Source organism: Thermococcus alcaliphilus (assembly GCF_024054535.1).
Classification (GTDB): Archaea; Methanobacteriota_B; Thermococci; order Thermococcales; family Thermococcaceae; genus Thermococcus_A; species Thermococcus_A alcaliphilus.
Window position 1 is genome coordinate 54,484 of the sequence record NZ_JAMXLV010000024.1, and the last position, 54,374, is coordinate 108,857.

Consider the following 54,374-nt stretch of genomic DNA (forward strand, 5'->3'; position numbering starts at 1 on the left):
ACTCTACCGATCCGATAGAAGTTTCTGAGAAGGCCTGGGAACTCATGAGGAAGAATGGAGCCTTTAGAAAGCATATAAGAGGAATAATTGCCTCCATGGAGAACCCAATAGACGTCTTCCTAAGGGAAATCGAAATCTATGAAGAGTACGGCACCTTCCCTGCTTCGGAAATTTCCACAGAGGAGCTGGTGGACAAAGGATGAGAACCAAGGTTATCGGGATTATTATTTTTCTCCTGCTCTTCTACGCTTTTCCAACCAAAGCTTTTGAATACTACATCCATGGGGTTGGGAAGATAATTGACAATCCCCAAGCTGTTTCTCTGAATATCCAAGAGATTCCCGTAACCTACGTTGTAGGCCCTGACCCAGAGGGGTACCTTTACGGAGTCGAGTACAAAAAGCTGAGGCACGAGAGGAGAAAAATCCTAAAAAGCAGGGATGGAATAACGTGGGAGCCTATATTTGAGCATAGGACAGAGATCAAATCTCTCTATCTCTGGAAAGGAATTCTCTTCTTTTCAGACGCTAACGGGAGTGTATTCATGAAGAACGGAGAAGAATTCGAAGAGGTCTTAAGATTAGACAAAGGCAAGTATGCAATATGGTGGTCGTGGGCAGGAAACGAGGAATTTTTGCTTATAGGGGAATACGGGGCCAAATCCAACAGCGCAAAGGTTTACAGGAGTTTCGATGGTAAGCATTTTGAGGTTTTCTTCGACATAAAAGATCACTACAATGTGAAAGACAACGGATGCCACATTCATCTTGTAAGCATAGATCCTTACGATGGCACTGTCTACATAGGCGTTGGGGACAATCCACCTTATAGAGGCTTGTATATATACAAAAACGGAAGGTGGGTGTTTAGAAACACCAATAACCACATACTAAACACCATAGTGAACAGCGGGCCTTTGGCAGCAACTTATGATGAAAAAAGAGTCCTCTTTTACAGCGATAATTTTCCCCAGATAGTTGAGTACAATAAAGAAAAAGACGAGCTTAAGCCTCTCGCAACTTGGTTTGGAGAGTATTATAATGATGAGATGAAGTTCTACGATGCCCTAAAGGATCCAAAAACCGGAGTCCACTATGCTGTAAGTGTAGATTACAAGAAAAGAGGGCTCCACTATCTCTGGATTTCTCTCGACGGTGTAACGTGGAGGAGAATTGGCGGTGGAGCGATAAACGGCACTCACGTTTTGTATCCCCTCCATATAGCTGGAGAGTACCTCTACATGAACAACCTGCGGATGAGACTCTTTACGCGTGAGGAAGCCCTGAAGTTGATATATAATGAGACCAAACCGCCAATATCGCTAACACTCCTTGAGGATCGCCCCATAGTGATTTACCTGAAGAACGAGAAGCCGCTTGAAGTTACAGTAAAGGGGAAAAAGTTCAGAAATTATCTCTCCCCTAACTTAGCTTGGACTCCAGTAAACGGAACTTTGAAAAAACAAGAAGAATCTTTAATATTCACCACATTAAGTTCCTCTGCACTTCTTAAACTCAAACTTCCCCTAGAAAAAGGGTGGTATACCTTAGGTCTATGCATGAAAAGCTCCCGTTCGTGGAATGAGATCGCTCCCGCTTGTGTAGCAGTTGGAACAAAAGAAAGAATCTATGGAGGTCTAGCCCAAGTAAGCACTGAATTGAGACCTTTTTACTACGTATTCAACATGCCAGAAGAGGGTATAGCGGAGATTGCAATAGAGTTTAACGGTAGCGCAGTTTACCAGATTGGGTGCCTCTTCCTATCAAACGATTTGAGCATATCAAAGCCAAACGGTGAATTCCTGAAAGGAGAGAGCTACTCAAAGAACGTGACGTTAAGGATAGATGGGAAGATCTATCACATAGGTGACCTTAGACCAGGAGAAAAAAGAACCATCCGTGTAGAAAAGCTTCAAACTCTGGAACTCCTCTCCGGAGGAGCTGTTGATTTGCTCATAACAGAAACTCCAGAAGGAGAAAAAGAAAACCCCAAGAGTACTCCCTTGCCCGTCTTAGCAATAGTTGCATTTCTTGCTTTTGCATATCTACTTAAACGCCTGAAGCAATAGCCGGAGTAATGTAAGCCTCAACAAAAGCCGCCGCTAGAAGCATTATAAGCGCTAATGCAAGCATTCTCATAGCCCTCTTAAATCCCTTTAAAAACCTCTCTCCAACGGTTTCTTCTCCGTTGATTATCTCAAGATACCACTCCACTCCCCCCATCCCGGCAACTGCAAAAGCCGGAATCTCTATCACCCCATGGGGAATAATAGCGAGAAGAATCTTTGCCAAGCTTTCTCCCTGCGCATTGAAGTACTGAATAACTATCCCCACTATAAAGCCGTTAAAGAACAATATTCCTGCAGGAACTATACCAAAAAGGACTCCACCAAGGGCACATATTACCGCAACCCTTGAGTTGTTGAGGAATATAAAGCTGAAAAGGCTGAACTTGTCAGTATTTTCTCCTATAGTCCCGCCAAAAAACTGCCTGAGGTTTGAGAATAGGTTCTCCGCAGAATTTGGACTTAAGAAGGAAAACACCATGCCAAAGAGAACCCCAGCCAGGAAAATTCCAAGAAATGCATAAAAGATTTTAGTCCTCATTTTCACCACGCAGAGCGTTTTTGAGGGCAATTTTAAAGTCTTCAACGTTTATGTAAGGCATCTCAATGTCCAGTCTCACTGCGAAGAAGTCCTCTATCTCCTTCTCAAGTTCCTCAAGCTTTTTTCCTTTTAAAGCACTCTCAAGTTCGCCGATAATTTCTTCAGGATAGATAAAGAAGTCGCCAGTGATCTTTACATCCTTTGCAATGCCTCTCTCTTCTTCAATCTCAAACCTTATAAGGCCCTTTTTGGCTTTGTGCTCGCCTATCCTCCTCATGCCCATCACAGACAAATTTAAAGCGGGTAGTTTTTAAAGGTTTATGAAAAATGAGAAGCAGGTGATAAGTGTGGCTTACGATGATGTCAAGAGAGAGGTTAAGGAGATAGTGGAAGAAGTCATCTCCGAAATGCTTGAAAAAGAGGGAAAAAGCTGGGAAGGAGAGGTTTTATTTGATGAAACGCCCAATATGGAGCTTGGTGATTTTGCCACTACCGTTGCCTTTCAGCTTGCAAAAGTGTTTAGAAAAGCTCCTAGAGTTATAGCTCAAGAAATTGCCTCAAACTTAGAAGGAAAGCTCCCCGAGTACATTTCAAGGGTAGAGGTCGCTGGAGCCGGATATATAAACTTCTTCTTAGATTACGAGAAATTTGGGAAACTTGTGGTAGAAGAGATCCTCAAAAAAGGAGATCAATTCGGAGAAAGCAATCTGGGAAATGGAAAAAAGGTTATAGTGGAGCACACCTCCGTAAATCCAACCAAACCCCTCCACATGGGACACGCAAGAAACTCAATTCTTGGAGATACAATGGCAAGAATAATGAGGAAACTTGGCTACAAAGTGGAGGTTCAGAACTACATAGACGATCTGGGGGTTCAGTTTGCACAGGTTCTGTGGGGTTATTTAAACCTGAAGGAAGAATTTGAGAGGATCATTAAAGAACTCAAGGAGAAAGGACTTTCTAAGGACGATATAATCGACCACGCTTTGGGTCTGCTCTACGTTGAGGTTCACAAGAGAATGGAAGAAAACCCAGATGTGGAGAGACAGATAAGGGAGCTCATGAAGAAGCTGGAGGAAGGAGACAACGAGATAGCCGAAGAGGGCAGAAAGTTGGCGGAAAAGGTAGTTAAAGCGCAGATGGAAACCACATACAGGATGAACATCTTTTACGACCTGCTCAGCTGGGAAAGCGACATAGTGAGGAGTGGAATATTCGAAGAGGCTTACGCAATGATAGAAAAGAATGAACACTTTGAATGGGCAAAAGAAGGCAAATACAAGGGAGCGTTCATCATGAAGCTTGGAGACCTCTTTCCGGATATGGAAAACCCAGACATGGTGCTTATAAGGAGCGACGGAACAGCGACTTACACGGGAAAGGACATAGCTTATCACTTGTGGAAGTTTGGTAAAGTTAAATCAGATATGCGCTACAAGCTCTGGGATAAAAAGGAGAACCATGAAACGTGGACAACGGCAAAAGATGGGGAAGAAATGCCGGGAAGGTTTGCCAATGCTGACATAGTGATAAACGTCGTCGGTTCAGAGCAGAGGTATGAGCAGAAAGCAGTTGCCTACGCCCTCAAGCTCCTCGGCTATGAGGATGCCTACAATAACTTCTATCACCTAGCTTATGAGCATGTTGTGAGACCTGAAGGAAAGTTCAGCGGAAGAAAGGGGACTTGGATAGGCTTCACCGTAGATGAGGTGCTTGATGAGGCCGTAAAAAGAGCTAAAGAGCTTGTAGAAGAGAAGAACCCGGGATTGAGCGAGGAGGAAAAGGAGAAAATAGCGGAGATAGTAGGAATAGGGGCAGTAAGGTACAACATGATAAAATACTCACCGGAAAAGATAATAACGTTCAGATGGGACGATGTGCTGAACTTTGAGGGCGAAAGTGCCCCATACATCCAGTATGCCCATGCGAGATGCTGCTCCATAATTAAGAAGGCCAAAGAAGAAGGAATAAGCGTTGAAAGCGAGAAGCTCTTAAGCAAAGCAGACTTCTCAGACATCGACCTAAAAGAAAAAGAGCTAATAAAGATCCTTTCCAAATTCCCGGAAGTCATAAAGACGGCCGGAAGGGACGTGAAGCCCAACATAATAGCAAGCTACGCAAACGAACTAGCAATGGTCTTCAACAGATTCTACATGGCGTTGCCAGTTCTGAAGGCTGAAGAAGGGACGAGAGAGATGAGGTTGCTCTTGGTTATGGCTACAAAGCAGGTTCTAAAGAACGTCCTTGAACTTATGGGAATCGAGGCTCCGGAAGTCATGTGAGCCTTTTTCTTTTTTCCACAAACCTAAAATATTCCGATGTCTATTTATCTCGGTGGTTCTATGAGAGGAGTAATAGTCCCCCTTGTAACACCTTTCAACGAAGACTATTCAATAGACTTTCAGGCACTGGAGGAGCACATAACCTACCTCCAAAGAGTCGGAGTCAATGGAATTTTTATCAACGCAACAACCGGCGAATTCACGAGCCTCAATTTTGAGGAAAGAAAGCTTCTTGCAGAGAAGGGCAGGGAGATCGTTACCTCAACTTTCTATCTGGTGGGAACGGCCTCAACAAACACCTTTGAAGTGGTTGAGCTGACTAAGCATGCCCAAGATATTGGGGCGGATTATGTGGTTATAGCGCCCCCCTATTACTGTCCTCTCAGTGATGAGGCACTCTTTAACCACTACTCCATAATAGCGGAGAAAACGGATATCCCGATAATCCTCTACAACATCCCGAGCTGTGCAAATCCTCTAAGCGTTCCACTCATCAAAAAGCTCGCCACTGAGTACTCAAACATAGCCGGCATAAAGGAAACCATAGACAGCATAAACCACGTCAGAGATGTCGTATTTGAGGTCAAAGGCGAAAGAAAGGATTTTAAGGTTTTCACAGGCTTAGATCAGCACTTCCTCAACACGCTTCTCCTTGGAGGCGACGGAGGGATAATGGCATGCGCAAACTTTGCCCCGGAGCTCCATATTGCCCTATACAAAGCCTTTGAAGATAGGGACTTTGAAAAAGCTATGGAATATGCCAGAAAGCTTGCCAAACTTTCAAAGGTTTACGACCTTGCATCTTCCTTCGGCTCTGCGATAAAGATAGCAATGGGCATAAGGGGCTTCTCCATAAAACCCATCCTAAGACCACCCTATACAATGGATGGAGAAGAGGTTAAAGGGAAGATAAAAGACCTTCTATCTTCACTGAATCTTGTACCTTAAAATTGCTCCAAGTCCACCAAATGCCCTGTAGAACTGCTGTCCATCTTCGGTATCTAGGGAGATCACTTCGACTTCAGCCCCGCTCTCCTCTGCCATTTTTATTAACTCTTCTGCAACATCCCACTTTTCAAAGCTTATATTTTGGCTTCCACATTTGGGGCATGTTTTAAGGTTCTTCTTGTAAACCTCGTATTCACTCTCGGTCATGGTCTTGAGCTCTTCCCAGCCGCAGTGGTTGCACTTCGCCCTAACGCGAACTCTATCGTAACCCTCGCTTATCAAAAGAGTATCAACCGCCCCAAGCTCCAGAGCTTTTCTTACTTCCTTTTCTCCATACGTTATCAAGCCCGTGTCCTTGACCAGGTGTCTGAAGAACTCCTGCACGAGCTTTCTCTCTCTAATTGCCTCGTGCTCCTTCAGTATGTCGCTCGCCTTTTCAACTAGCTCCCTCAACCCATACTCACCGTGATAGCTTATGTCCACTACCCCTATAATCTTCTTCTTGAGCTCGTGGTGGAGGTAGTCGCCTTCAACGAATTCCTCCTTTGTAGGTCCGGGACCGCCAACAATAATACCCTTAAGCTCGCCCTTTTCAAGGAGGGGCAGAAAAACCTTCGTTGCATGCTCTCCAATCCTCTTCATGAACTCATGAGTCTCTTGCTCTCTAATTCTCTCATATCTCCTTGCAGACTGACCACCAGCCCTTGTCTTTCCGGGAACGTTGGAGGTAAGCTCCTCAATGACCTCTATCTTCTTCCCTCTCAGAAGGCCTATCGTTGCTTCGTTCTTTTCAACCGTTATTAAGCCATAGGCATCTTTAACTCGAAGCATCTCCTCAAGAGGCTCCGTAACAAAGGTTTGGTCACATCGATAGAGCCTCACGTTTAGCGGTTCCGGTGGGATTATGGCGAAAAGCTGGATATCCGTAACTCCTTCCTGTTCGCTGACGTTTCCCACAAATAAGGCCAAGCCCGTCTCTGGAGTTTGCTTGTAAAGCTTAAGGTGCTGCATTGCCCTTTCGAGTGCCCCTAAAACATTCTTTCGGGTTGTTTTTGATTTGATGTTTTGTGCCGTGCCGTACTCTTCCCTAAGCTGCTGCATAACCTTGTTTATGTCATAGCCCGCAGGGATGTAGAGTGAGACAAGCTCAGTCCCTCGACCTCGAATCTTCTTAAGCTCCTCTACCTTCTTTTTGAGCTCGTACATTTCAGCAGATTTGTGAGACATGAACATCACCTCTAACAACTTATTTTCTCTCTCCCAACCACCTTTAAAAATTCGACTTTATAAAGGTTTGGAAAAGGCTAAAGGAAGGACAGAAAAGCCAAAAGAAAAACCCCCAAAATTCCACCCACAGCTATTATAAGGAAGTTTATAAGGTTGAGCTCTATGTGGGTAATTCCAAGATAGTTTAAAATCCCCACCAGGATTAGCCCAATTATAGCGTTTACTGCCATCCATCTAAGCACAGCAAAGGTCAGCTTGATCACTATAAACGCGGCAATTATTAAGAGTATTATGAATATTAGGACATTAATCATTCACATCACCTCCAAGCTCTTTTATAACTTTCTCGGCTATCTCTCCAAGGGGCACCCATTTAATGCCTTCCAGGGGCAAAATTACGGTGTCGCTGATGTTTCTGAACTCCTCTATTACCGGAAGGGCTTCTTTCACCTTAAGCCTTCCGAGCATTAGAATCGCAAAGGCTTTTCTGTTTTTATCTCCCGTCTGGAGGATTTCAAGCAATAGAGAGGTCATTTCATTCTTGAACTTTTCCCCAACCCATGGGAAGTATCTCAGTATAATCTCAAAGCTCTGCATGGCGTTTTCCTTAACATAAGGATCAGGATCGTTTATGAGCGAAAGCACGGTTATGGGAAGACCTTCCTCGACATAAGGCATCATAAGCTCTTTATGCCTGACGGTCAGCTCTCCAATGAGGAGAAGCGCATCTCCCCTTATCCCCGGATTTTCCTCGTTGAGAAGCTCTACTACGGCATCTACATATTTAGGGTCTTTCGCTGCAGAGCGGAGAATCCCCTCAAGATCTCCCTCCGAGAGCATCTTTATGATCTTATTCTTTTTTGAGCCGAAGGAGAATAATCCCATAAGTCATCCCTAAACGATTTTATACTTTCAACCTTAAATGGGTTTTGGCTAACCTTTAAAAGGCTCCCGAGAATTTAAAGTCGGGCAATGAGGAGAGCGAATTGCGCTGAGTGGTGATGACAGCTCAACCCGAGCCGTTAATAGGGGTGAGACCATGCACATAAGGGAGTTCCAAGAGCTTATTAGGGAACTTTACTTTCACAGGGATGAGAAGAGGGGCTTGGAGAAGACGTTTCTCTGGTTTACTGAGGAAGTAGGCGAGCTAGCGGAGGCGTTGAGAAAAGGGGATAAGAAAGCTATGGAAGAGGAGTTTGCCGACGTTTTAGCGTGGCTTGTGAGCTTAGCCAACATAGCTGGAATTGACGTGGAGGAAGCGGCAAAGAAGAAGTATCCGGGAGTTTGCCCCTACTGTGGGAAGAATCCTTGTGAGTGTGAGAAGGAGTGAGAGCCTTTATTTTTCCAAGAGTTCTTCTATGGCTTTCTTGATATTCCACACTTCGAGTGAACTACCCCGTCCTTTTGGGCGGGGCTTCCTGCTTCATAAGGAAGACTTGCCCCGTGATAACAGCCTCATAAGGCACTACACGGGGTAGAGGTCTTCCCTCCACAGGCAATCCGGGTCGTCCCAACCCTTCATCCAAACCCTTTCTCAAAATGTTGAGCGAAGCGTTCAAATCCCTATCCATCACCAGCCCACACTTCGGACAACGGAAAACCCTCTCCAAAAGAGGTAATTCCTCCACTACAAACCCACAGCGGGAGCAAGTCCTCGAAGTGTAGGCTGGCTCAACGAAAACAACCCTCCGACCAGCTCTCTCAGCCTTGTCGGAGAGTATCCTGATGAAAGCACTGAGAGAGGAATCGAGCAGATGGCGGTTGAAGTTTTTATGACCGTTTCCAACCATATTCTTCGGTTTTAGGTTCTCCGCCGCGATGACATCATAATTCCTGACGTAGTAGAGAGCAAGCTTGTGGAGAAAATCATTTCGCTGGTTCGTTAGCTTTTCATGAGCTTTAGCTAATTTTATCCTCTCCTTCTCCCAGTTCTTCGAACCCTTCTGCTTCCTTGAAAGCCTTCTCTGTATCCTCTTAATTTTTTCAAGGGATTTCTCAAGGAACAGCGGGTTCTCAAAAGCGTTACCATCGCTGTCAACGACGAAATGAGCGACTCCCAAATCAACCCCAACTACTCTACCCGTTTTGGGCAACGGTTCTGGCTCCTCCTCAACCTGAAAAATAGCATACCACTTCCCGCTCTTTGTCCGCTTTATGATTACTCCCTTGATTTTACCTTTAATTCTCCTGTGGAGCTTTATGGGAATTTCCCCAATCTTGGAAAGGTGCAGTCTCTTCTTCTCCTCGTCAAGCTTGAAACCGCTTTGGTTGTAGTTCAGCGTCTTCCAGCTATTCGGTGAGGTTTTGTATCTTAGCTTTCCTACCTTGTGCCCGTTCTTTTTTAGAGCCTTCAAGACGGTCAGGTTGTTCCAGAGTTGGTGATTCACCATTTGTAGAACTTTGGAGTAAACTTCCTTGAGTTCTGGGTTTTCCTTCTTTAATTCGACGATTAGCCTTTGAGTATCCATTCTTCCGAGCGACGGGTTTTCTCTCTTTGCTTTCAATAGCTCGTTGTAAAGCCAGCGACAAAGTTCCATATGTTGTAGCATTTTTTCTTGCTGTGCTTTTGAAGGATAAATTCTAAATTTGTAGGAGCGCATCAACTCCTCTCACCTTGACTTTTGAAGCGCACGTTCCATTTAAGGATGGCGAATTTTTTCGCACTGTAGTATTTATAATTTTCTTACTTTAAGAAGTATTTAAAAGTTTCGGGCTTTCATCCATCCCTCTCGGAAGAGGAGTCCCCACCCGAATAGGTTAAACCCCCTTCCGCAATCTTTTCAAAGTGCTTGTCGTTGGTTATTATAATTGCACCAGTTTTAAGATAAGTGGCAGCGTGAACGGCATCGGCTACTTGATTTGGTGGAAAATAATCTAAGCATTTTAGCACTTCTTCCCTTGATGGGTTTACGATTTTAACCCTTTTCCTCAAGAATTCAAAGAAATTCACAGCATCGAAAGCCTCAGCATATTTTCTGTACTCTGCAAGCAACACATCGTTTCCCACAAGCTCGTAATCTGAAGTAAGCAAGTGAAGTAGCAACTCGGTTGTTTTGTCCAGCCCTTCTTTACTGCGGCAATAAAAACGTTTGTATCAATCAGAAATCTTGTATTTTTTTCTGGCAATTCTGTTCCCCTCACCCTCTATTTCCTTCTCCAATTTTTTGAGATTTACTTTCTCTGCTTTCTTTACGAGTTCTTGAAGCATGCTTTTTACATCAAAACGCTTTAGAATTATTGTCTCATTGTCCAGTTCTGTTATCAAAAACTCCTCCCCCTTTTTTATCCTAAGTTTTTTCCTGATTTCCTTTGGAAGCAGTATTCTACCTTTCTCATCAACTTTCGTTATTCCCACTTTTCCCACCAAAATAAGTTTGAACACCAATATTTAAAGGTTTCCGTTAAAAAGTTCATATATTTAAACCAAGCATTATCACGTTTTGCCCCAAGGAAAGCTATGAATGGCGAAAAACCATCAAAAAGAGTGGAAGGAAAGATGGGAGCTAAGATTGAAGTGTCCCAACACCTAAAAAAGCTCAAAAAACAGAGGGAAATCCTTGAAAAGACGTTTGGCATACTAAAAACCTCAAAAACGTGCGAGTCTTAGATACAAAAGAAGTTATGGAGCTTCTCCAAGACTAATCGCCCAAAACGTAAACTATCGCTTTGCAAGAGTCCAAGTCGTTCTCGTAGATGCACTTGTTGTAGGCGTTTTCAAGGGTGTCCGAGTATGTAAAGGTTGAGTCGTCTATGGCTTTTGTCTCCCCGTTGAACTCGCACTGACCGTTGGAGCAGGAGATGGTTTGGGTTTTGAGGGATTCCCATTGACCTCGGGCTTTTAGATGGTTGATAAGTGTCTGAGCGTTGCTCTGATAGGGTAGCTCTTTTGTCCCTTCGCTTACTTCACTCGCCTTCGAGGAAATCAGCAAGATGACAACTAGAACGACAATGACAGCAAGAGCAACCATTGTTGAATACTCAATGGAAGCTTGGGCTTTTTTCATTTGGATCACCAAAAATAATTTTAATTAATTTGGCTCACAAAAACATCAAAAAGAAAAGATAAATTCAAAAAAACTATCATGGCGCTCCCAACTTAATATCATCTCCAATATCAACAATTATTTCACATGCTGTAGCGTCGTTTTCTACCATACATTTATCGTATAAACTTCCTAAGGTGGGCGTACTGCTGATTAGTGTCGAATAGGGAGCAGCACTGTAATCTTTATCTGCTTCTGCATAAGCCACAGTACCATTCGTATCCTTCACTAAAAGATAATCATTGGTGGAGTCGTACTCTACCGTATACTGATCATCCCATACATTTTGTGAAACGAGCTTGCTCTTTATAAGTTCCACTTGACTCTGCAATGAAGCTATATCGCTCTGTGAGCTGGCCTGTTGTGTAGATCCACTGATGTACCTAACCACAACAAATATTATTATCAAGGCTGCTGCTATCATGAAGAGGTACTCCAGCGCACCCTGACCCTTCTTCCGTTTAAACAACTTCTTCAAGTTTATCATTTTCTCTACACCTCCGAAAGGATATCTTCAAAAACAAATTACGTCAAAGACATATAAATACCTTTCCCCGCAATTATGCCGATCACTTCCGCAAAATTGCAGGTGAATGCGACAAAAACTATTGAGGAATCCACAACGACTCGTCGAGGGTTATTATTACCTTACAAGCGTTTTCGTCACCTGCAAGGCAGAGGTCATACAGCTCTTTCAGGGTTTTCAGCTTATACCTATCGTCCCCATAGAGGGCTTTAACATCATCCCTGTATCTTGCATTTCTGTAGTCGAGGTAGTAGATAACCTTGTCACTCTTATCACACTTCCCATTTGAGCCTTTGCCCTTTATGCTTATGCCGTATTCGGAGCCAACTTTGTCCTTGGAATAACTCTCCGAGAGAATGTAAAAGCAGTATTCATCGTTCCAGAGGTCTTTCACTTCTAGCTGGGATTTTGCAATCTCCGCTTGGCTCTGCAAAGAGGTAATATCACTCTGCTGGGCAACTCGACCTCCGGAATTGCTGATATAGCCCACTGCAACAAAAATTATTATCAATGCCGCAGCAACCATAAAGAGGTACTCCAATGAACCTTGACCCTTTCGGCTCATGCTTTGGTCATCTTTAGAAAAGAATAAATATTTTTCTCCCCAATTTTGCCCATGAGATAAGCAAAAATGGGGATAGCGATGCTGGTCTTCATAGAGTGCGAGTCATCGAGCATTGAAGGCTGTTTAAAGGAGCTTAGAGAAAAAGCCGAGACCTTAAAGAAAATCCCCGGAAGAATAGATAAAGCCAAGATAGAGCTCTCCTTCGGTGCCTTTATGAGTGTTAGAATAAGCCTAAGCATAGAGCCAGACAAAAACTATGAGAAGATGATAGTAGCCGAGTACTCATCAGGCAAGGATGTCCTCGAAAGGCTGCAAGAGAAGATGAGAGAAAAGCTAAGGAACGCCCAAATAGTTGACTTCACCTTCGGAACCTACACGATGCCCATAACCCGAAGAAAATATGCCGTAGGGATAGCGGTTGTGAACATACCCAAGGAAAGGGAGAGCTTTGAGAACCTGAGCATTAAAGAAAGGAGGGCAATCCTGAGAAAAGCCCTCGAGCTTTTTGGCTGGAATCCAAAGGTTTTGAACATCTCCGAGATAGCGAGGCTCTTCAACGTTTCGAGGGATTCAATCTACAACGACATAGAGCAGATTTTGAAGGAGTTAGAGGGTTTCTAAAACCTTGGAAATAAGACTCTCGGAAATTCTGAATCCAACTTCCCTCAAGCTTTTTATTGCTTTTACTAATTCTTCTTTTGATAGGTCTCCTGTATCGTACAAAAAGCGCAAAACCTTTAACGTTCCAAAAAATTCAATCCCAAGTTCATAAGCCTTTCTCCTAGCGATCCTATCATCCAAAACTGCAGGAATCGAATTTTCTAGAGCCAATACTATGGTTTCAGCCTCTCCCGTACCTAGCGGGTCAACTAGTAGTTTGACTTTTTCCCTATCTTGAGCTGAAACTACTTGAACTTTCTCGTTCTCTACAAGTTTTTGAAGCTCATGGCTACCCACCCTGCAAAATCCCCTACGATAGACTTCTTCATATACACCCTCAGCCACAAAGACCTCAAATCTTTCTGTGACTTTTTCAATAACTCCTGCAGAACTTAGAGCAATAACAGCGGAAGAGTCTAAGAGAATCTTTTTCATAATCCCAATTCCTCCAAAGCTTCCTCATCGCTGTAGGGGAATGCAGGGATTTTCCATTTTTTCAACTCCGTTATGAAATCTTGATATGACACCCCAGCAATTTCTGCCGCTTTTTCTATAGAAACAACACCTTCTTTGAACAATTCAATTGCATAAAGCAACCTTAAGATCTTCTTAGTTTCCTCCTCTGACTTAAAAGGGGGTAGCTTCATCCTTATCTCCATCATGCTTCGATATTGGCCGTCCTAGTATTTAAGAGTTTGCCCTCAACCATTGAGGGCGAGCTTTAGAATAGAGAAGTCATTGCCGCTAAAGCTCAAATTCTCTACACCTGAAGAGTTTATGGTAATTGAAAAGAACTGACAAATCGTTTAAAAACATAAAAAAGCTCACTGAACAACGCTTATGGGCACTGGCGTTGCCGAGAGGATGAATATTGCGAGCACTATCAAAGCCAGAACTATTCTTTTAGGCGAAATTGGGCTGACCTCATCCAAAGCACCCGGGTTTCCAATTCTCCCCATAAGGAGAATTATGAAGCCCCAGATGAGCCACCCTGCCCAGAGAACGCTCAGTCCAATCATTGCCAAGCCTAGACCAAATGTCAAAATCGAGTGGAGCTTTTCTCCAAGGAAAGCCCTCGCTATGTGGCCACCATCAAGCTGAGCCGCCGGGATTAGGTTTAGGAAGGTCACGAGAATACCCACCCACCCAGCTATCGCCACCGGGTGGAGGTAAATCACGTAGTCCTCGGGAATCCTAAAGATGTATCTCTCAAGGAAGAGCATTATTAGACTTTGACCAAAGGCTATTCCGCCCTCCATTTGAGCCGCAGAGATAGGTAGAGTTGGAGAAAGCCTTAACCCTATAAGCAGCACTGGAATTGCCACAACAAACCCGGCTATAGGCCCGCTTGAGCCTAGGTCTATGGCAGCGTTTCTGGTGGGTATTGGGGATTTAACCCTTATAACAGCTCCCAGTGTGCCGAGAATGTTCGGAAATGGTATGAAGTAAGGAAAAGTTGACTTTACGCCGTGGAGGGTGGCAGCTATTTTGTGCCCCATCTCGTGGGTGCCCAAGATAGCGAGGACGCTTATTGAAAATGCAAGGGCGTTGAGGTAGATGTTTCTTATTCCTGGAAGGTTGTACTGGTCAAGAAAAGCTATATAAGAGCTTGAAAGCCAGTAGCCCGCAAAGAGGGTGCTCAAAACCGTTGCTATAAACAACCCTATCCCAATGAGGGGGTTTTCCTCTTTAATCGGCTGTGCTGGAAAGACGAAGAGGACTACCTTTCCTTCCCTCTTTTTCAATGCAGCCCAGTAGCCAAGCTTCTCAAGCTCCTTAAGAACCCTCTCGAAGTTGGTTTCCCTTATCTCCAGAACCTCAAAAGCCATGACGTCTCCTTTAGTCTGCATCTCGCCAAGGGAATAAAACTCGCCAAGCTTTTCCATGAGGGGCTCATTAATGGGCTCTTCAACGGGCTCAATCTCAAAGCCAACAAGAACCATATCAGAGCCGCACTCCGGGCATGAATTTTCCAGTAAAGCCGCATTAGACTCTTTAACTTCCCTATGGCCGCATTTAACGCACTCGTAAATACCCCTTGCCATTTTCTCCACCACTTAAAAAGAATATGGAAGAAAGCTTAAAAACTATTCCTCTATGGTTACCTCTCCCTTGTCTGCATCCACCTCAACGATCTGGCCGTTCTTGATCTTGCTTATGTCCACTTTATCCACCATGGGAATTTCTGCAATAATAGCCCCTGTTGCTACAATCGTCTCTGCTTCTTCAACAACTATTGCCTTAGGCGCAACACCGTTTTTCTTCAGCTGGTAAATGACGTAAGAGCCAACAGTCGAGCCTTTGCCCCTCGGGAATACAAGGATTTTGTCCTTTATGCTCTCCCCCTTAATATCGCTCTCAATGTCCTTCACTATGCCCGTTTTTGGGTCAACACCTCCTAAAAAGGATAGGGGCTTTTTTGAGACAAGAGCAACTCCCTTTGCTTTTCCCTTAGTGATTTTTCTTCCCTTAAGCTTCATAATCTCACCTCACGGGGCATCAAGAAGTAACTTCTCCGTATTCTCAAGCCTCACCTTTAGCCCGGCTGAGGAGAAGTAAAAGCTCGCCTTTCCGCTGTTTGTGGCTATTCCCCTATACCACTTCTCAACAGGGGACACTATCAAACAGCTGTCGGCTATTATCTTTCCATTGTATCGCTCTATAATCTCGCTGTAGCCCAGAGCATCTGCGAGAGCCTTCACAGCCTTGCTTGCGGTTATTAAAAGCGGAACTTTTAGAGGCTTCTCCCTCATCTTCAAAATTTCAGCGACCTCTTTTACTTCCTGAATCGAAGCATGGGGACAGCCTATTACTATTGCATCTATCTCTCCCCACTCTGCGTTGAACTTCTCCTTAACCTCTTCGAGTTCCTTCTCATCAACCTCAATTCTCTCGAGCTTATCCGCTATGGCATGTTTGTATTCCGGGGTCTCGCCTTCAACATGATAGAGGGCTATTGAACCTGTCGCAGCCATCGAAGCCCCTAATTCTTTGAGGTAGTCCGTCTTTTCGGGCTTGAGGTTTTTGAAGTAGGGTATGTCGTTCTTTAGAGCTTTGCCGAGGTAGTAGCCCAAAAAGCTGTAGTCTGCAAAGTCCTTGAGCTTTGTGTTTACCTCAACAATAACTGTTGCCTTTCTGTTTTCCTCAAGGTGAAGGCCATAATTTGGAGTCTTGCCAACGATTGCAGCTGCAAGGCTTGAGGGCCCGCCTTCCCTGTTTGTTCTCGCTCCTATTATGGAGTTTGCAAAGATAACCGCGGAGCTCTCGCTCCATGCTATATGGTCACCAAACTTCGGAAGGTTTGCACCGTAGTATGGGGTACAGGTGGAGGTAACCTCTATTCCCATAGCTTTATAGAGCTCAATGATCTCTCTCTGCTTCTCCATAAAGAGCTCGTCCCCAATACCAGCTGGATTGAGAGTAGTATAAACGCTAACCTTCGCCCCAGAATTAACGAAGTCTTTTAAAAACTCTATTCCGGCATCTCCGATGTTTTTATATGAAACCCCCGCCACTTGGGCACTTTTTATTGGAATTAACCTATCCGCATTATATATTTCTCCCAAAGCCACAAGAATCTCCATAGCCTTTTGTAATGCATAGCCGTATTCTCCGGCAAGTATTAATTCCTCCTCCTTTGTGAGGTACATTTCATCACCAAGATAAAATTGGAGGGTAAGTTTAAGGGCTTTTTCATCACATGAGAAAACCTCGGCAGTTCAATCCAGAATGGTGGGATTGGAGTTAAATTCAAATAAAGGGCTAAAAAGTTAGAAATGTTTTTAGACACTTCCAATAGAGTATCCGGCATTTGAAACTCCCGAAAGAGGCACCGCAAACTTTATAAACCGACTTCTTATTAATATGTAACGGGTCAAGCAGCGGGGTGGGGCAGCTAGGAGTGCCCGCCGGGCTCATAACCCGGAGGTCCGAGGTTCAAATCCTCGCCCCGCTACCATGCTCATTTTTGTGTATTGATGTTCATAAGTGTTCGTTGAATTTGTTTAATAACCATTCTCTAAGTTTATTTTGTTTCCTTGGTATTGTAAATCCAACTTCCTTGGCAAAACGTCTCACACTTTCTATGCGATATACCCTAAGCTCATAAAGGTCACTTTTGTAGGAGTATTGTTTGCCTCTGATCACAACAGGACTTCCGGCTTTCTTTGAAACCCTTATTTTTGAGTGTATTTCCAATGAAGCTAAGAGACTTTTAGAGAACTCTAATAGCTCTAAATCGTAGTTGTGCAACGAAACATAAGAAACTTTCTTAGTAGTTGGGTCTAAATAGACATAACCCTCACTGTCAAACAAACCCCGAAGGAACTCTCTGGGATATTCCTTTGCAACTTCAAACAAAGCATCTTTTGGCTGTTTCAAAAACATGTAGAGGGATTTAGTAGTACTTTCAACATACCATCTACCGACTCTTGTAGAGTCGTTCTCATAACCAACTCGGGGATTAGCCCCTATTTCTTCAAGAGCTTTGGCAAATGCCTCGGCAAATTCCCTATCCACAACTTTCAACCGAATTCTGTACTTGTATTTTTGGCCAATGCCTATTGTGGCATCTCCAAAATAAGCTCCCAAGATATAAGACAAAGCTGGAGAAGGGCTTAAATCAAGAAGCTTGATTTTATTGAAAGGTTCATGTTTTCGCTTGCACCATCTTAAAACCGTTGCTTTGGAAATTTTCACGCCTTTTTCGATAAGTACTCTTTCCACTATTTCCGAATAACTAAGTCCGTAATTCCTCAGCCCCCTGACATAATTCACAAGCTCCTCAAGTTCCTTTTGTCCAAGGTCTTTTACCCTAAGCATAACACCAATTAGACTTCTCTGTTTTTAAGTTTTTACGTAATTTTCATACAACTTATTTTTGTTAAAAACTCGGGCAACCTTAATAAACCCTCTCAATTAGGTCAAAAGGGGCTTGCCATGGATCTGGTAGTTCTCGGGCATGTTGCGATTGACCACATAATCTTTCCAGACAAGAGAGAGATAGTTCTCCCGGGAGGGGCAGCTGCCGCTGTTGCAACTTCTGCCGCTCTAAGTGGAGCCAAAGTGGGGTTGGTTACAAAGGTCGGGAAGAACTTTCCCACGGAGTGGCTGAAAAACCTTGAAAGAATCCTAGACATTAAGGGAGTGCACGTTCTCGAAGGAAAGACAATGCACATATACATGATCTACCACGAAGACGGGAGCGTCGATGCGCCGGTGGAGATAGGAGTGGCAGAGAAGATGGGTGAAACAGAGATTCCGAAAGATTACCTAAACGCGAAAATATTTCACATCTCTCCAATACCACCGGAAGAGCAGCTAAAGGCGATAGAAAGACTAAAAGGCAAGAGGGTTACCCTAGATTTCAACCCGACTTACATAGAGGAATACAAGACAAAAAGAGAGCTCATGAAGGATATAGTGTCAAAAGTGGAGATAGTTTTTCCAAACGAAAGAGAGGCAAAAACGATAACCGGAGAAAAGGACATCAAAAAAGCTGCCGAAAAGCTTCACAAATGGGGAGCTAAAATTGTCGTGGTGACTATGGGAGAAAAGGGGGTTCTGCTTTATGATGGGAAAGATTTCAAAAAGTTCAATGCACTTCCAGTAGAGGAAATCGTGGATCCAACCGGAGCTGGGGATGCTTTTGCTGGCGGCTTTCTAGCTTATTATGCAAGAGAAAAAAACCTCGAAGAGTGCATAAAGCAAGGATTGATGAGGGCAAGAGAGGTGCTTAAGAAAAAAGGAAGCTGGAGCATCTAATCACTTGTGACTATCCTTGAGAATACATAGAGGGCAATTAGAATAAGAACGGCAACTGCAGTGACCTCGAACTTGGGCATGACCAAAGAGAGCCCCATTATGAGGGCGTAGGTAGGAATGGCCAATAGAGAAGCTACGGTCAAGATTAAATAATGCTCTCTGGGAGCTTTTTCCCTATCTAAGTAAGCGGACTCAATAAAGATTAAGGCTAAAGCCACTATTAGAACTCCCAGAGCACCTCCTATCTTGTAATATACCAGAAAGCCTATAACGGCCATCAAAAACAATGTGCCAAAGAAATACGAGAGAAACGCCAGGGGAGCAAGTGCTAAGACCGGGAGGAGCTGTTTGTAGCTAAGCAAGATGAAAAACAAGATTACAAGCGGTATCGGTGAGAACTTTATCCTCATAACTTAATCACCTCTGCAATGGCGCTTCTAAGAGGCTTTCTGGTGTCCCAATCTATTATCAGGGCATAGGCGGAAAGCTTCCTCAAGTATGCTTTCCTCTTGAGGTCTAGCATCTTAACCGCCAGTTCTTCCTCTTTGCTTCTTGGCTCGATAGCCGAATACGGGTCCGGGGAGATCACTATTATCTTGTATCCATAGTGATAAATCATCTCAAGGGCTTTTCTGCTCTCCTCGCTAACAAGGGGTGAGATGTAGATTATTTGGGCATTTGCAGGAAAGCGCGTCCTTATAAGATGTTCAACCTGATAGGCAATTAGATTGTTTTTATCCGGCCTGGCAGTGCTTAGAATGTCGACACATCTGAAGAAATGCCTTTTTCCATAATCTACCCTAGCCCATAGGGGGACGCTCTCCGAAAGCAAAAGACCAAAGCTCGTGCCGTTTTTAAGACAGTCAAGCATAAGGGAAGCAGCAGCCCTCACAGAGTAGTCTATAACTCTGCCCCCCAAATAGCCAGCGTCCACTATTATCACAACATCAACTTTTCTCTCGCTCTCATACTCGTTGCTCATTATTTTGCCCATTTTTGCCGTTGCCTTCCAGTTTATTATCTTGAAAGGATCTCCAGGCTGATATTCCCTTATAGCATGAAACTCTACTCCTTCACCTATTCTCGGAGATGGCAAGGGGCCAACGGTTATTTTTGTACCCTTTGTGGAGTAAGGAGTGATGACATCTTCTATGAGCGGAACACCAATAAGCTCATCATACAGCTCAACCACTTTGTCCCTTTTGAAAAATCCAAATGGATCTTGGTAGCTCAAGTATATCCAGTTAAACTCATGAACCCCTCTGCGTACCCTAATCTTGTAGGAAAGCTCTCTCACTTCATCTTTTTTTAGGGAAAGCAAAAACTCGTTCTTACCTTCAACAACCTCAAGCTCCTCTGGTGTGCCATCCACAAGCTTTAAGCTTGGAATTCTTTCGTTGGACTTTATGGTAAGTTTTATTTCCACGGTTTCTCCTTCAAGAATTCTGTCGTGAGGCAGGATTCTCTTAATCTCCACGTCAAGCCTTGGTTTAAAAAATGCAACCGCTATGAAAAACAGCCAAAGTATCGGAAGGACAAGATATACCATATCCCAGCGAAGAGTAAAGAAAGTTATGAGTACCCCTATCCATAGGGCAAGAAGAAGCTGAAGGGCTTTTCCAGTCGGGTAGAACTCCCTCATAGCTATCACTCAAACTTTGGAACGGGTATTTTTTCAAGCATTCTCTCCATCACCATCTCCTGGCTTACCCGAGTATACCAAAGCTCCCTCTTCAGTATGAGCCTATGACTTAGTGCAGGTATGGTAACTTTCTTCACGTCATCTGGGATAACGTAGTCCCTGCCTTCCAAAGCAGCGTATGCCCTCGAAAGCTTGAGCAATGCCAAGCTCCCTCTTGGAGACGCTCCAACTTCAATTTCCTTTTTGTTTTCTCTAGTTGCCCTCACTATCTCGGTTATGTATTCAAGAACGGCATCGCTCACATAAACATCCTCAACTGCCCTCTGCATCTCTACAACTTCTTCAGCGGAGGTTATTTGGTTTATATCCACTTCTTCTTTCTTTCTCTCGATCCTCCTCTTGAGAATCTCAAGCTCCTCCTCCTTGGTCGGGTAACCCACTCTGAGCCTGACGAGGAATCTATCGAGCTGTGCCTCTGGCAGGGGATATGTTCCCTCTTGCTCAATCGGGTTTTGGGTGGCTATTACGACAAAGGGCTTCTCAAGCTGATAGGTTTTCCCCTCTATAGTTACCTGCCTCTCTTGCATAGCCTCAAGCAAAGCCGATTGAGTCTTTGGAGGCGCTCTGTTGACCTCATCGGCGAGAAGTATGTTTGTAAACACCGGCCCTTTTTTGAACTCGAATTCAAGGGTTTTCTGGTTGAAAACGCTAACTCCCAGTATGTCGGAGGGAAGTAGATCGGGTGTAAATTGAACCCTTTTGAACTTAACTCCTAGTGCTGAGGCAAAGCTCTTTGCCATTAACGTCTTTGCCAATCCTGGTAGGTCTTCAATGAGAATGTGCCCATCGGCTAGTATTGTTGCAAGCATAAGCTTTAGGACTTCTCTTTTTCCAACTATTGCCTTTCCAACTTCATTTAAAATCTCATTTCCTTTTTCATAAACTTCCTCTACTCTCATTAACATCCGCCTCCACAATTTCAAGAACTTTTTCGAGATCTTCAAGGAACTTGTTCCCAGAGCCAATTATTCTAAGCTCTCTAACCTTTGTTTTTGCCTTTTCTCTGTCCTCTTCAATTATTTCATATATCTCCAAGAGGGAATCAAGAACTATTTGCTTGGCAACACTGCCCTTTTTTGCCATTTTTATAACGTCTGCAAGCCTTTCAAAGTCCTCTTTCCTCCTCCTTTTCTGTTCTCCCCTTCTTGGAATATAAGGAAGCTCAGCCTCTTCGAGTATAAAAGCCAAAAGTATTGTTCCAGCTACTAAAACAGCTATCCACCTAACCAAATACGAACCTGCAAAGATTGCAACTAAGACGAAGGGGGTAGTTAAGATCAGGGCAAGATTAAGCCTCAACTTCATTTACATCCCCCTTGATTTTCATGTAAAGCTCATAAGCCTCCTTTGCATCTTCCATAGTGACTTTCTCCGGTGCGTATTTTGCTTTTTCAAAAAGCCTCGCAAGCTTTACATATGCATCGTGCTTGTATTTTACTTTCTCTGCATGCTCCCAATGAGTCCAGCTTTCTCTGTAAGGAATGCCCAAAAGCCTAAGCCAAATTACTGCATTCTTGTAAAGCTTCACCACTATTTCGTTTGGGTCTCCTAGGAAGTCTATACCTTCTTCCTCTAATTTTTTATCAAATTGTTCAACGATCTCTTTAAGTTTTCTCCTTTCTCTAGCCGCTCTCAAATCAAGATAAAACCTCACCACAACATAGCTGAGGGTTATTACAAGAACTCCAAAGAGAGCATATAGGTAAACGCTACCTTCTGAAGACCCTCCAAAGGGATTTTGGAAATACCTCTCGTAGAAACTAACGTGATAACTTTGATTAACGTAGTAAATCCCCTCACTTCGGTTTGCTGTCATGTTTGGGAGGGGAGTTTTGTAAACCTTGTAGAGAATGGGGAGGGCAAGTATAATGGAGCCTATTATTATAGCGAGGAAGATGCCCCAGTTTACACCGTATTCCGGACCTTTTTTCGCAAAAGGATCCCCAACAGTTAGGAAAATCTGGATTAGTATTATGCCCCCAAGAACTATCAAAATAGCAAAGAAAAGGCCTATTAAGTAATAGTCTTGGTTGCCCTTCTTAATCTCACCTATTTTAGCTTCAGAGCTTACTATTGCGCCCATTAGCAGGATTATCAGCAAGTATAAGGCCATTAGTCTACGCCTCATAACGTACCATCACATAGAATTATGTAAAGATAGGTTTAAAAAGTTTTACAGCTTGGAAAAAGTTGGGTGAGAGTATGGAAAAACTCCCGCAATTGTTCGTTGAGGCAGAGTTTGAAGAATGCTTTGAAGGAGACGAGGCAAAAGTTGATTGCATAATAATCCAAGACAACATAGAGGTTAGACTACAAAAGGGACAAAAGCTTCCGGAGTTTATAGACGTTAAAAAAGCGAAATTTTTGCGAAAAGAAATCTACGATAGGTTTCACTTCTATGTGGACAAATACGAGCATAAAATGCTCTGTGATGCGAGAATAGTTCTCCCCGATAGAAGAACCGAGATAAGACTGTATAAAGGAGACGAACTCATGTTGCTCCCGGTGGAAGGGTTTGTTTCCACGATAATAGCTGGGGTAGGAAACAGGGTAAGAAAAAGCGATGCTTTTGCAGCAGTAACAACTAAAAAAGGAGAAGTACACTACCTAAAGCCTCCAAAAAATGGGGTGGTGGTTTACATAGACGAGTTCACTAATAGGCCCCACTACATCTACTACATTCTCCCAGAGGAGTAATTAAAGACCTTCGATTATTGCCCTTACGTTTTCTTTGATTCTCATTTTTAGCGTATCCAGTTTATCCATCCCTTGGATAGTTCTGGTGTTGTTTGCACTGGTTATTATTAACGACCATCTGTGTAGATCATGTTTCATAGGCTCATCTTGGAACATCACAAGAAACCTCGACCCTTTTGCTTCAACCTCAAGTATTTCAACGCTCCTATTACCGAGTTTTGTTGAGTATATTTCTTTCGCTTCCAACCCACCAAATTCTCTTTTAAGCATCTCTGCAAACTCTCCCATACAAAATCACCCATTAACTTTTTGGTCAAAGTGGTATATATACTTTTCACAAACTTGTATAATGCTGACCAAAAATGTTATAAAGCTCGTGGAGGAGTTAAGCTTGAAGAAATTTAGTTGGTGAAAAGAATGAAAGTTGAAAAAGGAGATTTTGTGGTTTTTAACTACATTGGAAGGTTTGAAAACGGAGAAATATTTGATACAACTTATGAGGATATCGCCAAGGAAGCAGGCATTTATGTGGAAGACAGAACATACGGGCCCCTTGGAGCTAACGTCGGTGTTGGTGAACTTATCCCCGGAATGGATGAGGCTCTTATAGGGATGGAAATCGGAGAAAAAAAGACTATAGTAGTTCCCCCCGAGAAAGGCTACGGGATGCCAAGGGATGACTTGATAATTGAGGTCCCAATAGTGGAGTTTGAAAAAGCCGGCATAGAACCAGTAGAGGGAGCGTACATAATGACCGATAGTGGAATAGCAAAGATAACTGCAATTACTGAAGAAAACGTCACTTTGGACTTTAACCACCCACTGGCAGGCAAGACACTAACATTTGAAGTGGAAATAGTTGATATAGAAAAGGCAAAGCCAGAATCAGATGAATCCTGATATCTGAACCCTGGTAGCCACAAGGAATATCACAACTCCCAGTATGGCCAACATTGCGCTGTACTTGAAGCCTGCAGAGAACTTTCCTTCTCTTATTATTCCAATTCCTAACCCCGAAACTATGGCTTGAAGTGCCACAAACGCAAGAGAAACGTTTTTTATCGCTTCTAATGGCAAGTTAAGTCCCACTTCAGGAGTGTTCATACCCCCCATAATTTGGGATACAACCCCTAGGATGAATGGCCCTATGAAGCCGCTTGCAATTATAAAGAACATTGCTTGCATTCCGGTTGAGGCTTTTCTCTCCTTTTTTATTCTCAGTATTTCACGGACGTCGTTGGCAACCGCCACAAGTACATCAGCCATTGGGGCTCCTCTCTCATAAGCCTCTAGGATAATCATTGTGGAGCGATAAATTACCGAAGATCTCTTGTTTCTTATTGCAAAAGCTCTCAGGGCTTCTATTGTTGCTCTACCCTTCTTTATCTCCTGTACTGTTCTTTTGAATTCCTCTGTTAATGCTCCAAACCTTGCAGTTGATGCCTCCTCCAAAGCTTCAGAGAAAGAAACTCCAGCTCTCAAAGAGCTCGCAAGATAGAAGAAAGCATCGGGCAAGTTTTTCTCCATGTCTTCTATCTTCTTGGTCAGCAAATAATAGGGATAAACCCATGCAATCCCTAAAAACAAACCGAGGAACACCGGGAGAGCATAGATCTTAACAGGGGACAGTATGAAAACTATTATCCCGACCAACCCTGCCAGCAATAAAGATACCAACAAAAATTCAAGCGCTAAAAATGATATTCCCGCCGAGTATAGGAAGAGCTCGTACCTCCTAACCCACCTCTGGGGAAGTAGTTTTTCAAGAGCCTTTGCAAGAGGTCGGAGGAATTTAATTTCAGCCAAATTTAATCACCTCGGCTCACTACGTTTTATCATAAACACAACGAGGGTTGAAATAGCTGGGAACCCAAAGAGCAGAATAACAGCTAACCCTTGGACGGGCATTACTAACGCCCTAGTCATTAATGAAGCAGCCAGTATCGCCACAACGAATAGCGTTGGCATTATTATGGTTATGAACATATAGACAAAGGCGACACCGTTTACCTTTTGGATGTATTCCACAAGCTTCATTCTGTATTCAAAGGAAAAGTCTTCGGCAAGTTTGTAGAGAATATCCGCCAAGTTTCCACCGAATTTTGTGGCCCTAAGGATCTGTTTTACAACTCTACTAACGTTTTCGGACGCCATCCTCTCCTCAAACCTCATTAGTGCATCTTCAAAGGACGTTCCTCCGTGCATGTCTCTTATCATAAGGTCAAATTCCTCGGATATGGGACCATAATCCGCATTGGCAACCGATACCATTGCCTCAGCTATACCAACTCCAGCACTCAAAAGCGATGCCATGTGTCTCAAAACATATGGAAGGGCTTTTTCTACCTCTACAACCCTTCTTCGCCAGACTATTCTTGGATAGTTTCTCATATACAGGAACCCACCAATAAAGCCCAGTATCCCAAGCATCAGGGAGATGTCAACAGGCATGAGGAGAAGAACGCCCATTAAAAAAGCAAAAATTGCAGTGAAAATGGAAACACCCAGCATCAATGCAACGAACTGCTCTTTACTCATTTTAATGTTAGCCCTCACGAGATCATAGTCGAGTCCCTTTAGAGACTTTGTAAATGATTCAACCGGACCTCTAAAGTGCCTAAGCATAAATTCTGAGAATCTATGGGTGAAAGATTCCTCTAGCTCTCTTTTTCTCCATTCGACAATCTCTTCAAGTTCTTTTTCGTATTTTTCTTCTCTTTCCTGAGAGACTTCCTCTTGAAGTTTTTTCAGGAGTTGAAGTCTCTCTTGGAGCGTTAGGGTTTTAGGAATTCTTGAAATAGGGCGTTCGCTAACCTCTATAGTTTTTTCACCCAGCCTTTCAATGAATTTAAGTATTTTCTCTTTTATCCCCAAATCTTCTCACCCTAGATGACTGTTCTAACTTTTTCAGTTAGCTCAATTGAGGCATCCCTCTCTATTCTTCTCAGCAACTCTTCATGATCAATGTAGAATTCTCTAATGTAGTGTCCAACCTCTTCTATACTCCTTATTCCTTTCTCTACCATCCACTGGAGGACAACTTCTCTCTTCACTCTCTCCTCTAGGAGCTCATCCATTGTTAAACCTGTATGCTCAGCAAGCTGGTTCATGACCCTACTTGGCACTCCCGTGTGGTAAAGCTCATCCTTTGCTGGATTGTACTTATAGATAGTGTTCAGCTGGACGCTTTCCCTCTCTATTCCGGAAACCTCAGCTATCTCGGTGATCCTTCTTATTGTTCCTTTCTTTCTGTTGTTGAACCTTACCTGCATTATGATGACATCCAAAGCAGGAATCATGATTCTTGGAACGTTCATAGGTGGACTCTCAAGCCTTACTATTGTTTCTCTAGCTGAGTTAGAGTGAATTGTACCCATACAACCATCGTGTCCCGTGTTCATTGCCGTGAACATCGTTCTTGCCTCAGGACCTCTGACCTCACCGACGATAATTCTATCTGGACGCATTCTTAGGGTGTTCTTAACTAGATCATCCATGGTTATTTCTCCCTTTCCTTCTATGTTTGGAGGCCTTGTTTCAAGCCTTACCCAGTGCTCAATTGGTAACTGAAGTTCTGCGGTATCTTCAATACTTATAACACGCTCACTTGGAGGAATGAACATTGCCAATGCGTTAAGAGTGGTAGTTTTACCCGAACCAGTACCTCCGGCAACGAGGACGTTCGCAGGCTTAACTCCAAGACCGTCAACAAAAACCCAGAGCAGAGATGCTATTTCTAAATTAAAGGTGCCATACTTCAAGAGATCAATTATCGTAAGGGGATCTTTTTTGAATTTTCTTATGGTTAACGTAGGTCCATCTAAGCTAACGGGTCTAATAGTCGCGTTTACTCTACTTCCATCAGGCAAACGGGCATCTAAGAGCGGGGTTTGCTGATCAATTCTTCTTCCAACCTGCCTTGCTATGCGTTCAATAATGTTTAATATCTCCCTCTCGTCCTCAAAAACGATGTTAGTTTTGCACATGTAAAACTTTCTGTGCCACACGTATACTGGTCTTCTCGTTCCTATTACCATAACTTCTTCCAGGTTATCGTCTCTAACAAGGGGATCGAGTTTTCCGTAACCTATCATGTTCTGGACAACCAGATTTACGAGAATATCCATCCTTGCCTCGGAGATAGCCGGAGCAAGTTCACGCATTATGTTTTTTACAGCCCTTCCAAATATTCTTCTTCTCTCCTCCGGATCGGGAATGCTCTCGGGGTCTATTTGTATCTCTGCAATTGCCCTATCCCTAACGATTTTCACGAGTTTTTCTTCCTCTTCACTCAATTTTGGAAGGCGTATTTCATAAATTGGGATCGGTTCTCCCTTAACTCTAAGGATCCTCACATTTCCATATACATCAAGAACCTTCACTTCCTCTCCATAATATGTAGGAAGGGGAACTCTTGGTGAGCCTCTTGTGGACTTCAAAATCTCCTCTAAGCTACTCCCTCCTCTGCTCTCAGCAGATAAGGATCTTGAAGGAGTTTTAATTTCTGGCACAATGGGGGATAGTTCTTCCTTGGCCTTAGGTTTTTCTTCTTCTCTTCGTCCTTCTTTTATTATATCTTCTAAAGGAGCCGCTTCTTCACTTAAGATCTCTTCTATCCATGATAAGCCTGAACGTTTTTTCTTTTTCTCCTCCAAATTCACTCACCCTCATGAGGTTTTCCCATTTGACGTTATAGGTGATTTCAAGCTTATTACCTAAAAACACTATCCAAACCGGATAATCAAATTTTAGCTCAGGTTTTTTAGATGTCTTAACTAACTCTGGTTCTCCTTTACTCCCTGAAAGTAAACCAGTTCCAGAGGAAACAACTATCCTAGAAGAAAGTTCTGAGAGAGCATCTGAGCTTTCTTCAGATGTTCTGTCCAAATACCTAGGCATGTACTCCCTAACGTATTGAGCGTATTGAGAAAGAACCGTATCAACATATTCACTGTATTTCATTGTGTACTCTGGGGTGAAGTCGCTCATTTCAGCCCCTTCAAAGAGTACCGGCACTCCTATGGCAATGTACTTTGAATTTTCGGGTGATGGATTTTCTATCGTTACTTCAACCCTTCCGCCGTACTTGAGCACCTTCACATAACCATCCGAAATAAAGAATGTATCAACTGCATAATACTTCTGAGGATAGAGGATTAACTGAGGATAGATAGGGCTGTAAAATATGTTTGGACCTTCCACTCCGCTTATTGTGCCTGTGGATAAAGGTTCGTTAATCTTTACATTCACCTGAAGTGTCTCATATGGGGCAATCCAAAATCCCAAGTTGTTAACGATTCCAATATCTTCACCCTTCCTAAACAAAGTGTAGTTATAATCAGGATTTATTAAAACAAATTTGTAAAACGGGCCCGCATTCACCAAGGTAACGTTTAGATCGACCGTGGCGGATGCACTAACACTCTCTTGTGCATTAACTAAACCCGAAACTAGCAAAACAAGGAAAAAGAGTGGAAGCGTCTTCCTTAGCATTCCAGTCACCCAGCAATCTTTGTTATGTAGAGGGCATCTCTATATTTCAGTATATCCTCAACGAATTCTGCTGGGACTTCAACTATCACCAAGACCTTAGCAGTAGGTTCCGTAGCCAATAACCCAGTGCTTTGTTCGAGGTCAAACACCTTCCACTTGTACCTTGCGAGCTGCTCCTTAACTTCATCTGCCGCAGCTATCTTGTTGGCTGCAATGGCCTTTAATATCTCGTTTAGTGCAACATTGTACGTGTAGGATGCACTTATCGTCTGTGAACTTGATTGGGTTGTGGAGTGGCTTTCATCTTTATTCTGCTGGTATGAAATTGATTGATCTCCTGGGGCATAGCTCTCTGAGTATTGGTCTGAGTAGGAAGTTTCTGAAGAGGTTGCTATGTTCTTAGTTTCTTGCTGTGACTCTGATACTGCAATTACACCGGAATCTGTTAGGAAGAGAACCATGTTCACATATCCTTCATCCGCTATCTTTTGAACGGATGTTGAATTTATTTGGGCGAAAATCTTTATTTTGTCACCTGATGAGAGGAAGGCACCATTAACGTTCTCTCTTGGCAAAACTAAAGCGACTTGCACCATTTCAGCTTTCTCTATTGTGTACTGGAGAAGCTCAGTGAAGTCCGTAACTTTGCTGAGCATGTACTTCGCTTCTGCTTTCGTGTATATGCTCTTTTCCGCTCCTTTCTTGAGGATCACCTTTTGGGTGGGAGTGGTGTCTATGAGGTAATAATAATATTTCCTCCAGAGCTCAAGCAGATACGGATTGGGATCAATTAAAGATACTTCATCTTTTGTTTTTGCAGAATTAACTTTCTCCTTTAATTGGTTTAGAGTTTGAATAGCCTCACTCTTTATATCTTCCGGGAGAGGCTGAGAAAGAAGGAGTTCAAAAGATTGCTCTATTTGTGATAACTTTGTGCTCTTTGCCTGTTGAAGCTCCTTCTGAAGACGTTCTTGCTCCAATTGAGCTTTTCTTTGCTCTGCTATCGCCTTGACATTTATCTTCTCAAGTTCCTCTATACTTTTTGCTTGGTTAATTTGCTGTATTAATTGCGCTTTCATGGTATCATTTTCAAGCTCACCAGTGAAATACTGGTTAACCTCTTTAATTTTCGCAAGTTTGGCTTCTTGAAGCTGTTTTGCAGCACGATTTTGATAGGTTGTGTACACCCCTATGATAACAGCAATGAGAATGACAGCTATAATAGATGCACCTATAATTATCCTTTTACGTCTCTCCCTTTCCCTAAGCCTTCCCAATCTTGAAGGCTTTCTGGGAGGGGAAGCTCTTGGGACAGGAGCAGCAGGGGCTGCTTTCTCCTCTTTCTCCTCAACAGAAACTCTACCCAACTCCCTTAAACGCCTTATTTTTTCTTCAATATCTTCCGCCACGGTCAGCACCACCGGATAATATTTAACTTCTCTTAAACTAAGAGTCCTAGTAAATATTTTAGGCTTCATCCCTTATTTACCTTTTGGTGGTGGATGGTGGAAAAGCTAATAATAAAAGCTGTAGAGATTAAAGGAAGGTGCCCGGTATTCAAGGTCGGGGATAAGGTAGTTATAGAAGGACCAAAAGTCAACTTAAAAGAGACTGATGCAATCTGCACCCATGCATTTGCGTCTTTCCTCCCCTACATAGTGGCACTGCGAAAAGGAATTAAGGCTTCAGAGATAGGACTTGGGAAAGGAGAAAAAGCCTATGTGCAGTGCCTCGACCCCGGACCCCCGTACACGGATGGAGGAACGGTAATATTTGAAATAACGGTGATACGGAATGAAGCAGAAGAAAGCATGGAGAGTAGTGAGAGAAGCGATTAAAGAGGGAGACATTATAGTAGAGGTAGTTGATGCAAGAGACCCAATTGGAACGAGAAACCTAAAAGTAGAACGCCTTGTCCAAGAAGAAGGAAAAAGGCTTCTCATAGTGATGAATAAAGCCGATTTAGTCCCAAAGGAGTGGGCTGAAGAGTACAAGAGGAAACATAAGGATATCCCAATAGTGTTCATCAGTGCTAGGGAGAGAAAGGGAACTGGGATGCTAAGAAAGGAGATAAAGAAGCTCGCAAAAGAACTCTTCGAAGAAGGCAAAGAGAAAGTGAAGGTTGTTCTAGTGGGTTATCCCAACGTTGGAAAGAGCACAATAATAAACGTGCTGAAAGGTAAGCATGCTGTTGGAACGGCACCAATACCGGGATATACAAAAGGAAAGCAACTTATTAAGCTTTCAAAAAAGATATGGTTAGTTGATTCCCCGGGAGTTGTTCCGATAGATGATTTTGACGAGCTCGTTATTAGAGGGGGCTTTCCGGCGGATAAGATTGAAGATCCCGTTAAACCGGCATTAAAGCTTATAAAAAGAATTTTAGAAACCAGAAAAGAAGCAATTACCGAAAAGTATGGGGTAGAGGAGTTTGAAAATGAAGAGCAAATTCTTGAAGCTATCGGCAGAAAGAAAGGTCTTCTAGGGAAGGGAGGCAAAGTTAATCTGGAAGAGGCCGCCCGTTATTTCCTAAGGGAATGGCAAACCGGAAGATTCACCCTTTTTGGAAGAGAGGAAGAAAAAAAAGAGTTTTTCATTCGGGATTTCGAAGAAATTCTCGACGAAATCGAGAAGGAACACCTCTTAGACCCCAGAAGAATACTCTGGAAATATGGAGAAAAGCTAACCCTTGATAACAAGAAGAGGGTCGGATTTAGAGAAATTGAGGGATTTACAGTGGGAATAGCAACAGGATTTAAAAAGTGCGACTCTGCAATAAAATTCCTTGAAGAAATAACCAAAAAGAAGGTCATCGCAAGCGAATGCTTCGGGGGAAAATGGAAGGGCGTAATAGCAATTCTGGAGTGATTGAGATGAAGTTTATATTAACAACATCACAGGGAATTGAAGATTTAGCAAAAAGAGAAGTTGAGATGCTCATTGAAAAGGCTGGACTAAAGGGAAAAGCAGAAGAGAAGCCCTTTGGGGTTGAGGGAAGAATAACAGCAGAGATTGAGAAAGGATATTATTTTGATGAAAAAGGGAAGAAGAGGGAGTTTGAAATAGCCTCCTTTTTGAACGAAAACTCCAGACTTCTGCACAGGGTTATTCTCCACATATCTTCAACAAGGCTAACCAGCTTAGAAAAAGAAAATGCCCTCCAAGGGATTTATGATTTTGTGTTCAACTCCCCTATTGAAAAATATGTAAAGGTAACCGAAAGCTTTGCAGTTAGGAGTTTTAGAAAGGGAGATCACGAGTTTACAAGCATTGATATAGCAAAAACTGTTGGAAGTGCCATCTACGATAAACTTTCACAGTTTGGAATGCCGAGGGTAAACCTCGATCATCCTTCAGTGATTTTCAGAGCAGAGGTCATTGACGATGTCTTCTTCCTTGGGGTAGACACCACCGGCGATAGCTCACTCCACAAAAGGCCTTGGCGCGTTTACGACCATCCGGCCCATCTAAAGGCAAGTATAGCAAACGCGATGATAGAGCTTGCAGAGCTTGATGGCGGAAGTGTTGTAGACCCGATGTGTGGAAGCGGGACAATGTTAATCGAGCTCGCTTTGAGAGAGTACAAGGGAAGAATCACCGGTATTGAGAAGTATAAAAAGCATTTAAACGGTGCAAAAATGAACGCTTTAGCGGCTGGAGTGCTTGATAAGATTGAGTTTATTCATGGAGATGCCACGAAGCTCTCTCAATACATCGAAAGTGTTGATTTTGCCATAAGCAACCTCCCCTACGGGCTGAAGATAGGAAGAAAGAGCAGGATACCAGAGCTTTATATGAAGTTTTTTAGTGAGCTCTCAAAAGTCCTTGAAAAGAGGGGGGTTTTCATAACAACCGAAAAAAAGGCGATAGAGAAGGCATTTGAGGAAAATGGATTTACAATTATCCATCACCGTTTAGTTGGGCACGGCGGCTTGATAGTTCACCTATATGTTATTAAATAGATCTCAGTAGTCTATATATCTATATAGTTTTTAGACAATACTATATTTTATTGCGACAATCTTTATATTATCTAAGGCTTCTCCCTTTAACGGGTGAAGCAAATGAGACGAATATTAGCAACTCTCTTGGTTTTAGTAATAGCAGTTTCTTTATTCGCCAGCGGATGTATAAGCTCAAATGGGCAGGATCAAACCCCAACTCAAAGCAACTCCAACCCCGAAAAAAGCCTTGTGACAATACGCACAACTGGGGCAACATTTCCCCAATATCAAGTTCAGAAGTGGATCGAGGCCTACATGAAGACTAACCCCAATGTAAAGATCGAATATGAAGGTGGCGGAAGCGGTCACGGACAAGATGCTTTCCTTAAGGGTATAACACATATTGGAAGAACTGATCCGCCGGTTAAGGAATCAACTTGGAAGAAGTTCCTTGAAACTGGCGATCAACCCTTGCAATTCCCATGGATAGTGGGGGCAGTTGTGATTGCTTATAACGTGCCCGGTGTTGATGAACTTAAACTCGATGGTGAAACCCTTGCAAAGATATTCATGGGCGAAATAGAGTACTGGGATGATCCAGCAATAAAGTCCCTGAACCCCAACGTACAGCTCCCCAACAAGAAGATAATTGTCATTCATAGAAGTGATTCAAGTGGGACCACCGCCGTGTTCACTACCTACCTAACCCTCGTAAGTAAGGAATGGGCCGAGAAAGTTGGAGCTGGAAAGACTGTTGACTGGCCAGTTGATAAGCTCGGAAGGGGAATTGGTGGAAAAGGTAATCCTGGAGTTGTTCAAGCCCTAAAGAGCACGGAATATAGCATAGCTTATACTGAGCTCTCCTTCGCTATAGAAGAGAACCTTAAAGTTGTAGCACTTAAAAACAAAGCTGGAAACTTCGTAAAACCAACCGATGAAACCATAAAAGCAGCAGTGGCAGCAGTTAAGTCTTTTATCCCCGATCCTACGGAGGGATACAAAGAAGACCCTGCTCAGCTCATGAATGCTCCTGGAGAGAATGCCTACCCAATAATAGCATTTACTCACGCTCTCGTCTGGCAGAACAAAGGTGGAAAGCACTACACCAAGGAAGAAGCTGAAGCAATAAAAGACTTTTTGAGATGGGTTCTTACTGAAGGCCAAAAGCCCGAGAACATTGCCCCAGGTTATGTAGGCCTTCCACCGGAAGTTGCTCAGATCGGCTTAAAGGCAATTGAGATGATCCAAACCGGCTGATTCCTTTTCCTTTTTTGGTGATATCAATGAGAGTGGGAGTAAACACATACATTGTGCAGGAGATAAGTGGAAAAGGATTTCCCATTGACGAGCTCAAAGTCGAAGTCTTAGAGCTTAACTTCGATGACACACCAGTATTAACCAAAAAAGGCATCAATTGGGAAATTTTAAAGAAGTTATCTGGTCTTGACGTAGAATTCACCCTCCATGCACCCACAGTGGATGGAAAGAACATTAATATTGACTTAGGACGCTACAGTAGAATGAATATTATAACAATGAAGAATGTCTTCAAAGTAGCCAACAGACTTAATGCAAAAATTGTTGTTTTACATGGAGGTAACATAAAAGAAAGCTACCACCGGGCGTTTATTAATACGCGGAAACAGATAATGGAAATAGCAAGCATGGCGGAGGATTACGACGTTAGGTTGCTTATTGAAAACCTTACCGATGTAAGCATTGGAACATTTCCACATGAACTGCTTTCTCTTATGGGGAACAATGTCTCGATGTGTTTAGATATAGGCCATGCCTTTCTCACAGCAATAAAGTGGGGCCTTCCTCTCGATGAGTTTATTTTACTGTCTCCATACGTAGAAGAGCTTCACGTTCATGACAACCACGGCAACTTTGATGAACACCTACTCCCGGGAGAGGGAATGATTGGATGGAATTATGTTGAGAAGTTTATTAAAAGTACACGCCCAAAATACCTAATTCTTGAAATTAAGCAGTTCTCCAGCATGGAGGCTGTTATCAATGCAATTCAGCGGGTTAAGAAAAATATAAGGGGGTGATCCAATGAGAATGGATGGATTCAAAGCAATTGCAATAGTGGCAGTTTTTGTTGTGTTTGCTGTTTTTGCAGGGATGCTTGTTATTTACTTCACAAACGCAGTTCCTGCATTTCACAGATTTGGTATAGATGTCTATCTCAAAAATATCTGGAATGCTGCTGAAGAGCCCTCAAGAGAAGCATATGGAATAGCTGCGGCCATATGGGGGAGTTTTTACACATCGCTAATTGCTGTGTTAATAGCATTGCCTCTCTCAATATCATACTCAATTTTTGTCGTCGACTATGCGCCAAAGCGATTGAAAAATGTCATAATTATACTCTCAGACGTTATGGCAGGACTACCAACTATAATTTACGGTATATGGGGAGCTTTTGTGTTGGTTCCTCTTTTGAGAGATTATGTTATGCAGTTCCTTTATGATCATCTTTCATTTATACCACTCTTCTCTTATCCCCCAATTACCGGCTACAGCTATCTTTCAGCAGGTATCCTTCTTGCCATCATGGTTACTCCTTTTGCATCTGCCATAATCAGAGAGGCTTATGAGATGATACCTTATACCTACCGGGAAGCCGCTTATGCGCTTGGGGCAACAAAATATGAAGCCACAAAACTTTTAATAGGCTACATAAAGCCTGCCATTCTTTCTGGCTTTATTCTCGCCTTTGGAAGAGCCATTGGAGAAACGGTAGCAGTTTCTCTTGTAATAGGCAATACGTTTAATCTAACTTGGAAGCTCTTCGCACCAGGATATACAATTTCGTCCTTAATAGCTAACCAGTTTGGAAACGCATTCATCTATGAGTATATGACTCCAGTTCTTTATGCCGCCGGACTCGCCCTCTTCATCATAGGTCTCGGAATCAACATTATCGGATTAAGATTCATAAGGAGGTGGGAGGAGAATGTCAAGCTCTAAAGTGAGAAAACAGAAAGAGAGGATTTTCTTAATAGGAATAGGAAGCCTCACATTCCTCGCACTACTTCCTCTCTTTCACATAATAGCTACAGTCTTTAGGAATGGATTACCTGTTATTATCAAGGAGGGTCTAAACTTCCTTACTGGAACATTTTCTAATGGTGGGATTGGGCCAGCGATTATAGGAACATTCACACTAACATTCCTCGCTTCCCTGTTGGGACTTCCAATAGCCTTTCTGGTTGGCCTCTATGCCTATGAATTCCCAAGAAGCACAATAGGTAGATGGACAAAGATGCTCCTCCAGATAATGATTGAGTTTCCAACAATATTAGTTGGAGTTTTCGTTATGCAGGTTCTTGTCGTACCAATGGGAACTTACTCGGCATTTGCTGGTGCCTTGGCCTTAGCAATAATTTTAATGCCCTATGTTGCTATCTATACTCACGAAGCGATGCGTGAGATTCCTTTCACTTATCGTGAAGCAGGATACTCTCTCGGGCTCACAAGAATCAAGGTACTCCTCAAGATTCTGGCACCAATGGCAAAGCGTGGAATTTTTACAGGGGTTCTAATAGGTGTTGCCAAAGTCGCAGGAGAGACTGCGCCATTACTATTCACTGCGGGTGGCCTCTATGAGAGTTATCCATCCTCAGTAACCAAGCCCATTGGCTCAATATCTCTCCTCATATACCAGCTTGTTCAGAGTCCAAGTCCAGCAGATCATGAAATGGCCTGGGGAGCCTCTTTAATCCTGCTTATTGTTTTCCTTGGAATATTCATCCCAATAAGACTTAGCTTAAAGGAGGTGAAACTATGAGGTTTGCTATAGAAACGGTTAACCTTCATATCTACTATGGCCCTAACCATGTGATAAAGGGAGTAAATCTCCAAATTCCAGAGAAGGGTGTTTTTGCCCTAATGGGTCCCAGTGGATGTGGAAAATCAACTATGCTGAGAACATTCAATAGGCTTATAGAACTTAACGAAGAGGCTAGGATTGAGGGAGAAGTGAAGCTCTTCGGGAAGAATATTTATTCCTCTGATGTCGATCCTATAGAGGTCAGAAAGCAGGTTGGTATGGTATTTCAGTATCCAAATCCATTTCCCCACCTCACTATATATGATAACGTTGCAATAGGGTTGAAACTAAATAGGCTTGTATCCTCAAAAGAAGAGATGGATAAGAGAGTGGAATGGGCTCTAAAGAAAGCCGCACTTTGGGATGAAGTAAAAGACAGACTAAAGGATTATCCTTCAAGCCTTTCTGGAGGACAAAGGCAGAGATTGGTAATAGCAAGGGCATTAGCTATGAAACCAAAAATACTTCTAATGGATGAACCTACTGCCAACATTGATCCAGTGGGAACATCAAAGATAGAAGAACTGCTTTTTGAACTCAGAAAAGATTATACAATCGTTTTAGTTACACATTCACCCGCTCAAGCTGCTAGAATTAGTAATTACGTAGGGTTCTTGTATTTGGGTGAATTGATAGAAGTAGGACCAACAAGGAAGGTGTTTGAAAACCCAGAGCATGAGCTAACTGAGCAGTATGTTACGGGGGTGTTGGGATGAGAAAGCTCTTAGAGTTGGGGCTAAAACAGATGGAAAAACTTCTTCAAGAAATGGGAGAAACAACAATAGAATGTGCCAATTCTATTGAGAAAATTTTAGATGGAGAATGGGACAACATAGAAGACAAATCAAGCAAGTTACACATTTTGAGAGAAGAAATAATAGATATAGCCACAGAGCTTCTCGTACGATACCAACCGGTGGCTTCTGATCTTAGGTACATACAGGCATCTATAGATGTAAGTTACGACCTTTACAGAATTTCAAGATATGCAATGGAGATAGAGAGGACAATAAAAATAACAAATCCTAATTGTGAGTTCCGAGATGTTAAGAATGCTCTCAAAACCGTTAATGAGATGATTAAAACAGCCGTGGAAGCGTTTTTGTCCAAAGATGAGCTCTTGGTAGGAAAGCTCATAGAGATGGATACAAAAATAGACAGAATGTACATAGACTCAATAAAGGCACTAAAGGAACAACCAGATCTTTGCAAAGCAGTTGAGGCTCTGATAATCAGGCACTTAGAAAGAATAAGTGACCACGCCAAATATATTGGTGGGGCAACTATCTATGTAAAAAATGGAAAGAGGATTTAATTTACTCTTTTTATTTTAACTAACACAGAATACTTCTCTCAGCAAGCACCTCCTCCCTCAAAGTTCCAATTCCCTCTATCCACGCCTCAACAACATCGCCATGTCTCAGAGGTCCAACGCCTTCAGGGGTTCCAGTTGCAATTATATCGCCTTTCTCAAGGGTCATTATACTTGAAACGTACTCTATTATCTCATCTATCTTGAATATCATCTTGCTCGTCCTTGAGAGCTGCCTTATTTCGCCGTTAACCTTGAGGCCAATTTCAAGGTCGTCAACGTTTATTTCCCTCTTATCAACTATTCTTGGCCCTATAGGCGCAAATGTATCAAATCCCTTTGCCACAGTCCATGGAAGACCTTTTTTCTTTGCTTCCCACTGGAGATCTCGGGCGGTTATATCCATTAAGATGGTATAGCCAAGAACGTAGTCCATGGCTTTCGCCTTTGGAATGTTCTTACCTCTCTTTCCAATTATCACAGCAAGCTCTACTTCGTGATCAACGTGATTACTCTTTCTCGGCAAGATTATCGTTTGACCGGGCCCTATAAGTGCGGAAGGAGGTTTTAAGAAGATTACCGGTTCTTCGGGAACTTCGTGCCCAAGTTCCCTTGCATGTTCAGCGTAATTTCTTCCAAGACAGATTATTTTGCTCGGCTTAACCTCGTAAAAGCCATCTCTAAAGGGTAAACGAATCATGTGATCACCAAGTAAAATTACAATTTTGGAGCTTATAAACTCTGAGGATATAGAACGCTAACCAAAAATTTGAAGAATTGGGAGCTATCTCCTCAAAGGCTCCGGAATGGCTTTGTCCCATTGCTCTCTTGCCAGTTCTCCAGTGTACTTGAACTTCTCAACAAGCTTTTTAGCCTCTTCCCTCTTCTTCTGGTGTTCTCTCAAGAAGTTTTGGACCTTTTCTATGAGATAGCGCTTGCATTGGCCGCATAAGAGTTCTCCATTCTTGCATGCGTGATATCTCTCAACTAGGGCTTTGTCATCAGGTTCAAAGAATATTTCGAGCCATTTGAACACAACACACTTATCCGGCTCTCCCCCAAGCTCCCTCTGCTCCTTTGCTGTAGCTCTTCCTCCTGTGAGTGCGTATTTCCATATTTTTCTACCAGCTTCTTCAGGATCATCTGTTAGGTAAATAGCAGTTTCTGGCTTTGAGGCGCTCATTTTACCTCCAAGACCCATCAAACCTGGAACGAACTTTGAGTGCAAGGCAGCTGCTTTGTAATATCCCAAACTCTCGGCAAAATCCCTCTGTATTCTCCAGTAGGGATCTTGGTCTATAGCTGCAGGAATAAGGGAACGTTTTTTCTCAAAGAAAGTAGGCGCAGCTTGGATTGCCGGGTAGAATATCATTCCGATTTTGCTCTGATCGTTAAACCCAAAAACGGCTTTTGCCATTGAATAGGTGACTTTCTTTGCTATTGGAATCGCCATCTCGTAGATTTTGGTGAACTCACTATCCTGAAAGATGAACGTCTTATCCGGGTCAAAGCCTACTGCAATTATGTCGAGGATGTTTTCATATGCCCACCTTTTGGTGTCGTCGAAGGTTAAATTTGGTTTGAAGAGGAACTTTTCATCATCCGTTATTTGAATATACAGGTTAACTCCAAAATTCTCCTGGAGCCATTTTGTCGCAAAGAACGGAATTATATGGCCTATATGCATTGGCCCGCTGGGCCCTCTTCCGGTGTAAAGGAAAAAGCCTCTGCCCTCTTCGTAGTCTTTAAGAACCAAGTCATAGTCCCTATGGGAGAAGAAAAACTTCCTCTTAAAGTACATTGGAAGCTCGCTTTTGGTAAGTTCTTTGGTCTTTTCAAGCAACTCTTCGGTAAGTGGCGTCGTTCCGAATTCCTTGATAAGCTTGTCGTAGTCTACTACACCCTTCACTTCCCATGGAGTTACTTCAAATTCCATCCAGAACACCTCCAAAGATTAAACTAGCCAAAAAAGGACTAAAGTTACTGTCACCAAAGCCAAAAGCAATCACCGTGCATGGTTTAAAAGTGGAAAATAAAAATATAAAGTTTTCCATGCGGTTCACGATACCGTCAGGACAAGACCTATTTTTCTGTACTGAATTTGGTGAACATCTCGGTGATGCTACTAAATTGCTTCAGGAGATGGTGTCACAATTATCCTCTACAATTACAATATTCAGTAAATCTTCTGATGTTCCCTCTTCCCAAGTAGAAAAAGATTTTTAGAAAGTTTTAGTAGGTCACTTGAGTTTCTTTTTTTCGCCTCTTCAAGGAGCTCAAAGGCCAAAAATTTCAGAAGCCTTCCTAGTTTGTAAGGGGTTGTATCCTTAAAAAACTCCCTTAGAAACTTTTCATCAATCCCGTCAATTAGCAAAATTGAATATGCAATGCTTAATTTGAGTGCCGGGTTAAAGATTCTAAAGGCGTATTTCTTTGCTTTCTCAATGTCGTTTCTCTTTAAATAAAATTTTACAAGCTCAGCTGCTAAATAGTCTGCACATTCTAGTCTCTCTAAAATCTCCTTTGCTTTTTCGATATCCCCACGATCAATGTAAGTTATACCAATTTCCTCTAAAAGGTAAGAAGCACAAGCATCTTCAACTCCTTTAGCAAGTTTTTCTGCCTCATGAAGTTGGCCAGTAAGAATTAGCCTCTCAATGTAATTGGAAATGTGCTTTAAATCTTGATCTTCTTTTTTCTTTAATTTAGCTTTCTTGCGTTTTTTAAAATTCTCAAAGACAAAAATTTGTAATTTTGTCTCCCCCTTTATTCTATGTATCTCTGTACCAATAAAAAACCTTCCGTCTTTATACCTAATATTCCCAGGGAGAGGCATTAAATATTGAAGCTCCTCCTCCCCAAGATTAAATTCGCTTAATTTAACTTCTTTTGCACTACTCTCCATTATTGCTTTCGCAAGTGCGTTGCTTATTCCTCTAAACGCTTTTTTTCTAAAGTAATCGTTATTTATTAACTTTGCAGCTTCTACTGCCTCTTTAAACTTCCTTACCTTTGCAAGTTCGTATGAAAGAAACAACAGAGTCTCACTTTTTAATGTCTCTATTTCTATTTTCTTTGCAATTTTTATGGCTCTTTTAGGATCCTTGATAACAAGGCTCTCAGCAACCCATTTGAATGCGTATCCCCTCCAGTAGGGGTCAGATATCTGCTCTGCAAGAGCATGGGCTTCTTCTATTTGCTTATGAGCCAGTAACTTTCTGATTTGTAGGAGTACCTCCTTCATAAAACTCTCCTCAAGAATATATAAGGTTAAAAACGTTAAAAAGTTTACATAATCTCCCAGAGATACTGCCCATATTTAACCAAGGCATATACTGCGTCAACACCATCCTCAACGGTTTCAAAAACCGGCACTCCCGTTTTTTCTATCCTTCTTGCCATCTTCTCCGGGAACTCACCACCGGGGGCAATAAAGACTATTGGCTTACCATACTTCTGCATTTCACCAACTTTTTCCACGATGCCTTCATCCAAAGCCGGGCTCTGGAAGAGTGCTATTACAACGAGAACATCAACGTTCTCATCCTCCAAAGCATAGCGCATGGCAATTTCATACCTGCTAGAGGGGGCATCCCCAATTATGTCAATGGGATTCTTGTAGCTCATATGCTCAGGGAGTTTCCCTTCCTCTATTGCCCTGGCGAATTTTTCTTTGGTCTCTTCGCTAAGCTCGGCCATTTTTAATCCTGCCTCAAGAACTCCATCACTCATCATTACCCCAGCTCCGCCACCGTTTGTAACTATTGCAATCCTATCCCCCTTTGCTGGCTTCTGCATTGCTAGTGCCTTTGCGTAGTTAAACAGTTGCCTCATGCTCCTCGCTTCTAAAACGCCAGTCTGCTCAAAAGCGGCTTTATAAATGGCATAGCTTCCCGCCAAGCTTCCGGTATGGGATGCTGCGGCTTTGGCTCCGGCTTCCGTTCTCCCGCTCTTAAGAATCACAACGGGCTTCTTTTTTGTTGCATCTCTAGCAGCTTTTAGGAACTTCCGGCCATCCTTAACTCCCTCAAGATACGCCGTAATGACCTTAGTGGCATCATCATCCTTCAAATACTCCATGAAGTCGCTCTCATCAAGGTCTGCCATATTTCCTAGGCTTATGAATTTACTCATTCCTACCTCATGCCTCGCAGCCCAGTCGAGAATAGCGGCTCCAAAGGCACCACTCTGGCTCATGAACGCTATTCCACCAAATCCTGGTCTAGCCTGCCGCTCCGGAGGATTAAAAGTACAATCGAACCCATTTTCAATGTTTGTAATTCCTAGACAGTTTGGCCCAACAACTCTTATGCCCCATCTTCTTGCCACTTCAACGAGCTTCTCCTCAAGTTCTACATTTCCGGCTTCTTTAAAGCCTGCAGAAATAACAACGGCTCCTTTTACTCCCTTTTGACCACATTCCTCAAGCACCTGAGGCACGAACTTTCCAGGAATCGCTATAACAGCTACATCAACTTCTTCGGGTATCTCCAAAACGCTCTTATACGCTTTAAGCCCCATGACTTCGGTTTCTTTAACGTTTACTGGATAAATCTTGCCCTTGAAACCAAAGTTTATGAGGTTTTTCATTATAGCGTTCCCAATTTTTCCCTCTTTGTTCGATGCTCCAATGACAGCGACACTTTTTGGATAGAACAGGAAGTCCAAATTCATACCATCCCCTCCACAATAATGATCATGCTTGTTGTTCGATGTGGGGATTTTACATTTATAAAATTTTCCAGGTTTAGGGAAAAGGTTATATGCTGGAACGCTTAAATTTTTGTTAGAACGTTAAAATTGGTGGGAGCGATGAAAAAGAAGGTTAAACTAATCACAGACCCAGAAGTAATAAAGTTAATGCTAGAAGATACGAGAAGGCAGATATTGAGATTGCTCAGAAACAGGGAGATGACGATTTCACAGCTTAGTGAAATTCTTGGAAAAACACCACAGACAATCTATCACCACATCGAAAAGCTAAAGGAAGCCGGTCTAGTGGAGGTAAAAAGAACCGAAATGAAAGGAAACTTGGTGGAAAAATACTACGGAAGGACTGCGGATGTATTTTACATAAACCTCTACCTCGGAGATGAGGAGCTTAGGTATCTGGCCAGATCAAGGTTAAAGACAAAGCTCGATGTTTTCAAAGCCCTCGGGTATGAGTTCGATGAGGAGGAACTCTTAAACATAATGGACAAACTCTTGGAGAAGGAGCATTCGTACACAGCGAAAATTTCTGCAGAAATAGAGGAAAAGGAAGAAGCTCTCAAGGAATTTTCAAATGAGGACATAATCCATGCCATTGATTGGCTTACCATGGCAGAGCTTGGAAGGGATGAGGAGGCAATAGAGCTCTTGAGAAAGCTTGGAGAAATACTTAAAAAGGAGTAAATTCAAATGGAAACGGGATAGAAAATGGCAAAAGGCATTAGACTTCTCGTGTTAGATGTGCTTAAACCTCACCAGCCCATGGTTACTGAACTGGCTTTGGGGTTGAGTGAGCTGAAGGGAGTAGATGGTGTTAATATTACCCTCGTGGAGATAGATAAAGAAACGGAAAACGTAAAGATAACCATCGTCGGAGATAATTTGGATTATGAAGAGATTGTAAGAACTATAGAAGAGTTTGGTGGGGTCGTGCACAGCATTGATATGGTTGCTGCAGGAAAGAAGATTATTGAGGAAAGCGAGACCCCCCAAGATAGGCTAGAAGAATTTTAAGAGTAGAGGATTTATGAAAGAGGTACTGATTGTTACTGATCCCGAGAAAATTAAGCTACTAGGGGATAGAACAAGGCTTGAGATAGTTAACCTTCTTAGAGAACGCCCCATGTCTGTTTCCGAACTTAGTGTTATGCTAAAAAAGAGCCCCTCAACGATATATCGACACATAAACCTTCTTGAAAAAGCGGGATTTGTAGAAGAAGTTGGGAGAGATGGAAACGAAACCCTTTATCGAAGAAGTGCAAGGATATTTTTGATTGCACCTTATCAAGAAGGAGAGATAACAACACCAACAATGAAGGCCATCCATCGTCAGGAGGCAGAAACGCTCTATAATCTATTCAAGAATGCCGGATTTGAGATTGACGATAAAAAGATTTTCATAGAGGTTCTTGAAAGATTCCTGACAACAACAGAGAGGCTTTCAAGAGATTTAATCAAGCGACTGGAGGGTTTTGATCTAAACCCAATAGAATTCATCCACCTCATGAACCTTCTAGTATTGATAAATTCCCCAAAGCTTCAAGAGGAAGCAAAAGAATTAAGAAAACTCCTAAAATTGGAGGATTAGAATTCAAGAACCCATTTGATAGCAAATGGAACTTTTTTAGCCACGTCCAAAGCGGTGAAGTTTTCTCCCATTTCATCTTTTACCGTATCCCCTGCAAGACCATTGAGAAAAGCACCAACACTCGCCGCTCTTAAAGGCTCGTTGCCCAGTGCGAGCAAAGCCCCAACTATTCCAGCGAGCACATCTCCAGTTCCTCCAGTCGTCATGCCCCTGTTTCCGGTTTTATTGTACTTCCAGATTTTGCCATCGCTTATTATATCGTAAACCCCTTTGAGCAAGATAGTGCCACCCACTGCATTGGCTTTTTCCATTACAAGCTTTGCTTTCTCTTCAAGGCTCCCTTCGGGCTTTTCTCCAAACAGTATCCTGAATTCACCAGCGTGAGGCGTCAAGACGAATTTCTTACCCTTAAGAACGTCCAAATCCTCGGCTACAGCCTTTAGGGCGTCTGCATCTATCACGACCGGTTTCTCACACCAGCGGAGGAACTCAACTACGAAGTCCTTCGTCTCTGCTTTTTCCCCAATTCCTGGGCCTAAGATAACTGCATCAACACCATTAGCAATCGTCAGAACGTCCTCAACGTCTTCCTTTGTGAAGTTTTTGCCATCAAAGGGGCGCAAAATTATGTTGGGATCATTTATTCTTCTGGCGGAGTATTCAGGCATTGCTAAATACACCAGGTCCACTATGTAACTTGCAACTTTTGCTGCCAAATATGGGGCTCCAAAGTAGTCCTCGCTTCCCCCAATTACAAGGAGTTTCCCGTTCTGCCCCTTGTGCTCGCCTTTCTTTTGTAAGGCAAATTTTGCATCTCCCGGACCTACAAGATGATAAAGTTCTTTAGGATATCCAATCTTTGCTACAACCCTTTTAAAGTCCCTATATTCTTCTTTGTCCCATTGAAAAGTTACTGCAAAGTCGCACTTAACATGAACACCGCTTGGATAGCCGCTCGGCAGGTCAACGCTCACTATCTTTGCCTTTCCAGCGTACTCGTTTATCTTTTCAATGGCACTCCTTATTGGCTCTCTTGGCTCTCCTCTGGTTCCAGCACCAAGGAGTGCATCCACTATAACATCAAAACCTTCAAGGCTTAGCTCCTTTATCTGGCTCGAATCCTTGAGAACTTTGATTGTGATAAAATCGAGCTTTTTTAGGATTTCCCAGTTCTGCTTTGCCTCTTCACTTCTAATTTTTGCCTCATCTCCTATTAAGAAAAGCGTTACGTCGTTTTCAAAGCTGAGATGCCGAGCGGCAACGAATCCATCTCCCCCATTGTTACCAGTTCCAGAAAAGACTGCTATTTTTAAGCCCTTACCAAACTTCTCTTCTATAGCCCTTGCAACGCCAGCACCAGCATTCTCCATGAGCTGAAATGGAGATATACCAAGCCACTTGGCATTTATATCCCAGATGTAAACGTCCTCAATGCGCATGAGCACCACCAAGAAATATTGAATACAAAGAACAAAAAACTTACTCTAAAAAATCTCCCCGAGTTCTGTTATTGTTGCCACCCACAGCACATAGAGGACAACAAACAAGAGCAGATAGCTCAAGAAGATCCTCAACCTTTGGTTTCTTATTTTCTTAAGCCCAAAAATCTCAAAGCCAGCATAGGAGTGAACAAGGAGCAAAACGGTGAAGCCGTATCTTATGAGCCGATACGAATGAAGCGTTGGGGCATTCTGGTATGAGACTAAGCCAAAAGTAAATGTCGAGATGGTTCTAGGGCTTACAATCCCATATCCCGTGATAACAAGGATCAAAGAAAAAATAAAAAGCGGAACCGCCGTAAGTTCCACGATCCTGAATGTCCTCATGGCTTTTCACCGATATATGCATCATCCGGATAGCCTTCACTCTCGTAAGTTCCCAAGAAGTTGTAATCCACAACCTCTATTTTCACAAGGTACTTTATCCACTTGTACCCCCACATTCCAGGGGCTATAAGACGTGGTTCGATGGGTTTGTTGTTGAACTCATAGGCAATTATGAGCTCATCGTTTGTAAGTGCTTCCTCAAGGGTAAGATCGGTTGTGAACCCATCCCTTGCGTAGAATGCCACTTTTATTGCTCCATCTTTTACTCCTGCTTGCTCTAGAATATAAGACAACTTAACTCCCTTCCATAACCCTTGTTTTCTAGCCTTTCCAGGATAGGCAACGCAATAAAGCTCAGAAAAAACCGCTGTTTGCGGCATCTCCTTAAGTTGTGAGAGAGTTATGTTCATAGGCTTTTCAACTAATCCAGTAACTTCGATCACCCATTCCTCAGAAGCATTCAAAACTTCGGGGCTGGATGAGCTTACCTCTGAAAAATTTTCGGTTTTGGGAGAGGCAGTTGAAGAGGGAGTAGTATTAATGCTGTTCCATCTTGCCACTGTAAATACTACCAAAAAAGCAAGAAAAATTGCACTTATGAAGAGTTTTTTCTTCAAAGGGTCCACCGTTCTTTGATAAGGGAAAGAAAGTTATAATCTTAACTGGACATTATTGGGAAGTCGGAATTTGACCAATGCAACAGTGAAAAGGATATCCTCTACGCTCTGCCAAGAGAGCTGTGGACATGTTTTAAAACCAGTATAAACCCAACTAGTGCACTCAAATACCAAGGAAGAACGAAGAGTGTTAATCCCAGTGAAGTTCCGCTTAAAGCGGCATAAGGCAACTCAAAAACGAGTGCCATGATAAAATAAGCAAAGAGAAGTTTTACCGGAAAGAACCCCTTCCGCAGTATCATTATGAGATAAACTTCCAGAGCACCCATGAGGAGGATGTAGCCGGGGATGGTGAACCTCGGCAGGGGTAGCTTCATGAGAAGGGGAGCGTTGTAAAAGAGCACTATTCCAAGAGCATCCATCGCCGAGATAAACCGAAAAGCAAGCCGGAATATTAGTAAGAGGGTGAGGCAGGTTCTATCCAGATCCATGAGGTACACCTCCGGAGCTCTTTCCCAAAAACCAGAGAATTATACTCCCTCCAATCCCTATCAAAGGCAGAGAATAAAGAGCCTTGAAACCGATATTGATATCCAGCAAGAGAAGGAGAATAAAACATAGCAGAGAGACAGGGATTCCCTTATTTTCATTCAAGAAAAGTTCATAAACACTGTAAAAGGGAAGCACCGCAGAAACCAAGTATAGAACTGTCTGCCAGAGGGAAAGAGCCGTAAGGAGAGGAAAAATCACCCAGATAATCATAACATGGCAAAGGAGAAGTAAAGATAAAAGAATCTTTAAAGGGGTTCTCAGCTCCATGCAAAATACCACCATTTTAAATAAGCTTCAAAGCCCTCTCATAGTCCTTCTTAGAGTACAGCACCAGATAAACTTCCTTAACGCTTTTCGCCTCTTCCGAAAACTCCTTTACCGTCTCGGCAAAAGTTTTCACAACCTCTTCAAAGGGACACCCATAGATGCCAGCACTTATAGCCGGAAAGGCTATGCTCTTGACCCCCAACTCTTCCGCCTTCCTCAGCGCCCCGAGAATAGCCTTCTTGAGCTTTTCCTTCTTATCCTCATCCCATTTACCACCACAGTAAGGCCCAACGGTGTGGATGACGTACTTTATGCCGTACTGCTCCATTTTCATTGCTGGAGTTACAACAACTTCCCCATGCTCGATCCAGTCCCTTCCAATCTGTTCTTTCATGGCTTCTTTGCTTATTCTTATGTATTCTCTAACATCCCCAGCAGCCGCTTTTGCTATTGCGTAAGCAACTCCCCCACCATGTTCAAGATATTTGTTCGCAGCATTGACGATTGCCTCAGCCGGAAAGCGGGTTATATCTCCCTGAGCAACTTTAAATGTGAGAAACCCAAAATTCAGCTCCATAATGCCCACCGCATAAAAATACGCACCAAAAAGATAAAAGGTTAGCGAAGCTCATCAACTATCTTCTGAACCTTATCCAAAACTTTTTCCTCATCAATGGTCAAAACTTCTCCGTCGAGCATGACTATTTCCCCGTTTATTATGGTTGTCTCAACATCGTTCCCATTGGCGGAATACACTATATGGGAAATTACGTTGGTTATCGGCCTTAGGTGAGGCTTATTAAAATCAATAACGACGATATCTGCAAGTGCCCCTTCCTTTATGGATCCAGCACCCAAATTGAGGCCTTTCGCTCCGTTTTGGGTAGCCATCTTAAAAACTGTTCTTGCATCGGCAAGGGTTGGATTTAGATTGTGAACCTTGTGAAGGAGAGAAACTAGTTTCATCTCCTCTATCATGTCCAAGTTGTTGTTGCTTGCAGCTCCATCCGTGCCCAGCGCTATGTTAACTCCAGCTCTAAGGAGTTGCTCCAAGGGCATTACCCCACTGCCAAGCTTCATGTTGCTTGCAGGATTATGAACTATCGTAACTTTCCTTTTGGCTAGAATTTCAATCTCCTTGTCGGTTAGCCACACTCCATGGGCCGCTATGATATCGCTTTTCAAGAAACCTAACTCGTCCAAAAACTCTACCGGAGTTTTACCGTATTTTTCCTTTATCTGCTTTACCTCATCTCTTGTCTCGTTTATGTGTATCGTTATCATCCTTCCGGTTTCATCGGCTTTTTCCCTGACCCATTTCAAAAGCTCTGGAGAGCACGTGTAAGGGGCATGGGGCCCAAAGAGGAACTCTATCCTTGGAGAGCCCATCTTTTCGATAAACTCCAAGAGTTTGAGAGTTTCTCGGATCTCAACGTTTCTCTTCTCCTCATCCCCAAGATCCACCATGCCGTAGCTCAGATAAGCTCTTATTCCAGCCTCCTCAGAGGCCTTTGCAACCCCTTCCATGTGGAAATACATGTCAACAAAAGCTGTTGTTCCACTCTTTATCATCTCAATGATTCCAAGGAGGGCGCCCCAGTATATGTGTTCCGGCTTAAGTTTTCTTTCCATTGGCCAGACGTAGTTTTGAAGCCATTCCATAAGGGGCAGGTCATCGGCAAGACCCCTCAGGAGAACCATTGGGGAGTGAGTGTGAGCGTTCACAAATCCGGGAGAAATAACTCTTCCTTTAGCGTCAATCACAACATCCGCTCCGAGATTGAGGTTTTTCCCAACTTTGGAAATTCTGTTCCCTTCAATGTAAACATCGGCCTTGATAACGTCAAGGTTCTCACCATAGATCACATAGCCATTTTTTATGAGAATGCTCATGGAATCACCTGCAAAATGTAGAAGAGAGGATTAATAAAATTGTTGGATTCAAACGAACATCGTCTTGAGGACATCAGCACAGCCACACTTTCTCTCCTCTGGAATCTTTGGAATTCCTGCCTTTAAGAGCTTCCTAATTTTTTCATTGTTTTCCTGCATGACTTTGAGCACTTCTTGAGCATCCACTGGCTTCTCAGCCCAGACATCGTAGTCCGTAATTGCTGCAATGTTGACGTAGCACATTCCGAGCTCCCTAGCAAGATTTACCTCCGGCACAAGGGTCATTCCAATTATGTGAGCGAATTGTCTGAACATCATCGATTCCGCTCTCGTGGAGAACCTCGGGCCTTCAATACATACATAAGTTCCTTTTTCGTGCACTGGGATGTTTAGCTCTTTGGCAGTTTCGTAGAAGATCTTCCTCATCTCCGGGCAAAATGGATCGGCCATTGAAACATGGGCAACCCTTGGGCCGTTGTAGAAGGTGTAGTCCCTTTTTTTGGTGAAGTCTATAAATTGGTCGGTTATAACGATGTCTCCGGGCTTGTACTCTTCTCTAAGAGAACCAACCGCAGTAATTCCTATTATTCTCTCGACGCCAAGCTCCTTAAGTGCCCATATGTTTGCCCTATAGGGAACTTCATGTGGAGGGAACTCGTGGTTTTTCCCGTGCCTTGGGATGAAAGCAACCTCAACTCCCTCAATCTCCCCTATTTCCACTGGGGCTGATGGCCTGCCATAGGGAGTGTGCACCTTTATTGCTTCTCTTGGCTCAAATACCCCATAAACTCCGGAACCGCCAATAATTCCTATCTTCGGCATTGGCATCACCAGTGAAAGTTTTCAAGCTGGAAATATTTAAGTTTAGTGTGGCTTGGGTGTCAAAAGGAGAAAAAGTTATATTTTTGATCGCAAAGTTAACGCAAGGTGTACAATTTGATCAGCAGGGAAGAGTTGGAGTTTCTAATAAACCTGCTGGACAAATACCCGCTCGAAAGCATTAACAGCATAGCCAAAAAAGAAAACATCAGCTATGCAAAGCTCAAAAAGCTCTTTGACAAATATTACGGACCATCCAAAAGCGTCACTGTATCTGCCTCCATAAGCATAGCCAAACTCGGCCTCATGAGCTACGTGGCATTTCTATCGGTTCCAAGGGAGAACATAAAACTCACAATCACCAAAATGTACCGCAACCCCTTTATTCCCGTTGCAGTCCCGTTTTTCGGTTTTATAAATGGAGTCTCTACAGTAATGTATATCCCTCTAGAGCAGAGGGACAAAATAGACGAACTGCTGTCAAGGTATTCCCCAAATTATGAATACTACGAGGCATATGCTTATCCTCCAAGGAAAGTGGAGTTTGGGAAGTGGGAGTTTAGCTATGACTACGCCCTCTTGCTCGATATCTTAAAAAGAGATGCAAGAACACCGATGAAGGAAATAGAAGAAGCCTTAGGAAAAAAGAGACCAACAATAAGGTACATGATAAACAGGCTCAAGGAGCTAGGAATACTTAGAGGCTTTATGACGGTGGTAAATGAAGAAGCCTACAACAGGGGATTCTGTGGAATAGCAAGATCTCTCAACGAAGAATTTTTAGATAAGTTCAAAGAGCATGAGATAATGATCGGTGTAATAAAGCCTGCGGGCTATCTCATAGAATGGTACTTCTCAAGTGAAGAGGACATATACCAAAAAATTCTCGAATTTAGTAAGTACGTTGATAGGTTTGGCATATACTATTTCGACATGTTTGATTTCGGGATAAGAGGATTTTCGTTTTCCAAAGCAGTGAAAAAAGATGGAAAAGGATACCACTCTATTCTGGATTTTGATTAACTTTAATCCCCAAAAATTCACAGTATTCTATGCCATGGATATCTCCAGATGCTTGATATTCAAGCGCCCTGCAGTCGTGACATGTGTATTTAAAGGGGCACGAGCGACAGAGAGTTATATTATCTTTGGTAAGTGTCCAAAACTGATTCAGAACTTTTCTTCTAGGCAGGTACCAGAGTTTATCTTTTCTTATGTTGCCAACCACGAAATTCCTCAGCAAGGGGCAGGGAGTTATGTAACCATCTGCAGCTATAGCGATCGTACCAGCCAAGCAACTGTGGTACTTGTTTGGAGAGGAAGGCAAGAGCTTCTTAACCTCAAACAGGTTAAAATCAACGTTTTTTAGTGAGCCCGGAAAAAGAACATCCACATAAACTTCTCCAGGAAACTCAACTTTTTGCTGAAGAAGCTCAGTGTATTCCTTATACCTTGCCATTATCAGTGCTCCATGAGCCCATTTTAGATGTTCCAACTCCGAGAGAGTATCTTCCGAATACTCCATCTCCACTATCACCTTTAAGCCTTCCACCGGATCAAGGGCATCGATGTCTTCAATTCTAATCGTGGCAAAAACATCTCCAGAAAACTCTGCTAGGGCGTGCTTTGTAACTTCTATTAACTCTTCAACTTCGTCATAGTTAACCAAGTATATCTCCTGACCGCCCAGTCTTGTAAACTCTTTAACCACCCTTTCAATTTCTTCCATCCCTATTTTTTCGTCTCTCAAGATAAACCTGTTGTTTCCTATGCAGCCGAGAGAACGGGGAATACCATAAATCTCCGAGAATTTTCCTTTTCCACTGCCGAGGCTTAGAATAATCCTCTCCAGTTTTCCATTATGGGGTTTATAGCTCCACGGCGGCTTTGCCACACTTGCAATCTTTAATCTATTGACACTAAACTTCCAATGATCGCTACTATCCATGCCAACCACCGTGAAAGGGTCGCATTTATGGTTGATATACTTTTTCTATTCATATTTTATTAACCACTAAAAAAAGTAACACAAATCTGTACACTAACAACGGCAAAAGATTTAATAACATTTAATTACTAAATTGTTGTGGGAGGTGAGAGAATGCAAAAGCCGGTTGAGCTGATACTTCCAAAAATTGAAAGGCCCATTTTTATTGAAGGATACCCCGGGATTGGGCTTGTAGGGCATATAGCCGCTAATTTTATAGCAAAAGAACTCAACATGGAAATGATAGGCTACGTGGAGAGCCCGTTTTTACCACCAATGTCTCTAATTCTGGAAGGCAAACCAAATCCGCCGTTAAGATTCTACGGGAAGGACAACATTATCATTGCTGTTGCAGATATATACATTCCTCCAACCTTAGTAAACGAGATAGCAAAAGAAATCGTTGGCTACCTAAAAGAAAACAACGCTGAGAAGGTAATTTCACTTGGCGGCATGGGGATTGGCTTTTTCAAAGAACAAATGGAAGTCTGGGGCGTAGGTGGGAGTGAAGAGGAGAACAAGGATTTGGAAAAATTGGGGGTCAAGATACTGAAATACGGCTCCATAATGGGGATGAGCGGAAAGCTGTTGTGGGAAGCGAGTAAAGAAAGACTCAAAGCATATGCCCTTTTGGGAGAGACCTTCGGTGATAGACCTGATCCAAGGGCAGCGGCAAATGTAATTGAGATACTCAAAAACCTCGCCCCAATAGAGATTTCAACGGAGCCTTTACTCAAGGAAGCACAGATGATAGAGGAGCAGCTAAGAAAAATGCACGAACAAATGGAGTCCGCTAGAAGAAGGGCCGAAAAAGAATATGAAAGCGTTTATCTGTGAGGTGAGAGTATGGAACTCCTTGTACTTGGTGGGATAGCCCGGAGAACCCTTGATCAACTTTTAAGAAACCCTTATAGAACAGTAGAGGTGAGGAGTGCAAGAAACGTTATTGTTACTCGAAAATTAAAGCCAGGAGAAAGGGTATTCTTAACCTATGAAACCCCTCAAGACATAACCCGCGGAACAGAGGGGATAATAGCGGAAGTGTTAAAGATAGAAGAGATGGAACAGAGGATACCTTGGGAAGAGAGCGATGAGCGAGAAGTTACCGTGTGCAGAATACAGCTAAGGCTTGTGGGACTGGGGAAGGTAATTGAAGTTTCAAGCGAAGACAACGTAATGAAGGTAAAAGTTAGAGAAATGCTTCCACAGGAAATGGCAATGGGTTAGTCAAAAAGAGTTTTTTGCCTTCCCCTTTTGGATTTTCCCCTTTTTGGAGGGGTCAGCTTTCTAAACTCCAATCCTTCTTTTTCCAGAAGTTTTTTGGCACCGGAAGTTAGAGACGGAGCAACCAAAATGCCGCGCACTTTTTCATGCTCTTCCTTCATAGCCTCGACATATCTCTTTAGCTGGCTGACAGCATGTAAATCAGCCCTCCTGCGCTTGAGCTCAAGGATAACAATGTTTCCCTCTTTGTCCACTCCAAGAACGTCCACGATTCCATGCTTTATGGGCTTCTCCTTGAATAGCGGTTTAAAGCCGTCTTCAATAAGCGAAGGGTTCTCAAAGATTAGATCCGCCATTTCAGCTTCACTACCCGTTAATGCTAACTCCTCATAGTCTTCCGCCTGAAAATAGGATATAAGGTAAACATGGAGGAGTTCCACTTCAAGAATCTCCCGAGGCTTTCGCCGGATGCTCCTTAGGAATATCTTGTCTTCTTTTACTTCAAGCCCGACAGAGCTCCCAGGGGGTTGCCAATTGACAGGCTCTCGCTTTTCCTTTTGGTGAATTAAAAAGGAGCCATCAGGCTTTATTAATATAACTCTATCACCTGGGCCGAGTTCACTCTTGGCCCTCCCATCGTAAAAAACTCTACAATGGGCAAAAATATTTACTATAGCCTCTTTTGAAAGGGCCCGGTTGAAAATATTCACGATCTCTTCGTAAGTTGGGTTCAGCTTTGCCTCTACTTTCATGGATCCTCAAAGGAAATTTAAAAAAGGGTTTAAAAGGTTAAAGGGCTAATCCTCAATTCCTTTTTCAGTGATCCTAAACGCCGCTTCTCCTTCAGGTAGATGTGGGGAGTCTATAAGTCTTGCAACCCTCTTTCCAGCCTTTCCTTTCCTTAAATAAACTCTAACAGTGGCGGAGTGTGCTAAGATATGACCGCCTATTGGTCTTGTTGGATCGCCAAAGAATGCATCGGGTCTCGCTTGAACCTGGTTGGTAACGAATACTGCTATATCGTAAAGGTTGGCCAAACGATGGAGGTCAGCTAAGTGCTTGGCGAGCTTTTGTTGCCTCTCTGCTAATGTCCCCCTCCCCACGTATTCGGATCTAAAGTGTCCTGTGAGAGAATCCACGACAAGAAGTTTAACCGGCCTGTCGCTTGCAGCCTTTTGTTTAATGATTTCCTCCGCTTTTTCTACAAGGAGCATTTGATGGTTGGAGTTAAATGCCCTAGCAACGTAAATGTTCTTTAATACTTCCTCTGGATCCATACCCC

General features: G+C 42.8%; 67 protein-coding genes and 1 tRNA gene (2 of these 68 only partly in view). 26 read left to right on the plus strand and 42 right to left on the minus strand.

Features of this window, described 5'->3' with window-relative positions; translation table 11 throughout:
• Positions 1–203, plus strand: the 3' end of a protein-coding gene (locus tag NF859_RS09960; protein WP_252744106.1) for a DUF354 domain-containing protein. The gene continues 886 nt to the left of window position 1, outside the view; only the last 203 of its 1,089 coding nucleotides appear in the window; the start codon falls outside the window, past its left edge; the stop codon is at positions 201–203.
• Positions 200–2,068 carry a hypothetical protein gene (locus tag NF859_RS09965; RefSeq protein ID WP_252744107.1) on the plus strand — a complete coding sequence of 623 codons (1,869 nt, stop codon included), beginning with the start codon at positions 200–202 and terminating at the stop codon, positions 2,066–2,068. The genes NF859_RS09960 and NF859_RS09965 overlap by 4 nt, the downstream gene beginning before the upstream one ends.
• On the opposite strand, the gene NF859_RS09970 is transcribed toward NF859_RS09965, so the two are convergent.
• Entirely contained in the window at positions 2,049–2,606 is a 558-nt protein-coding gene (locus NF859_RS09970) for a stage II sporulation protein M (protein WP_252744214.1), read from the minus strand. The genes NF859_RS09965 and NF859_RS09970 overlap by 20 nt on opposite strands.
• The gene (gene lplB, locus NF859_RS09975; RefSeq protein ID WP_252744215.1) at positions 2,596–2,883 is read right to left on the minus strand and encodes a lipoate-protein ligase small subunit; all 288 of its coding nucleotides are present in this window, start codon (positions 2,881–2,883) and stop codon (positions 2,596–2,598) included. Before lplB ends, NF859_RS09970 begins: the two co-directional genes overlap by 11 nt.
• Before the next feature lie 70 nt (positions 2,884–2,953).
• Between lplB and NF859_RS09980 the strand changes: the two genes are divergently transcribed.
• Entirely contained in the window at positions 2,954–4,888 is a 1,935-nt protein-coding gene (locus NF859_RS09980) for an arginine--tRNA ligase (RefSeq protein WP_252744216.1), read from the plus strand.
• Between the two features lie 60 nt (positions 4,889–4,948).
• A complete protein-coding gene (locus NF859_RS09985) occupies positions 4,949–5,836 on the plus strand; it encodes a dihydrodipicolinate synthase family protein (protein ID WP_252744108.1) in 888 nt (295 codons plus the stop codon).
• Here NF859_RS09985 and prf1 read toward each other — a convergent pair.
• The 3 genes from prf1 to NF859_RS10000 all read right to left on the minus strand — a co-directional run bounded on the left by prf1 (position 5,816) and on the right by NF859_RS10000 (position 7,948).
• Positions 5,816–7,063 carry a peptide chain release factor aRF-1 gene (gene prf1, locus NF859_RS09990; RefSeq protein ID WP_252744109.1) on the minus strand — a complete coding sequence of 416 codons (1,248 nt, stop codon included), beginning with the start codon at positions 7,061–7,063 and terminating at the stop codon, positions 5,816–5,818. The two genes, NF859_RS09985 and prf1, sit on opposite strands and share 21 nt — an antisense overlap.
• A 77-nt stretch (positions 7,064–7,140) precedes the next feature.
• Positions 7,141–7,377: a hypothetical protein gene (locus NF859_RS09995; RefSeq protein WP_252744110.1), complete on the minus strand. Its 237-nt coding sequence runs from the start codon at positions 7,375–7,377 to the stop codon at positions 7,141–7,143.
• The gene (locus NF859_RS10000; RefSeq protein WP_252744111.1) at positions 7,370–7,948 is read right to left on the minus strand and encodes a HEAT repeat domain-containing protein; all 579 of its coding nucleotides are present in this window, start codon (positions 7,946–7,948) and stop codon (positions 7,370–7,372) included. Before NF859_RS10000 ends, NF859_RS09995 begins: the two co-directional genes overlap by 8 nt.
• Before the next feature lie 154 nt (positions 7,949–8,102).
• Here NF859_RS10000 and NF859_RS10005 point away from each other — a divergent pair, with 154 nt between their 5' ends.
• On the plus strand, positions 8,103–8,393 hold the full coding sequence (locus tag NF859_RS10005; protein WP_252744112.1) for a MazG nucleotide pyrophosphohydrolase domain-containing protein: 291 nt from the start codon (positions 8,103–8,105) through the stop codon (positions 8,391–8,393).
• 61 nt (positions 8,394–8,454) lie between these two features.
• On the opposite strand, the gene NF859_RS10010 is transcribed toward NF859_RS10005, so the two are convergent.
• From NF859_RS10010 to NF859_RS10020, 3 genes are all read right to left on the minus strand, one after another.
• On the minus strand, positions 8,455–9,663 hold the full coding sequence (locus NF859_RS10010) for an RNA-guided endonuclease InsQ/TnpB family protein (protein ID WP_252744113.1): 1,209 nt from the start codon (positions 9,661–9,663) through the stop codon (positions 8,455–8,457).
• Between the two features lie 116 nt (positions 9,664–9,779).
• Positions 9,780–10,058 (minus strand): PIN domain-containing protein, encoded by a 279-nt coding sequence (locus tag NF859_RS10015; protein ID WP_252744114.1) that lies wholly within the window; start codon positions 10,056–10,058, stop codon positions 9,780–9,782.
• A gap of 99 nt (positions 10,059–10,157) precedes the next feature.
• The gene (locus NF859_RS10020) at positions 10,158–10,427 is read right to left on the minus strand and encodes an AbrB/MazE/SpoVT family DNA-binding domain-containing protein (protein ID WP_252744115.1); all 270 of its coding nucleotides are present in this window, start codon (positions 10,425–10,427) and stop codon (positions 10,158–10,160) included.
• 120 nt (positions 10,428–10,547) lie between these two features.
• Between NF859_RS10020 and NF859_RS10670 the strand changes: the two genes are divergently transcribed.
• Positions 10,548–10,670: a hypothetical protein gene (locus tag NF859_RS10670; protein ID WP_289846483.1), complete on the plus strand. Its 123-nt coding sequence runs from the start codon at positions 10,548–10,550 to the stop codon at positions 10,668–10,670.
• A 31-nt stretch (positions 10,671–10,701) separates the two neighbouring features.
• Here NF859_RS10670 and NF859_RS10025 read toward each other — a convergent pair whose 3' ends face one another.
• The 3 genes from NF859_RS10025 to NF859_RS10035 all read right to left on the minus strand — a co-directional run bounded on the left by NF859_RS10025 (position 10,702) and on the right by NF859_RS10035 (position 12,197).
• Entirely contained in the window at positions 10,702–11,067 is a 366-nt protein-coding gene (locus tag NF859_RS10025) for a hypothetical protein (RefSeq protein WP_252744116.1), read from the minus strand.
• Between the two features lie 76 nt (positions 11,068–11,143).
• Complete coding sequence (locus tag NF859_RS10735) at positions 11,144–11,593, minus strand: class III signal peptide-containing protein (RefSeq protein ID WP_353936099.1); 450 nt, start codon at positions 11,591–11,593, stop codon at positions 11,144–11,146.
• Between the two features lie 118 nt (positions 11,594–11,711).
• Positions 11,712–12,197 (minus strand): class III signal peptide-containing protein, encoded by a 486-nt coding sequence (locus NF859_RS10035; protein ID WP_252744117.1) that lies wholly within the window; start codon positions 12,195–12,197, stop codon positions 11,712–11,714.
• 78 nt (positions 12,198–12,275) lie between these two features.
• On the opposite strand from NF859_RS10035, the gene NF859_RS10040 reads away from it, so the two are divergent.
• Positions 12,276–12,818, plus strand: coding sequence for an HTH domain-containing protein (locus tag NF859_RS10040; RefSeq protein ID WP_252744118.1), 543 nt, complete (start codon positions 12,276–12,278; stop codon positions 12,816–12,818).
• Here NF859_RS10040 and NF859_RS10045 read toward each other — a convergent pair.
• The 5 genes from NF859_RS10045 to NF859_RS10065 form a co-directional block, all read right to left on the minus strand.
• The gene (locus tag NF859_RS10045) at positions 12,804–13,292 is read right to left on the minus strand and encodes a PIN domain-containing protein (protein WP_252744119.1); all 489 of its coding nucleotides are present in this window, start codon (positions 13,290–13,292) and stop codon (positions 12,804–12,806) included. The two genes, NF859_RS10040 and NF859_RS10045, sit on opposite strands and share 15 nt — an antisense overlap.
• Entirely contained in the window at positions 13,289–13,519 is a 231-nt protein-coding gene (locus NF859_RS10050; RefSeq protein ID WP_252744120.1) for a UPF0175 family protein, read from the minus strand. The genes NF859_RS10045 and NF859_RS10050 overlap by 4 nt, the downstream gene beginning before the upstream one ends.
• Before the next feature lie 162 nt (positions 13,520–13,681).
• On the minus strand, positions 13,682–14,902 hold the full coding sequence (locus NF859_RS10055; protein ID WP_252744217.1) for a site-2 protease family protein: 1,221 nt from the start codon (positions 14,900–14,902) through the stop codon (positions 13,682–13,684).
• A 42-nt stretch (positions 14,903–14,944) separates the two neighbouring features.
• The gene (locus NF859_RS10060) at positions 14,945–15,337 is read right to left on the minus strand and encodes a DUF126 domain-containing protein (protein WP_252744121.1); all 393 of its coding nucleotides are present in this window, start codon (positions 15,335–15,337) and stop codon (positions 14,945–14,947) included.
• A 9-nt stretch (positions 15,338–15,346) separates the two neighbouring features.
• Positions 15,347–16,507, minus strand: coding sequence for an aconitase X catalytic domain-containing protein (locus NF859_RS10065; RefSeq protein ID WP_252744122.1), 1,161 nt, complete (start codon positions 16,505–16,507; stop codon positions 15,347–15,349).
• Positions 16,508–16,737: 230 nt separating this feature from the next.
• On the opposite strand from NF859_RS10065, the gene NF859_RS10070 reads away from it, so the two are divergent.
• Positions 16,738–16,815: transfer RNA gene (locus NF859_RS10070), tRNA-Met, on the plus strand.
• Positions 16,816–16,838: 23 nt separating this feature from the next.
• Here NF859_RS10070 and NF859_RS10075 read toward each other — a convergent pair.
• Positions 16,839–17,678 carry an LAGLIDADG family homing endonuclease gene (locus NF859_RS10075; protein ID WP_252744123.1) on the minus strand — a complete coding sequence of 280 codons (840 nt, stop codon included), beginning with the start codon at positions 17,676–17,678 and terminating at the stop codon, positions 16,839–16,841.
• Positions 17,679–17,795: 117 nt separating this feature from the next.
• Between NF859_RS10075 and NF859_RS10080 the strand changes: the two genes are divergently transcribed.
• Positions 17,796–18,620: a carbohydrate kinase family protein gene (locus NF859_RS10080; protein WP_252744124.1), complete on the plus strand. Its 825-nt coding sequence runs from the start codon at positions 17,796–17,798 to the stop codon at positions 18,618–18,620.
• Here the strand turns inward: NF859_RS10080 and NF859_RS10085 are convergent.
• From NF859_RS10085 to NF859_RS10105, 5 genes are read right to left on the minus strand one after another with little or no spacing between them, the layout of a single operon-like run.
• Positions 18,617–19,030, minus strand: coding sequence for a hypothetical protein (locus NF859_RS10085; protein WP_252744125.1), 414 nt, complete (start codon positions 19,028–19,030; stop codon positions 18,617–18,619). The two genes, NF859_RS10080 and NF859_RS10085, sit on opposite strands and share 4 nt — an antisense overlap.
• Positions 19,027–20,262, minus strand: coding sequence for a DUF58 domain-containing protein (locus tag NF859_RS10090; RefSeq protein WP_252744126.1), 1,236 nt, complete (start codon positions 20,260–20,262; stop codon positions 19,027–19,029). Before NF859_RS10090 ends, NF859_RS10085 begins: the two co-directional genes overlap by 4 nt.
• Before the next feature lie 5 nt (positions 20,263–20,267).
• Positions 20,268–21,221 (minus strand): AAA family ATPase, encoded by a 954-nt coding sequence (locus NF859_RS10095; RefSeq protein WP_252744127.1) that lies wholly within the window; start codon positions 21,219–21,221, stop codon positions 20,268–20,270.
• A complete protein-coding gene (locus tag NF859_RS10100; protein WP_252744128.1) occupies positions 21,199–21,627 on the minus strand; it encodes a hypothetical protein in 429 nt (142 codons plus the stop codon). Before NF859_RS10100 ends, NF859_RS10095 begins: the two co-directional genes overlap by 23 nt.
• Positions 21,611–22,450, minus strand: a complete 840-nt coding sequence (locus NF859_RS10105) for a DUF4129 domain-containing protein (protein WP_252744129.1) — start codon at positions 22,448–22,450, stop codon at positions 21,611–21,613. The genes NF859_RS10100 and NF859_RS10105 overlap by 17 nt, the downstream gene beginning before the upstream one ends.
• A gap of 74 nt (positions 22,451–22,524) precedes the next feature.
• Here NF859_RS10105 and NF859_RS10110 point away from each other — a divergent pair, with 74 nt between their 5' ends.
• Positions 22,525–23,019 carry a DUF2118 domain-containing protein gene (locus tag NF859_RS10110; protein ID WP_252744130.1) on the plus strand — a complete coding sequence of 165 codons (495 nt, stop codon included), beginning with the start codon at positions 22,525–22,527 and terminating at the stop codon, positions 23,017–23,019.
• On the opposite strand, the gene NF859_RS10115 is transcribed toward NF859_RS10110, so the two are convergent.
• Positions 23,020–23,307 (minus strand): hypothetical protein, encoded by a 288-nt coding sequence (locus NF859_RS10115; protein WP_004070002.1) that lies wholly within the window; start codon positions 23,305–23,307, stop codon positions 23,020–23,022.
• A 129-nt stretch (positions 23,308–23,436) separates the two neighbouring features.
• Between NF859_RS10115 and NF859_RS10120 the strand changes: the two genes are divergently transcribed.
• A complete protein-coding gene (locus NF859_RS10120; RefSeq protein ID WP_252744131.1) occupies positions 23,437–23,919 on the plus strand; it encodes an FKBP-type peptidyl-prolyl cis-trans isomerase in 483 nt (160 codons plus the stop codon).
• Here the strand turns inward: NF859_RS10120 and NF859_RS10125 are convergent.
• Genes NF859_RS10125 through NF859_RS10145 form a run of 5 tightly spaced genes read right to left on the minus strand, consistent with a single transcriptional unit; the run spans position 23,905 to position 29,921 of the window.
• Entirely contained in the window at positions 23,905–24,825 is a 921-nt protein-coding gene (locus tag NF859_RS10125; RefSeq protein WP_252744132.1) for a type II secretion system F family protein, read from the minus strand. The genes NF859_RS10120 and NF859_RS10125 overlap by 15 nt on opposite strands.
• A gap of 6 nt (positions 24,826–24,831) precedes the next feature.
• Entirely contained in the window at positions 24,832–25,893 is a 1,062-nt protein-coding gene (locus NF859_RS10130; RefSeq protein WP_252744133.1) for a type II secretion system F family protein, read from the minus strand.
• A gap of 11 nt (positions 25,894–25,904) precedes the next feature.
• Positions 25,905–27,674 (minus strand): TadA family conjugal transfer-associated ATPase, encoded by a 1,770-nt coding sequence (locus NF859_RS10135; protein ID WP_252744134.1) that lies wholly within the window; start codon positions 27,672–27,674, stop codon positions 25,905–25,907.
• Positions 27,616–28,512, minus strand: a complete 897-nt coding sequence (locus NF859_RS10140; protein ID WP_087036274.1) for a hypothetical protein — start codon at positions 28,510–28,512, stop codon at positions 27,616–27,618. Before NF859_RS10140 ends, NF859_RS10135 begins: the two co-directional genes overlap by 59 nt.
• A 5-nt stretch (positions 28,513–28,517) precedes the next feature.
• Positions 28,518–29,921 (minus strand): DUF515 domain-containing protein, encoded by a 1,404-nt coding sequence (locus tag NF859_RS10145; RefSeq protein WP_087036272.1) that lies wholly within the window; start codon positions 29,919–29,921, stop codon positions 28,518–28,520.
• A gap of 96 nt (positions 29,922–30,017) precedes the next feature.
• On the opposite strand from NF859_RS10145, the gene NF859_RS10150 reads away from it, so the two are divergent.
• From NF859_RS10150 to NF859_RS10190, 9 genes are all read left to right on the plus strand, one after another.
• Positions 30,018–30,350: a TIGR04076 family protein gene (locus NF859_RS10150; RefSeq protein WP_252744135.1), complete on the plus strand. Its 333-nt coding sequence runs from the start codon at positions 30,018–30,020 to the stop codon at positions 30,348–30,350.
• Positions 30,307–31,380: a GTPase gene (locus NF859_RS10155; RefSeq protein WP_252744136.1), complete on the plus strand. Its 1,074-nt coding sequence runs from the start codon at positions 30,307–30,309 to the stop codon at positions 31,378–31,380. Before NF859_RS10150 ends, NF859_RS10155 begins: the two co-directional genes overlap by 44 nt.
• A gap of 5 nt (positions 31,381–31,385) precedes the next feature.
• The gene (gene trm14, locus NF859_RS10160; RefSeq protein WP_252744137.1) at positions 31,386–32,474 is read left to right on the plus strand and encodes a tRNA (guanine(6)-N2)-methyltransferase; all 1,089 of its coding nucleotides are present in this window, start codon (positions 31,386–31,388) and stop codon (positions 32,472–32,474) included.
• 102 nt (positions 32,475–32,576) lie between these two features.
• Positions 32,577–33,713, plus strand: a complete 1,137-nt coding sequence (gene pstS, locus NF859_RS10165) for a phosphate ABC transporter substrate-binding protein PstS (protein WP_252744138.1) — start codon at positions 32,577–32,579, stop codon at positions 33,711–33,713.
• A gap of 26 nt (positions 33,714–33,739) precedes the next feature.
• Entirely contained in the window at positions 33,740–34,513 is a 774-nt protein-coding gene (locus tag NF859_RS10170) for a sugar phosphate isomerase/epimerase family protein (protein WP_252744139.1), read from the plus strand.
• A gap of 4 nt (positions 34,514–34,517) precedes the next feature.
• Complete coding sequence (pstC, locus tag NF859_RS10175; protein WP_152879352.1) at positions 34,518–35,435, plus strand: phosphate ABC transporter permease subunit PstC; 918 nt, start codon at positions 34,518–34,520, stop codon at positions 35,433–35,435.
• Entirely contained in the window at positions 35,422–36,255 is an 834-nt protein-coding gene (gene pstA / locus NF859_RS10180; protein ID WP_252744140.1) for a phosphate ABC transporter permease PstA, read from the plus strand. Before pstC ends, pstA begins: the two co-directional genes overlap by 14 nt.
• Positions 36,252–37,013: a phosphate ABC transporter ATP-binding protein gene (locus NF859_RS10185; RefSeq protein ID WP_252744141.1), complete on the plus strand. Its 762-nt coding sequence runs from the start codon at positions 36,252–36,254 to the stop codon at positions 37,011–37,013. The genes pstA and NF859_RS10185 overlap by 4 nt, the downstream gene beginning before the upstream one ends.
• Positions 37,010–37,612, plus strand: coding sequence for a phosphate signaling complex PhoU family protein (locus NF859_RS10190; RefSeq protein ID WP_252744142.1), 603 nt, complete (start codon positions 37,010–37,012; stop codon positions 37,610–37,612). Before NF859_RS10185 ends, NF859_RS10190 begins: the two co-directional genes overlap by 4 nt.
• A 19-nt stretch (positions 37,613–37,631) precedes the next feature.
• Here NF859_RS10190 and NF859_RS10195 read toward each other — a convergent pair whose 3' ends face one another.
• The 4 genes from NF859_RS10195 to acs form a co-directional block, all read right to left on the minus strand.
• The gene (locus tag NF859_RS10195) at positions 37,632–38,309 is read right to left on the minus strand and encodes a fumarylacetoacetate hydrolase family protein (protein WP_004070041.1); all 678 of its coding nucleotides are present in this window, start codon (positions 38,307–38,309) and stop codon (positions 37,632–37,634) included.
• 84 nt (positions 38,310–38,393) lie between these two features.
• The gene (locus NF859_RS10200; protein WP_252744143.1) at positions 38,394–39,545 is read right to left on the minus strand and encodes a tryptophan--tRNA ligase; all 1,152 of its coding nucleotides are present in this window, start codon (positions 39,543–39,545) and stop codon (positions 38,394–38,396) included.
• Between the two features lie 240 nt (positions 39,546–39,785).
• A complete protein-coding gene (locus NF859_RS10205) occupies positions 39,786–40,853 on the minus strand; it encodes a hypothetical protein (protein WP_252744144.1) in 1,068 nt (355 codons plus the stop codon).
• Between the two features lie 44 nt (positions 40,854–40,897).
• Complete coding sequence (gene acs / locus NF859_RS10210) at positions 40,898–42,283, minus strand: acetate--CoA ligase alpha subunit (protein ID WP_252744145.1); 1,386 nt, start codon at positions 42,281–42,283, stop codon at positions 40,898–40,900.
• Between the two features lie 138 nt (positions 42,284–42,421).
• Between acs and NF859_RS10215 the strand changes: the two genes are divergently transcribed.
• From NF859_RS10215 to NF859_RS10225, 3 genes are read left to right on the plus strand one after another with little or no spacing between them, the layout of a single operon-like run.
• The gene (locus NF859_RS10215; RefSeq protein WP_252744218.1) at positions 42,422–43,003 is read left to right on the plus strand and encodes a transcriptional regulator; all 582 of its coding nucleotides are present in this window, start codon (positions 42,422–42,424) and stop codon (positions 43,001–43,003) included.
• 24 nt (positions 43,004–43,027) lie between these two features.
• Positions 43,028–43,333 carry a DUF211 domain-containing protein gene (locus NF859_RS10220; RefSeq protein ID WP_048160675.1) on the plus strand — a complete coding sequence of 102 codons (306 nt, stop codon included), beginning with the start codon at positions 43,028–43,030 and terminating at the stop codon, positions 43,331–43,333.
• A 13-nt stretch (positions 43,334–43,346) separates the two neighbouring features.
• Positions 43,347–43,907, plus strand: coding sequence for a winged helix-turn-helix domain-containing protein (locus NF859_RS10225; RefSeq protein ID WP_252744146.1), 561 nt, complete (start codon positions 43,347–43,349; stop codon positions 43,905–43,907).
• Here the strand turns inward: NF859_RS10225 and NF859_RS10230 are convergent.
• The 7 genes from NF859_RS10230 to NF859_RS10260 form a co-directional block, all read right to left on the minus strand.
• On the minus strand, positions 43,904–45,346 hold the full coding sequence (locus NF859_RS10230; protein ID WP_252744219.1) for an NAD(P)H-hydrate dehydratase: 1,443 nt from the start codon (positions 45,344–45,346) through the stop codon (positions 43,904–43,906). The two genes, NF859_RS10225 and NF859_RS10230, sit on opposite strands and share 4 nt — an antisense overlap.
• Positions 45,347–45,391: 45 nt before the next feature.
• Entirely contained in the window at positions 45,392–45,733 is a 342-nt protein-coding gene (locus NF859_RS10235; protein WP_252744147.1) for a hypothetical protein, read from the minus strand.
• A complete protein-coding gene (locus NF859_RS10240) occupies positions 45,730–46,350 on the minus strand; it encodes a molybdopterin-dependent oxidoreductase (RefSeq protein WP_015850238.1) in 621 nt (206 codons plus the stop codon). The genes NF859_RS10235 and NF859_RS10240 overlap by 4 nt, the downstream gene beginning before the upstream one ends.
• Positions 46,351–46,451: 101 nt before the next feature.
• Positions 46,452–46,841 (minus strand): hypothetical protein, encoded by a 390-nt coding sequence (locus tag NF859_RS10245; RefSeq protein ID WP_252744148.1) that lies wholly within the window; start codon positions 46,839–46,841, stop codon positions 46,452–46,454.
• Between the two features lie 344 nt (positions 46,842–47,185).
• Positions 47,186–47,746, minus strand: coding sequence for a [protein ADP-ribosylglutamate] hydrolase (locus NF859_RS10250; RefSeq protein ID WP_252744149.1), 561 nt, complete (start codon positions 47,744–47,746; stop codon positions 47,186–47,188).
• A gap of 41 nt (positions 47,747–47,787) precedes the next feature.
• A complete protein-coding gene (locus NF859_RS10255; RefSeq protein ID WP_252744150.1) occupies positions 47,788–49,062 on the minus strand; it encodes an amidohydrolase family protein in 1,275 nt (424 codons plus the stop codon).
• Between the two features lie 48 nt (positions 49,063–49,110).
• Positions 49,111–49,884: an S-methyl-5'-thioadenosine phosphorylase gene (locus NF859_RS10260; RefSeq protein ID WP_252744151.1), complete on the minus strand. Its 774-nt coding sequence runs from the start codon at positions 49,882–49,884 to the stop codon at positions 49,111–49,113.
• Between the two features lie 105 nt (positions 49,885–49,989).
• Here NF859_RS10260 and NF859_RS10265 point away from each other — a divergent pair, with 105 nt between their 5' ends.
• Positions 49,990–50,904 (plus strand): Lrp/AsnC family transcriptional regulator, encoded by a 915-nt coding sequence (locus NF859_RS10265; RefSeq protein WP_353936101.1) that lies wholly within the window; start codon positions 49,990–49,992, stop codon positions 50,902–50,904.
• Here the strand turns inward: NF859_RS10265 and NF859_RS10270 are convergent.
• Positions 50,885–51,829 carry an SPASM domain-containing protein gene (locus NF859_RS10270; protein WP_252744152.1) on the minus strand — a complete coding sequence of 315 codons (945 nt, stop codon included), beginning with the start codon at positions 51,827–51,829 and terminating at the stop codon, positions 50,885–50,887. The genes NF859_RS10265 and NF859_RS10270 overlap by 20 nt on opposite strands.
• Before the next feature lie 153 nt (positions 51,830–51,982).
• Between NF859_RS10270 and NF859_RS10275 the strand changes: the two genes are divergently transcribed.
• Both NF859_RS10275 and NF859_RS10280 read left to right on the plus strand, forming a co-directional pair.
• Positions 51,983–52,705 carry a proteasome assembly chaperone family protein gene (locus tag NF859_RS10275; RefSeq protein ID WP_004069941.1) on the plus strand — a complete coding sequence of 241 codons (723 nt, stop codon included), beginning with the start codon at positions 51,983–51,985 and terminating at the stop codon, positions 52,703–52,705.
• 9 nt (positions 52,706–52,714) lie between these two features.
• On the plus strand, positions 52,715–53,095 hold the full coding sequence (locus NF859_RS10280; RefSeq protein WP_087036204.1) for a DUF473 domain-containing protein: 381 nt from the start codon (positions 52,715–52,717) through the stop codon (positions 53,093–53,095).
• Here NF859_RS10280 and nucS read toward each other — a convergent pair.
• The gene (gene nucS, locus NF859_RS10285; RefSeq protein ID WP_252744153.1) at positions 53,092–53,844 is read right to left on the minus strand and encodes an endonuclease NucS; all 753 of its coding nucleotides are present in this window, start codon (positions 53,842–53,844) and stop codon (positions 53,092–53,094) included. The genes NF859_RS10280 and nucS overlap by 4 nt on opposite strands.
• Positions 53,845–53,889: 45 nt before the next feature.
• Positions 53,890–54,374 carry the 3' end of a DNA repair and recombination protein RadA gene (radA, locus tag NF859_RS10290; RefSeq protein ID WP_252744154.1) on the minus strand. 583 nt of this gene lie beyond the right edge of the window, so 485 of the gene's 1,068 nt are visible here — the last part of the coding sequence; its start codon lies beyond the right edge, outside the window; its stop codon occupies positions 53,890–53,892.

What these genes read in the sequence shown, in the direction of transcription:
- NF859_RS09965 (WP_252744107.1), top strand. Translation starts at nt 200, where the DNA reads ATGAGAACCAAGGTTATCGGGATTATTATTTTTCTCCTGCTCTTCTAC.
- NF859_RS09970 (WP_252744214.1), bottom strand. Translation starts at nt 2,606, where the DNA reads ATGAGGACTAAAATCTTTTATGCATTTCTTGGAATTTTCCTGGCTGGG.
- lplB (WP_252744215.1), bottom strand. Translation starts at nt 2,883, where the DNA reads ATGAGGAGGATAGGCGAGCACAAAGCCAAAAAGGGCCTTATAAGGTTT.
- NF859_RS09985 (WP_252744108.1), top strand. Translation starts at nt 4,949, where the DNA reads ATGAGAGGAGTAATAGTCCCCCTTGTAACACCTTTCAACGAAGACTAT.
- prf1 (WP_252744109.1), bottom strand. Translation starts at nt 7,063, where the DNA reads ATGTCTCACAAATCTGCTGAAATGTACGAGCTCAAAAAGAAGGTAGAG.
- NF859_RS09995 (WP_252744110.1), bottom strand. Translation starts at nt 7,377, where the DNA reads ATGATTAATGTCCTAATATTCATAATACTCTTAATAATTGCCGCGTTT.
- NF859_RS10000 (WP_252744111.1), bottom strand. Translation starts at nt 7,948, where the DNA reads ATGGGATTATTCTCCTTCGGCTCAAAAAAGAATAAGATCATAAAGATG.
- NF859_RS10005 (WP_252744112.1), top strand. Translation starts at nt 8,103, where the DNA reads ATGCACATAAGGGAGTTCCAAGAGCTTATTAGGGAACTTTACTTTCAC.
- NF859_RS10010 (WP_252744113.1), bottom strand. Translation starts at nt 9,663, where the DNA reads ATGCGCTCCTACAAATTTAGAATTTATCCTTCAAAAGCACAGCAAGAA.
- NF859_RS10025 (WP_252744116.1), bottom strand. Translation starts at nt 11,067, where the DNA reads ATGAAAAAAGCCCAAGCTTCCATTGAGTATTCAACAATGGTTGCTCTT.
- NF859_RS10735 (WP_353936099.1), bottom strand. Translation starts at nt 11,593, where the DNA reads ATGATAAACTTGAAGAAGTTGTTTAAACGGAAGAAGGGTCAGGGTGCG.
- NF859_RS10035 (WP_252744117.1), bottom strand. Translation starts at nt 12,197, where the DNA reads ATGAGCCGAAAGGGTCAAGGTTCATTGGAGTACCTCTTTATGGTTGCT.
- NF859_RS10040 (WP_252744118.1), top strand. Translation starts at nt 12,276, where the DNA reads ATGCTGGTCTTCATAGAGTGCGAGTCATCGAGCATTGAAGGCTGTTTA.
- NF859_RS10045 (WP_252744119.1), bottom strand. Translation starts at nt 13,292, where the DNA reads ATGAAAAAGATTCTCTTAGACTCTTCCGCTGTTATTGCTCTAAGTTCT.
- NF859_RS10050 (WP_252744120.1), bottom strand. Translation starts at nt 13,519, where the DNA reads ATGATGGAGATAAGGATGAAGCTACCCCCTTTTAAGTCAGAGGAGGAA.
- NF859_RS10055 (WP_252744217.1), bottom strand. Translation starts at nt 14,902, where the DNA reads ATGGCAAGGGGTATTTACGAGTGCGTTAAATGCGGCCATAGGGAAGTT.
- NF859_RS10060 (WP_252744121.1), bottom strand. Translation starts at nt 15,337, where the DNA reads ATGAAGCTTAAGGGAAGAAAAATCACTAAGGGAAAAGCAAAGGGAGTT.
- NF859_RS10065 (WP_252744122.1), bottom strand. Translation starts at nt 16,507, where the DNA reads ATGTACCTCACAAAGGAGGAGGAATTAATACTTGCCGGAGAATACGGC.
- NF859_RS10075 (WP_252744123.1), bottom strand. Translation starts at nt 17,678, where the DNA reads ATGCTTAGGGTAAAAGACCTTGGACAAAAGGAACTTGAGGAGCTTGTG.
- NF859_RS10080 (WP_252744124.1), top strand. Translation starts at nt 17,796, where the DNA reads ATGGATCTGGTAGTTCTCGGGCATGTTGCGATTGACCACATAATCTTT.
- NF859_RS10085 (WP_252744125.1), bottom strand. Translation starts at nt 19,030, where the DNA reads ATGAGGATAAAGTTCTCACCGATACCGCTTGTAATCTTGTTTTTCATC.
- NF859_RS10090 (WP_252744126.1), bottom strand. Translation starts at nt 20,262, where the DNA reads ATGAGGGAGTTCTACCCGACTGGAAAAGCCCTTCAGCTTCTTCTTGCC.
- NF859_RS10095 (WP_252744127.1), bottom strand. Translation starts at nt 21,221, where the DNA reads ATGAGAGTAGAGGAAGTTTATGAAAAAGGAAATGAGATTTTAAATGAA.
- NF859_RS10100 (WP_252744128.1), bottom strand. Translation starts at nt 21,627, where the DNA reads ATGAAGTTGAGGCTTAATCTTGCCCTGATCTTAACTACCCCCTTCGTC.
- NF859_RS10105 (WP_252744129.1), bottom strand. Translation starts at nt 22,450, where the DNA reads ATGAGGCGTAGACTAATGGCCTTATACTTGCTGATAATCCTGCTAATG.
- NF859_RS10110 (WP_252744130.1), top strand. Translation starts at nt 22,525, where the DNA reads ATGGAAAAACTCCCGCAATTGTTCGTTGAGGCAGAGTTTGAAGAATGC.
- NF859_RS10115 (WP_004070002.1), bottom strand. Translation starts at nt 23,307, where the DNA reads ATGGGAGAGTTTGCAGAGATGCTTAAAAGAGAATTTGGTGGGTTGGAA.
- NF859_RS10120 (WP_252744131.1), top strand. Translation starts at nt 23,437, where the DNA reads ATGAAAGTTGAAAAAGGAGATTTTGTGGTTTTTAACTACATTGGAAGG.
- NF859_RS10140 (WP_087036274.1), bottom strand. Translation starts at nt 28,512, where the DNA reads ATGCTAAGGAAGACGCTTCCACTCTTTTTCCTTGTTTTGCTAGTTTCG.
- NF859_RS10155 (WP_252744136.1), top strand. Translation starts at nt 30,307, where the DNA reads ATGAAGCAGAAGAAAGCATGGAGAGTAGTGAGAGAAGCGATTAAAGAG.
- trm14 (WP_252744137.1), top strand. Translation starts at nt 31,386, where the DNA reads ATGAAGTTTATATTAACAACATCACAGGGAATTGAAGATTTAGCAAAA.
- pstS (WP_252744138.1), top strand. Translation starts at nt 32,577, where the DNA reads ATGAGACGAATATTAGCAACTCTCTTGGTTTTAGTAATAGCAGTTTCT.
- NF859_RS10170 (WP_252744139.1), top strand. Translation starts at nt 33,740, where the DNA reads ATGAGAGTGGGAGTAAACACATACATTGTGCAGGAGATAAGTGGAAAA.
- pstC (WP_152879352.1), top strand. Translation starts at nt 34,518, where the DNA reads ATGAGAATGGATGGATTCAAAGCAATTGCAATAGTGGCAGTTTTTGTT.
- pstA (WP_252744140.1), top strand. Translation starts at nt 35,422, where the DNA reads ATGTCAAGCTCTAAAGTGAGAAAACAGAAAGAGAGGATTTTCTTAATA.
- NF859_RS10185 (WP_252744141.1), top strand. Translation starts at nt 36,252, where the DNA reads ATGAGGTTTGCTATAGAAACGGTTAACCTTCATATCTACTATGGCCCT.
- NF859_RS10190 (WP_252744142.1), top strand. Translation starts at nt 37,010, where the DNA reads ATGAGAAAGCTCTTAGAGTTGGGGCTAAAACAGATGGAAAAACTTCTT.
- NF859_RS10195 (WP_004070041.1), bottom strand. Translation starts at nt 38,309, where the DNA reads ATGATTCGTTTACCCTTTAGAGATGGCTTTTACGAGGTTAAGCCGAGC.
- NF859_RS10200 (WP_252744143.1), bottom strand. Translation starts at nt 39,545, where the DNA reads ATGGAATTTGAAGTAACTCCATGGGAAGTGAAGGGTGTAGTAGACTAC.
- NF859_RS10205 (WP_252744144.1), bottom strand. Translation starts at nt 40,853, where the DNA reads ATGAAGGAGGTACTCCTACAAATCAGAAAGTTACTGGCTCATAAGCAA.
- acs (WP_252744145.1), bottom strand. Translation starts at nt 42,283, where the DNA reads ATGAATTTGGACTTCCTGTTCTATCCAAAAAGTGTCGCTGTCATTGGA.
- NF859_RS10215 (WP_252744218.1), top strand. Translation starts at nt 42,422, where the DNA reads ATGAAAAAGAAGGTTAAACTAATCACAGACCCAGAAGTAATAAAGTTA.
- NF859_RS10220 (WP_048160675.1), top strand. Translation starts at nt 43,028, where the DNA reads ATGGCAAAAGGCATTAGACTTCTCGTGTTAGATGTGCTTAAACCTCAC.
- NF859_RS10225 (WP_252744146.1), top strand. Translation starts at nt 43,347, where the DNA reads ATGAAAGAGGTACTGATTGTTACTGATCCCGAGAAAATTAAGCTACTA.
- NF859_RS10230 (WP_252744219.1), bottom strand. Translation starts at nt 45,346, where the DNA reads ATGCGCATTGAGGACGTTTACATCTGGGATATAAATGCCAAGTGGCTT.
- NF859_RS10235 (WP_252744147.1), bottom strand. Translation starts at nt 45,733, where the DNA reads ATGAGGACATTCAGGATCGTGGAACTTACGGCGGTTCCGCTTTTTATT.
- NF859_RS10245 (WP_252744148.1), bottom strand. Translation starts at nt 46,841, where the DNA reads ATGGATCTGGATAGAACCTGCCTCACCCTCTTACTAATATTCCGGCTT.
- NF859_RS10250 (WP_252744149.1), bottom strand. Translation starts at nt 47,746, where the DNA reads ATGGAGCTGAATTTTGGGTTTCTCACATTTAAAGTTGCTCAGGGAGAT.
- NF859_RS10255 (WP_252744150.1), bottom strand. Translation starts at nt 49,062, where the DNA reads ATGAGCATTCTCATAAAAAATGGCTATGTGATCTATGGTGAGAACCTT.
- NF859_RS10260 (WP_252744151.1), bottom strand. Translation starts at nt 49,884, where the DNA reads ATGCCGAAGATAGGAATTATTGGCGGTTCCGGAGTTTATGGGGTATTT.
- NF859_RS10270 (WP_252744152.1), bottom strand. Translation starts at nt 51,829, where the DNA reads ATGGATAGTAGCGATCATTGGAAGTTTAGTGTCAATAGATTAAAGATT.
- NF859_RS10275 (WP_004069941.1), top strand. Translation starts at nt 51,983, where the DNA reads ATGCAAAAGCCGGTTGAGCTGATACTTCCAAAAATTGAAAGGCCCATT.
- NF859_RS10280 (WP_087036204.1), top strand. Translation starts at nt 52,715, where the DNA reads ATGGAACTCCTTGTACTTGGTGGGATAGCCCGGAGAACCCTTGATCAA.
- nucS (WP_252744153.1), bottom strand. Translation starts at nt 53,844, where the DNA reads ATGAAAGTAGAGGCAAAGCTGAACCCAACTTACGAAGAGATCGTGAAT.